Source organism: Janthinobacterium sp. 344, from assembly GCF_900112025.1.
Classification (GTDB): Bacteria; Pseudomonadota; Gammaproteobacteria; order Burkholderiales; family Burkholderiaceae_D; genus Janthinobacterium.
In genome coordinates this window covers 57,672-112,641 of record NZ_FOKL01000003.1, presented here as the reverse complement: position 1 = coordinate 112,641, position 54,970 = coordinate 57,672, and the positions used below count along the sequence as shown (strand labels likewise).

The 54,970-nt window shown below is 64.2% G+C and carries 57 protein-coding genes (2 of these 57 only partly in view); 37 read left to right on the top strand and 20 right to left on the bottom strand.

Features of this window, described 5'->3' with window-relative positions; genetic code table 11:
• From BM193_RS10130 to BM193_RS10120, 3 genes are all read left to right on the top strand, one after another.
• Positions 1-688, top strand: the 3' portion of a protein-coding gene (locus tag BM193_RS10130; protein ID WP_139176108.1) for a sensor histidine kinase. Its footprint begins 473 nt before the window's first position; 688 of the gene's 1,161 nt are visible here — the last part of the coding sequence; its start codon lies beyond the left edge, outside the window; the stop codon is at positions 686-688.
• On the top strand, positions 685-1,437 hold the full coding sequence (locus tag BM193_RS10125) for a LytR/AlgR family response regulator transcription factor (RefSeq protein ID WP_092797615.1): 753 nt from the start codon (positions 685-687) through the stop codon (positions 1,435-1,437). The genes BM193_RS10130 and BM193_RS10125 overlap by 4 nt, the downstream gene beginning before the upstream one ends.
• Positions 1,438-1,547: 110 nt before the next feature.
• Positions 1,548-2,354 carry an alpha/beta fold hydrolase gene (locus BM193_RS10120; protein WP_092797614.1) on the top strand — a complete coding sequence of 269 codons (807 nt, stop codon included), beginning with the start codon at positions 1,548-1,550 and terminating at the stop codon, positions 2,352-2,354.
• Positions 2,355-2,392: 38 nt separating this feature from the next.
• Here BM193_RS10120 and BM193_RS10115 read toward each other — a convergent pair whose 3' ends face one another.
• Both BM193_RS10115 and BM193_RS10110 read right to left on the bottom strand, forming a co-directional pair.
• Positions 2,393-3,892: an MFS transporter gene (locus tag BM193_RS10115; protein ID WP_092797613.1), complete on the bottom strand. Its 1,500-nt coding sequence runs from the start codon at positions 3,890-3,892 to the stop codon at positions 2,393-2,395.
• A 118-nt stretch (positions 3,893-4,010) separates the two neighbouring features.
• Complete coding sequence (locus BM193_RS10110; RefSeq protein ID WP_175533230.1) at positions 4,011-4,595, bottom strand: GNAT family N-acetyltransferase; 585 nt, start codon at positions 4,593-4,595, stop codon at positions 4,011-4,013.
• A gap of 97 nt (positions 4,596-4,692) precedes the next feature.
• Here BM193_RS10110 and BM193_RS10105 point away from each other — a divergent pair, with 97 nt between their 5' ends.
• From BM193_RS10105 to BM193_RS10095, 4 genes are all read left to right on the top strand, one after another.
• The gene (locus BM193_RS10105; protein ID WP_175533229.1) at positions 4,693-5,574 is read left to right on the top strand and encodes a LysR family transcriptional regulator; all 882 of its coding nucleotides are present in this window, start codon (positions 4,693-4,695) and stop codon (positions 5,572-5,574) included.
• 262 nt (positions 5,575-5,836) lie between these two features.
• Complete coding sequence (locus BM193_RS28295; protein WP_139176107.1) at positions 5,837-6,412, top strand: hypothetical protein; 576 nt, start codon at positions 5,837-5,839, stop codon at positions 6,410-6,412.
• Between the two features lie 27 nt (positions 6,413-6,439).
• Positions 6,440-6,652, top strand: a complete 213-nt coding sequence (locus tag BM193_RS29350) for a DUF6434 domain-containing protein (protein WP_092797610.1) — start codon at positions 6,440-6,442, stop codon at positions 6,650-6,652.
• A gap of 148 nt (positions 6,653-6,800) precedes the next feature.
• On the top strand, positions 6,801-7,223 hold the full coding sequence (locus BM193_RS10095) for a hypothetical protein (protein WP_092797609.1): 423 nt from the start codon (positions 6,801-6,803) through the stop codon (positions 7,221-7,223).
• A 3-nt stretch (positions 7,224-7,226) separates the two neighbouring features.
• Here BM193_RS10095 and BM193_RS10090 read toward each other — a convergent pair whose 3' ends face one another.
• Together BM193_RS10090 and BM193_RS10085 are read right to left on the bottom strand one after the other, a co-directional pair.
• Positions 7,227-8,291, bottom strand: coding sequence for an NAD(P)/FAD-dependent oxidoreductase (locus BM193_RS10090; protein ID WP_092797608.1), 1,065 nt, complete (start codon positions 8,289-8,291; stop codon positions 7,227-7,229).
• A 22-nt stretch (positions 8,292-8,313) separates the two neighbouring features.
• Positions 8,314-8,856: a GNAT family N-acetyltransferase gene (locus BM193_RS10085; protein ID WP_092797607.1), complete on the bottom strand. Its 543-nt coding sequence runs from the start codon at positions 8,854-8,856 to the stop codon at positions 8,314-8,316.
• A gap of 100 nt (positions 8,857-8,956) precedes the next feature.
• Between BM193_RS10085 and BM193_RS10080 the strand changes: the two genes are divergently transcribed.
• From BM193_RS10080 to BM193_RS10040, 9 genes are all read left to right on the top strand, one after another.
• Positions 8,957-10,129, top strand: coding sequence for a citrate synthase (locus BM193_RS10080; protein WP_092798040.1), 1,173 nt, complete (start codon positions 8,957-8,959; stop codon positions 10,127-10,129).
• A gap of 45 nt (positions 10,130-10,174) precedes the next feature.
• A complete protein-coding gene (locus tag BM193_RS10075) occupies positions 10,175-10,699 on the top strand; it encodes a MarR family winged helix-turn-helix transcriptional regulator (protein WP_175533227.1) in 525 nt (174 codons plus the stop codon).
• 72 nt (positions 10,700-10,771) lie between these two features.
• Positions 10,772-11,224, top strand: a complete 453-nt coding sequence (locus BM193_RS10070) for a PaaI family thioesterase (RefSeq protein ID WP_092797605.1) — start codon at positions 10,772-10,774, stop codon at positions 11,222-11,224.
• Positions 11,225-11,760: 536 nt separating this feature from the next.
• On the top strand, positions 11,761-13,092 hold the full coding sequence (locus tag BM193_RS10065) for a S41 family peptidase (RefSeq protein ID WP_175533226.1): 1,332 nt from the start codon (positions 11,761-11,763) through the stop codon (positions 13,090-13,092).
• Positions 13,085-13,570: a MarR family winged helix-turn-helix transcriptional regulator gene (locus BM193_RS10060; RefSeq protein ID WP_092832304.1), complete on the top strand. Its 486-nt coding sequence runs from the start codon at positions 13,085-13,087 to the stop codon at positions 13,568-13,570. The genes BM193_RS10065 and BM193_RS10060 overlap by 8 nt, the downstream gene beginning before the upstream one ends.
• 180 nt (positions 13,571-13,750) lie before the next feature.
• Entirely contained in the window at positions 13,751-14,335 is a 585-nt protein-coding gene (locus BM193_RS10055; RefSeq protein ID WP_092797602.1) for a LysE family translocator, read from the top strand.
• Positions 14,336-14,344: 9 nt separating this feature from the next.
• Positions 14,345-15,814: an aminotransferase-like domain-containing protein gene (locus BM193_RS10050; RefSeq protein ID WP_092797601.1), complete on the top strand. Its 1,470-nt coding sequence runs from the start codon at positions 14,345-14,347 to the stop codon at positions 15,812-15,814.
• A gap of 125 nt (positions 15,815-15,939) precedes the next feature.
• On the top strand, positions 15,940-17,133 hold the full coding sequence (locus BM193_RS10045; protein ID WP_092797600.1) for a serine hydrolase domain-containing protein: 1,194 nt from the start codon (positions 15,940-15,942) through the stop codon (positions 17,131-17,133).
• Positions 17,134-17,318: 185 nt separating this feature from the next.
• Entirely contained in the window at positions 17,319-17,675 is a 357-nt protein-coding gene (locus BM193_RS10040) for a hypothetical protein (protein WP_092797599.1), read from the top strand.
• A gap of 487 nt (positions 17,676-18,162) precedes the next feature.
• Here BM193_RS10040 and BM193_RS10035 read toward each other — a convergent pair whose 3' ends face one another.
• Positions 18,163-19,146: a tyrosine-type recombinase/integrase gene (locus BM193_RS10035; protein ID WP_254786017.1), complete on the bottom strand. Its 984-nt coding sequence runs from the start codon at positions 19,144-19,146 to the stop codon at positions 18,163-18,165.
• A gap of 257 nt (positions 19,147-19,403) precedes the next feature.
• Between BM193_RS10035 and BM193_RS10030 the strand changes: the two genes are divergently transcribed.
• On the top strand, positions 19,404-20,426 hold the full coding sequence (locus BM193_RS10030; protein WP_175533225.1) for a DNA-binding protein: 1,023 nt from the start codon (positions 19,404-19,406) through the stop codon (positions 20,424-20,426).
• A gap of 144 nt (positions 20,427-20,570) precedes the next feature.
• On the opposite strand, the gene BM193_RS10025 is transcribed toward BM193_RS10030, so the two are convergent.
• The 5 genes from BM193_RS10025 to BM193_RS10005 are packed head-to-tail and all read right to left on the bottom strand — an operon-like array spanning position 20,571 to position 23,151.
• Positions 20,571-21,062, bottom strand: coding sequence for a DUF3592 domain-containing protein (locus BM193_RS10025; RefSeq protein ID WP_092797596.1), 492 nt, complete (start codon positions 21,060-21,062; stop codon positions 20,571-20,573).
• Positions 21,059-21,508 (bottom strand): GNAT family N-acetyltransferase, encoded by a 450-nt coding sequence (locus tag BM193_RS10020; RefSeq protein WP_175533224.1) that lies wholly within the window; start codon positions 21,506-21,508, stop codon positions 21,059-21,061. The genes BM193_RS10025 and BM193_RS10020 overlap by 4 nt, the downstream gene beginning before the upstream one ends.
• Before the next feature lie 22 nt (positions 21,509-21,530).
• A complete protein-coding gene (locus BM193_RS10015; RefSeq protein ID WP_092797594.1) occupies positions 21,531-22,040 on the bottom strand; it encodes a hypothetical protein in 510 nt (169 codons plus the stop codon).
• 38 nt (positions 22,041-22,078) lie between these two features.
• The gene (locus BM193_RS10010; protein ID WP_092797593.1) at positions 22,079-22,513 is read right to left on the bottom strand and encodes a DUF1801 domain-containing protein; all 435 of its coding nucleotides are present in this window, start codon (positions 22,511-22,513) and stop codon (positions 22,079-22,081) included.
• Between the two features lie 29 nt (positions 22,514-22,542).
• Complete coding sequence (locus BM193_RS10005) at positions 22,543-23,151, bottom strand: hypothetical protein (RefSeq protein WP_092797592.1); 609 nt, start codon at positions 23,149-23,151, stop codon at positions 22,543-22,545.
• A 190-nt stretch (positions 23,152-23,341) separates the two neighbouring features.
• On the opposite strand from BM193_RS10005, the gene BM193_RS10000 reads away from it, so the two are divergent.
• Together BM193_RS10000 and BM193_RS09995 are read left to right on the top strand one after the other, a co-directional pair.
• Positions 23,342-24,295 carry a VirK/YbjX family protein gene (locus BM193_RS10000; RefSeq protein ID WP_139176105.1) on the top strand — a complete coding sequence of 318 codons (954 nt, stop codon included), beginning with the start codon at positions 23,342-23,344 and terminating at the stop codon, positions 24,293-24,295.
• 366 nt (positions 24,296-24,661) lie between these two features.
• The gene (locus BM193_RS09995; RefSeq protein WP_092797590.1) at positions 24,662-26,014 is read left to right on the top strand and encodes a serine hydrolase; all 1,353 of its coding nucleotides are present in this window, start codon (positions 24,662-24,664) and stop codon (positions 26,012-26,014) included.
• Positions 26,015-26,017: 3 nt separating this feature from the next.
• On the opposite strand, the gene BM193_RS09990 is transcribed toward BM193_RS09995, so the two are convergent.
• From BM193_RS09990 to BM193_RS09980, 3 genes are all read right to left on the bottom strand, one after another.
• On the bottom strand, positions 26,018-26,371 hold the full coding sequence (locus BM193_RS09990; protein WP_092797589.1) for a hypothetical protein: 354 nt from the start codon (positions 26,369-26,371) through the stop codon (positions 26,018-26,020).
• Complete coding sequence (locus BM193_RS09985) at positions 26,368-27,936, bottom strand: EAL domain-containing protein (RefSeq protein WP_092798039.1); 1,569 nt, start codon at positions 27,934-27,936, stop codon at positions 26,368-26,370. The genes BM193_RS09990 and BM193_RS09985 overlap by 4 nt, the downstream gene beginning before the upstream one ends.
• Before the next feature lie 231 nt (positions 27,937-28,167).
• A complete protein-coding gene (locus tag BM193_RS09980) occupies positions 28,168-29,685 on the bottom strand; it encodes an MFS transporter (protein ID WP_092797588.1) in 1,518 nt (505 codons plus the stop codon).
• 63 nt (positions 29,686-29,748) lie between these two features.
• Between BM193_RS09980 and BM193_RS09975 the strand changes: the two genes are divergently transcribed.
• Positions 29,749-30,651, top strand: a complete 903-nt coding sequence (locus tag BM193_RS09975; RefSeq protein WP_092797587.1) for a LysR family transcriptional regulator — start codon at positions 29,749-29,751, stop codon at positions 30,649-30,651.
• Here BM193_RS09975 and BM193_RS09970 read toward each other — a convergent pair.
• Together BM193_RS09970 and BM193_RS09965 are read right to left on the bottom strand one after the other, a co-directional pair.
• Positions 30,648-31,838, bottom strand: a complete 1,191-nt coding sequence (locus BM193_RS09970; protein WP_092797586.1) for a low temperature requirement protein A — start codon at positions 31,836-31,838, stop codon at positions 30,648-30,650. The genes BM193_RS09975 and BM193_RS09970 overlap by 4 nt on opposite strands.
• Positions 31,839-31,883: 45 nt before the next feature.
• Positions 31,884-32,837 carry a 2-hydroxyacid dehydrogenase gene (locus BM193_RS09965; protein ID WP_092797585.1) on the bottom strand — a complete coding sequence of 318 codons (954 nt, stop codon included), beginning with the start codon at positions 32,835-32,837 and terminating at the stop codon, positions 31,884-31,886.
• Positions 32,838-33,302: 465 nt separating this feature from the next.
• Here BM193_RS09965 and BM193_RS09960 point away from each other — a divergent pair, with 465 nt between their 5' ends.
• From BM193_RS09960 to BM193_RS09950, 3 genes are read left to right on the top strand one after another with little or no spacing between them, the layout of a single operon-like run.
• Positions 33,303-33,848 carry a hypothetical protein gene (locus tag BM193_RS09960; protein WP_092797584.1) on the top strand — a complete coding sequence of 182 codons (546 nt, stop codon included), beginning with the start codon at positions 33,303-33,305 and terminating at the stop codon, positions 33,846-33,848.
• Positions 33,849-35,051 (top strand): hypothetical protein, encoded by a 1,203-nt coding sequence (locus BM193_RS09955; RefSeq protein ID WP_139176104.1) that lies wholly within the window; start codon positions 33,849-33,851, stop codon positions 35,049-35,051.
• A gap of 1 nt (position 35,052) precedes the next feature.
• Positions 35,053-35,607 (top strand): hypothetical protein, encoded by a 555-nt coding sequence (locus BM193_RS09950; RefSeq protein WP_092797582.1) that lies wholly within the window; start codon positions 35,053-35,055, stop codon positions 35,605-35,607.
• 278 nt (positions 35,608-35,885) lie between these two features.
• Here BM193_RS09950 and BM193_RS09945 read toward each other — a convergent pair whose 3' ends face one another.
• Entirely contained in the window at positions 35,886-36,563 is a 678-nt protein-coding gene (locus BM193_RS09945; protein ID WP_092832301.1) for a hypothetical protein, read from the bottom strand.
• Between the two features lie 232 nt (positions 36,564-36,795).
• Between BM193_RS09945 and BM193_RS09940 the strand changes: the two genes are divergently transcribed.
• The 9 genes from BM193_RS09940 (at position 36,796) to BM193_RS09900 (ending at position 47,505) form a co-directional block, all read left to right on the top strand.
• Positions 36,796-39,006 carry a TonB-dependent receptor gene (locus BM193_RS09940; protein ID WP_092797580.1) on the top strand — a complete coding sequence of 737 codons (2,211 nt, stop codon included), beginning with the start codon at positions 36,796-36,798 and terminating at the stop codon, positions 39,004-39,006.
• Positions 39,007-39,105: 99 nt separating this feature from the next.
• Positions 39,106-39,978, top strand: a complete 873-nt coding sequence (locus BM193_RS09935; protein WP_139176103.1) for a hypothetical protein — start codon at positions 39,106-39,108, stop codon at positions 39,976-39,978.
• A gap of 67 nt (positions 39,979-40,045) precedes the next feature.
• The gene (locus BM193_RS09930; protein ID WP_092797578.1) at positions 40,046-41,203 is read left to right on the top strand and encodes a sensor histidine kinase; all 1,158 of its coding nucleotides are present in this window, start codon (positions 40,046-40,048) and stop codon (positions 41,201-41,203) included.
• A gap of 141 nt (positions 41,204-41,344) precedes the next feature.
• Positions 41,345-42,799 (top strand): circularly permuted type 2 ATP-grasp protein, encoded by a 1,455-nt coding sequence (locus BM193_RS09925; RefSeq protein ID WP_092797577.1) that lies wholly within the window; start codon positions 41,345-41,347, stop codon positions 42,797-42,799.
• The gene (locus BM193_RS09920) at positions 42,793-43,737 is read left to right on the top strand and encodes an alpha-E domain-containing protein (RefSeq protein ID WP_092797576.1); all 945 of its coding nucleotides are present in this window, start codon (positions 42,793-42,795) and stop codon (positions 43,735-43,737) included. The genes BM193_RS09925 and BM193_RS09920 overlap by 7 nt, the downstream gene beginning before the upstream one ends.
• Entirely contained in the window at positions 43,737-44,546 is an 810-nt protein-coding gene (locus BM193_RS09915; protein WP_092797575.1) for a transglutaminase family protein, read from the top strand. The genes BM193_RS09920 and BM193_RS09915 overlap by 1 nt, the downstream gene beginning before the upstream one ends.
• 89 nt (positions 44,547-44,635) lie before the next feature.
• Entirely contained in the window at positions 44,636-45,514 is an 879-nt protein-coding gene (locus tag BM193_RS09910) for a proteasome-type protease (RefSeq protein WP_092797574.1), read from the top strand.
• Between the two features lie 108 nt (positions 45,515-45,622).
• The gene (locus BM193_RS09905) at positions 45,623-46,975 is read left to right on the top strand and encodes an alpha/beta hydrolase (protein ID WP_092797573.1); all 1,353 of its coding nucleotides are present in this window, start codon (positions 45,623-45,625) and stop codon (positions 46,973-46,975) included.
• 104 nt (positions 46,976-47,079) lie between these two features.
• On the top strand, positions 47,080-47,505 hold the full coding sequence (locus tag BM193_RS09900) for a Fur family transcriptional regulator (RefSeq protein ID WP_092797572.1): 426 nt from the start codon (positions 47,080-47,082) through the stop codon (positions 47,503-47,505).
• A 12-nt stretch (positions 47,506-47,517) separates the two neighbouring features.
• Here BM193_RS09900 and BM193_RS09895 read toward each other — a convergent pair whose 3' ends face one another.
• From BM193_RS09895 to zigA, 4 genes are read right to left on the bottom strand one after another with little or no spacing between them, the layout of a single operon-like run.
• On the bottom strand, positions 47,518-48,036 hold the full coding sequence (locus tag BM193_RS09895; RefSeq protein WP_092797571.1) for a GNAT family N-acetyltransferase: 519 nt from the start codon (positions 48,034-48,036) through the stop codon (positions 47,518-47,520).
• Positions 48,037-48,088: 52 nt separating this feature from the next.
• Entirely contained in the window at positions 48,089-48,880 is a 792-nt protein-coding gene (locus BM193_RS09890) for a HoxN/HupN/NixA family nickel/cobalt transporter (RefSeq protein ID WP_092797570.1), read from the bottom strand.
• The gene (locus tag BM193_RS09885) at positions 48,877-49,917 is read right to left on the bottom strand and encodes a CobW family GTP-binding protein (protein ID WP_092797569.1); all 1,041 of its coding nucleotides are present in this window, start codon (positions 49,915-49,917) and stop codon (positions 48,877-48,879) included. The genes BM193_RS09890 and BM193_RS09885 overlap by 4 nt, the downstream gene beginning before the upstream one ends.
• 19 nt (positions 49,918-49,936) lie before the next feature.
• A complete protein-coding gene (zigA, locus tag BM193_RS09880; RefSeq protein ID WP_175533223.1) occupies positions 49,937-51,163 on the bottom strand; it encodes a zinc metallochaperone GTPase ZigA in 1,227 nt (408 codons plus the stop codon).
• A gap of 145 nt (positions 51,164-51,308) precedes the next feature.
• Between zigA and BM193_RS09875 the strand changes: the two genes are divergently transcribed.
• From BM193_RS09875 to BM193_RS09855, 5 genes are all read left to right on the top strand, one after another.
• Positions 51,309-51,971, top strand: coding sequence for an ABC transporter ATP-binding protein (locus tag BM193_RS09875; RefSeq protein WP_175533222.1), 663 nt, complete (start codon positions 51,309-51,311; stop codon positions 51,969-51,971).
• Complete coding sequence (locus tag BM193_RS09870; protein WP_092797566.1) at positions 51,968-53,155, top strand: FtsX-like permease family protein; 1,188 nt, start codon at positions 51,968-51,970, stop codon at positions 53,153-53,155. Before BM193_RS09875 ends, BM193_RS09870 begins: the two co-directional genes overlap by 4 nt.
• Positions 53,156-53,166: 11 nt before the next feature.
• On the top strand, positions 53,167-53,643 hold the full coding sequence (locus tag BM193_RS09865; protein WP_092797565.1) for a DUF3299 domain-containing protein: 477 nt from the start codon (positions 53,167-53,169) through the stop codon (positions 53,641-53,643).
• Entirely contained in the window at positions 53,640-54,089 is a 450-nt protein-coding gene (locus BM193_RS09860; RefSeq protein WP_092797564.1) for a TlpA family protein disulfide reductase, read from the top strand. Before BM193_RS09865 ends, BM193_RS09860 begins: the two co-directional genes overlap by 4 nt.
• 89 nt (positions 54,090-54,178) lie before the next feature.
• A protein-coding gene (locus BM193_RS09855) for a bifunctional 2',3'-cyclic-nucleotide 2'-phosphodiesterase/3'-nucleotidase (protein ID WP_092797563.1) crosses the window boundary here: on the top strand, positions 54,179-54,970 show its 5' end (the start). It continues 1,311 nt past the right edge of the window; the window shows 792 of its 2,103 coding nt (coding positions 1-792); the start codon lies at positions 54,179-54,181; its stop codon lies off the right edge, out of view.

Genomic DNA, 54,970 nt, shown 5'->3' with positions numbered 1-54,970 from the left:
CGCCAACTGGGCGTGGTGGCGCTCGCGCCTGCGCCAGCAGCAGCTGCAAGGCGAGGTGACGGAGGCGCGCCTGCGCCTGCTGCAGGGGCAGATCGAGCCGCATCTGCTGTTCAACACCCTGGCCAACATCCAGAGCCTGATGGACTACGATCCGCCGCGCGCGAAACGCATGCTGGAAACGTTTTCCGGCTACCTGCGCGCCAGCCTGTCGCAGTTGCGCCGGGGCGACAGCACGGTGGACGCGGAACTCGACATGGCCAGCCAGTATCTGTGCCTGCTGCAGATCCGCATGGACGAGCGCCTGCGCTTCCGCATCGACGCCAGCGCGCAAGCGCGCCTGGCCAGCATGCCGACGCTGATGCTGCAGCCGCTGGTCGAGAACGCGATCCAGCATGGACTGGCCCCAAAGCTGGATGGCGGCAGCGTCGTCGTCCATGCCGAAGTGCGCGCGGGCCGCCTGGAAATCCGCGTGCTGGACGACGGCATCGGCTTGACGGCCCCTGCCCAGCCACCGCGCCCGGGCAGCGGCATGGCGCTGGCCAACCTGCGCTCGCGCCTGCAGGCCCAGTTCGGTGCCAACGCCAGCCTGGTCCTGCGCGGACGCGAGAGCGGGCATGGCGTCGAAGCCGTGCTGCAACTGCCATACCGGCGCGGCGACGGCGCGCCCGCAGTGCAGGCGGCCGCATGACGCGCGCCCTGATCGCGGACGATGAACCGCACTTGGCGCTGTACCTGCGCGACCAGCTGCTGGCCCTGTGGCCGGACTTGCAGATCATCCAGATGGCGCGCAACGGCGTCGAGGCGGCCGCCCGCATCGCCGAACTGGAACCCGATATCGCCTTCCTCGACATCCAGATGCCGGGGCTGTCCGGCCTTGAGGTGGCGCAAGGCATCGAAGGCCCTACGCGCGTGGTGTTCGTCACGGCCTACGACGAATTTGCCGTGCAGGCCTTCGAACACGCGGCGCTTGATTACGTACTGAAACCCGTCACCACGGAACGGCTGGCCCGCACCGTGGCGCGCCTGCGCTGCGCGCCGCCCCTGCCGCCCGCCAGTGCGGCCATGGCGCAGGCCCTGCGGCAGCTGACGGCTACGCCCGGCCCTGCCCGCCCCCGGCTGCGCTACATCCTCGCGTCCCGGGGCGAGCACACGCACCACCTCGACGTGGCCAAGGTGCGCTTTTTCCATGCCGACGACAAGTACACGGTGGTCGCCAGCGTGGACGGCGAATTCCTGATCCGCACGCCCATCACCGAGCTGGCGGCCCAGCTTGATCCGGAGCAATTCTGGCAAGTGCACCGCTCCACCCTGATCAACCTGGCCTGGCTGGACGGCACGCGCCGCGACGACGCCAGCCGCTTGTTCGTGCGCATGCGCGGCCACGCGGGCGAGCTGCCCGTGAGCCGCGCCTTCGTCCACCTGTTCCGGGCCATGTAGCGCGTCCTGCCTGCTTGCCATCCGTCGCGCCGGCTGTCGATTCGTCGCATGGCCGGCGCGGCGGGCTCTGCCATCGGCGATGCTGGCGTTTTCATTGCCGGAGACGCCCCATGTTCAACATACTGCCTGTCACTGTAGGTTTGCTGTGCGCCGCAAGCGCGATGCCTGCCCTTGCCGCCTTGCCCGCCACCGTCATCGACACGCTCGACGGGCGCCAGGTGGAGTCGCTGACCTGGCGCCATCCCACCTCGCGCGATGTGGTGGTGTTCGAAAATGGTTCGCGCGCAACGATGGACAAATGGGGCGTGGTGCCCGCGCGGCTGGCAGCGGACGCCTCCGTGTTCGCGTATCACCGGCCCGGCTATGGCAACAGCGAGGCGGCCGCCGCGCCGCGCGACGGCCGCACCATCGTCGAGGAGTTGCGCGCCGTGCTGCGCTTCAAGGGCTTGCGGCCGCCCTATGTACTGGTCGGCCATTCGCTGGGCGGCCTGTACCTGCAGCTGTTTGCGCGCAGCTACCCCGAGGAAGTCAAGGCCCTGGTGCTGGTCGATGCGCTGTATCCGCGCATGGTGAAGCCGGTGCAGGATTTCCCCTGGCTGACGCGCATCGTGGGCCAGATGGCCTTTTCACGCGCCGTCTGGCGCGAAATCGAGCAGATCGACGCGACGGGCGAGATGGTGCTGGCCCTGCCTGACAGCGACAAGCCCGTGGTGCGCCTGGAAAACCGGCCCGTCTCGAGCACGGCGATCGCCGTCGACTTTAGCGCATTCAGGATGGATAAGAGCACCCGCGACAGCGTCGCCGCGCTGTACCCGCAAGCGGTCAGGATGGTGGCCGATTCCAGCCACCAGATGGCATTGACGTCGCCCGACATCGTCGAGGCGGCGATCCGGCAGGTGCTGCCCGCCGGGCAATGACGCCGGCTGGCGACGGTTTTTCGGGCAGTTGCCTGCGATCAGGCCGGCCTGCAGGCCACGCGGCGCGCCCGCAGATGCAAATGGCGGATAGTGGCGGCGGCCACCATCAGGATGCCTGACGCGGTTGCCAACACGACAATAAATGCCTTGTCGAAGGCCGAACGGGCCAGCTCCGACACTTGCAGGCCGAGTTCGGCCGGCAACTGTTCGGCGGCCAGCAGCGCCGCGTCAAGCGTGTCATGGGCGTTCGGCAACAGGCCCGCGCTTTCCGGAATCACCAGGGTGGCGCTGTAGACGGCCGACAGGATGGTGCCCAGCACCGTCACGCCGATCACGGCGCCCAGCTCGTACGACACTTCCTCGATCGAGGCGGCCATGCCGGCTTGCTGGGGCGCCACGTTGAGCATCACGGCGCTCGATGCGGCCGTCATGACGGCGCCCAGGCCCAGGCCCAGGATCACCAGGCTGGCCACCTGGGCCGAGACGGCGGCGTCATGCAGCACCAGATACAATGCCATGCCGATGCCGGACAGCAGCAGCGAACCCCACAAGACCTTGGCCTTGTCGGCGCGCGGCAGCATGAAACCCGTCAGCGGACCCGCAAACACGGACGCCAGCGGCAGCGGCAGCAGCAGCAAGCCCGCTTCCAGCGGAGACAGCTCGCGCACCAGCTGCATGTGCTGGCTCAGCGCCAGTTCCATGCCGATCAGGGCGGCGGACGCCACCATGGCGGCGGCCACGGCGCTGGAAAACGGCAGTTCGCGGAACAGGGCGAAGTCGATCAGCGGCCTGGCCTGCCGCTTCTGGCGGCGCACGAATGTGAGCATGAAGAAGGCGCCCACGGCGAACGAGGCGGCGGCCAGCGCATACGACGGCTGCGACTTGCCCAGTTCCTTGATCGCATACACGCCACCGAGCAGGCCCATCATGATTTGCAGCGAACCCTTCAAGTCCCACGGCTTGTCGCGGTTGCCGGCCCGTTTCGGCAGGACGACGGCGGCCAATACCAAGGTCAGCAGCACGATGGGCACGTTGATCAGGAAGACGGAACCCCACCAGTAGTGTTCCATCAAGAAACCACCGAGCACAGGGCCGAAGGCGGCGCCGCCCGAGGCGATGGCCGCCCACACGCCGATGGCGAACGAGCGCTCGCGGTTGTCCGTAAAGGTCAGGCGGATGATGGACAAGGTGGCCGGCATCATCAAGGCGGCGCCGATGGCCAGCAGCACGCGGGCAAAGATCAGCCATTCGGCAGCCGGCGAAAACGCGGCGCACAGCGAGGCGATGCCGAACACGGCCAGGCCGGCAAGGAAAACGGGTTTGTGGCTCAGACGGTCGCCGAGGGTGCCGAGGCCGGGCAGCAGACCGGAGACGACCAGCGCGTAGACGTTGATGATCCACAGTTTTTGCGAGGACGTGGCCTGCAAGTCGCGCGTCAGCGCGGGCAAGGCGGTGTAGAGCACGGTCATGTCGACCACGATCAGGAACAGGGCGCTGGAGACGATGGCCAGCGTCAGCCATTTTTTCATTGGATGCATAAACAACTCATGGGTTCAGTGTAACTTTTAACAACTATCGGTGTGGATAAAGCGGGTGCTGCGCAAATATTTACGTTCCAGGCTGCCACGGGCCTGGCCTTGTCGGGGGCGGCGGGCGTCAGCCACGGTCGCCATCCTTGTCATCCACGGCGGCCGTCACTTCCGGCACATCGAGTTCGCGCAGCATGACGACGGACACTTGCTTGAAGCCACGGCCCTGGAAGAAGGTCTGCGCCGTCAGGTTGTGCGCGCCGCATTCGAGGAACAAACGGGCGATGCCGTGGCTGCGCAATTCGCCGGCGATCCACTCCACCAGCAGGCTGCCGATGCCGCTGCCGCGCACGGAAGGCAGCAAGACCAGGTCGTCCAGCGCGGCGAACGATTTCGAGGCGCGCTGGCGCGTGTCGATGGAAACGAGGGCCATGCCGACGATGTCGTCGCCGGCGCTGGCGACGGCCAGCAGGGTCGAATCGCCATGTGCCCAGTCGTGCGACAGGGCGGCGCGGATTTCGCCACGTATCACTTCCGGCAAGTCCGCGCGCCAGTTGCCCGGCGCGTCGGCGCGTTCGCCCTGCAGCTCCGAATGGGAAATATAGTCGGCGCTGACGTTGTCAAGATAGAGCTGGCACAGCGCGTCTTCGGCGCTGGCGTCGTGGCACCAGCTGAAGCTGATGGCGGGGGTCTGGGCTTGAGCGTTTTTCATGGCGGATCTCGTGTTATTGAAAATGTAAAAGCATTTTATGTCGCCCCTGAATGGCATTCAAGTTAAAATCCATCTGTAAAACAGATAGGTGGATGCCATGCAATGGACTTTGGAACAAATGCGTTACTTCGAGGCGGCCGTCGCGGCCGGTTCTTTCTCGGGCGCGGCGCGCCGGCTGGGCCGCGCGCAATCGGTGGTCAGTACCTCGATCGGGCTGCTGGAAGCGGAATTCGGCGTGGAACTGTTCGACCGCTCGCGCCGCAGCGCCGTGCTGACGGAAGCGGGCAAGGTGATGCACCTGGAAGCGTGCGAACTGCTGCGCCAGGCCGAGCGCCTGCAACTGCGCGCCCAGTTGCTGAGCGAGGCGCCCGAAGCCCAGCTGACCCTGGCCCTGGACGAAGCCCTGCCCTACCTGGCCATCGGCACCCTGGTCAAGGAACTGGCGGCGCGCTACCCGGCGCTGGAACTGGTCATGCTCAACGCCACGGCGTCCGAGGTGGCGCAATACGTGGAGCAGCAGCAAGCCGACGTGGCTTTTCATTTTGACCGCGGGCCGATCTCGCCCGTGCTGGAACAGCAGCACATCGGCAGCGTGGCGCAAGGCGTGTTCGTGGCGAAAGGCCACCCGATGGCCCATGGCCAGGAAGTGAGCCGCAACGAGCTGACCCGCTACCGCCAGCTGATCATGGATTCCGAGCTCAACCGCGAACACGCCTTCAGCCCCGCCGTCTGGTTTTCCGACAGTTTTTACAGCATCGCGGAAATGGTCGCGGACGAGCTGGGCTGGGCCATTCTGCCCCTGAACATCGCCAACTACGACAACTACAAGGGCTATCTGCAGGAAGTGCCCTGCCCCGCGCTGGCGTTATCCAGGCTGCCAGTGCGGCGCTTGTCGATTCATGGCAAGAAGCTGAGCGAGACGAGTTTGTGGCTGACGAACAGGCTGGCGGAGTTGCTGGCGGATGGGCCGCGGGGGTGATGGGACGTGAATTATTAGAGACAACAATCGGTAGGTCGTCGTTTTTTAATATAATGACTACGAACGTGAGCGATGTGTTGTAACTTAGCTTCCTATTTCAAAATGAGGATTAATTGAATAATCCATATGAATTTTTAGAAATCCAAGATGATAAGGCAAAGATAGATCAAGGCGATCTAGGATAAGAGCGCAGTGAAAATGGTTTTTTAAAACCATATTTCTCTTGCAATAATAAATATTTTTAAAATGGGCAGGTGAAAATATGCGAGAAGTTCTAAAAAAGGCAGTTGATCCTTCTGATGAAGTTGTAGAGTCTGTGAAAGGTGGAGAATCTATTGATATCGTTAACGATGAGGATGATGAAGAGAAACTGGCTCGTGAGCGCGAATTCAAGAAATTCACTGCAGCAATCGGTGATGAAGGTGATCCAACAATGCTTATTTTAAGGGCGCATTTATTTTCAGAGAGTTTGTTGGAACGCTATATAACATTCAAGTTTCCGCGTGGCGACAAAGTAATCGAGAATGCTGCTCTCTCCTTTCATCAAAAATTGATAATTGTTGATGCATTTGATGAACTTGGGGATCATATAATTTCATCTCTTAGGAATTTGAACAAACTTCGAAATCAATGTGCACACCAACTGGACAAGAGGATTTCTGATGGAGATGTATTAAAGGTGGGAAGTCCATTGGGCACTATGTTCACTCGCCTTAGAAGAGAAGCCAATTTTGATGAAATAATATTACTTAGAAGTATAATTAATTACATTTGCGGCTATTTAACAGGGCATTGTCATTGTTATGAGAATTCCACCTCACAGAAAAGTGGCAAGTAATATACTTCAGGAGGGAGTGCCTCATGAATGTCAATTGGTACGGCGAGATCATCACTTTGCATATGGTTGCTGACGCGCACTAAAAAAAGCACCCAAAACGTCTGGCGCTTCCTGCTTGCTCAGTGCAAGACAAAGCTCAAGCTTGAGCATGAATTCATGGCTTGGATCGGCGATCGCGCCGTCAAAACCAGGGGCTATGTCGCGGATGAATGGACACTCTGGTATGGGCAGGCCGGTTAAATATCTATTGGCAATGAACTCGATAGGCAAGACAATGCGGGCCCCGCGCCAGCAGAGCATGTCCTTCTCCATGCGAGAATAGACAGATATTAATATGTATTGGAAGCTTTGCATGATTCACTCAACTGTCGTCAACAGCTGGCTAGCCATGGCCAAGGACGATGCCGTGGAGATCGCCCCCGACGACATCAACCACGAAGCCCGAACCAATATGTGGAGCTTTTCGCCCACGGACGTGGAAACGCCGCAGATCCATGCGGCGGATATTGTTGAATTTATTGACCAGGTGATCGCGGCCCGCCGCAGCGCTGTCAAGGGCGAGGATATGCTGTTCTATTGCTGGCACGACGCGCAATGCCGGCAGTTGCGCTACAGCCTGGTGTCGCGCTCGCATGGGCGGCTGCCGTTTCGCTGCGCGCTGCGCGAAACGCAGGATCTGGCGCTGATCGCCGAGCGCGTGGTGAACGGGGACTGGCGCAATGAGAATTCTATGCAGGCCCCGTCGGAGGAAGGCGATGCGCAAGAGGCGGCGCCGTTCATCCTGCCCGTGTTCGTGGTAGCCGTGCCTTAATAGTCAGCACGCCAGAAAACGCGCGGGCCGGCACGCCTCCAGGGCCGGCGCTGGCTCGCCAGTGACAATTTCCCCGCTGGCCAGCTGGCCCACGATGGCGGCCAGCGCCACGCCCGGATGCATGGCGCATACGTACACTCCTTTGATATTTGGCAGAGAGCCGATGATGGGCACGCCGTCTGCGGGCATGGGGCGCAGGCCGATGCAGGCCAGCTCAGGTCTCAAAAAGTCCGCGCCCTCCAGTTCTTCCCGTATCGCGCTGGCAGTGCGTAGCGCGATAGCGGCCGGCTGGTTGTGCGGTGCGTCGTCCACGTAATCTTCCGCTGCCAGCATGGTCCCGTCCTCGGCTTGCCGCACTTCCATGGCATGGCTGGAAATAATCGCGCGCACAAGGCCGGGCGGTGCCTGGTAGCGCAGGAAGATGGCGGGCGAGGCGTGAATCGGCAAGTCAACTCCCAGCTGCGCGGCCAGGCGGGCCGTGCCCGTGCCTGCCGCCAGCACGACCATGTCGGCCTCGATAAGGCTCGCGACCGTTTCCACGCCAGTCACCTGCGCGTCCCGGACGGCAAAACCCAGCACGGGCGTGTGTGTGCGGACCGTCGCGCCGAGCACCCTGGCCGCCGCCAGCAAGGCGTGGGTGGCGGCAACGGCATCGAGGGCGCCCTGCTCCGGCTCGTACAGCGCTTGTTCCGGCGGCCGCCGCAGTTGCGGTTCAAGTTGGGCGATGCCCGATCCGTCCAGCACGATGGATGACGAAGACACCCGCCCGTCCTGCGTGCCATACGACAAGGCGCCGTGCCAGCGCAGCGTCAATCCCGGCACCTGCGTTTCCAGCTGGTGCCAGGCCGCGATGGCGCCGCCGCGCAGGGCTGCAATGGGGTCCGGCCCCGCGCAGGAGGTGTTAATCCACGCAAACGAAGTGCCCGTCACGCCGGACGCGATGCCGCCCGCCTCGAGCACGGTGACTTGTGCGGCCTTGCTGGCCAGGTGGTAGGCGAGCGACGCGCCGACGATGCCGGCGCCGATGACGACGATGCGTGCTGGACGGTTGGGGCCTTCATGAGTCATCTCTGCCAACTTTGCTTGTTGATCACAGGGCAGAGTCTACCCCAGCCGCCCGCAGCTCCAGCGCATAGGCATGGCCATCGACAACATTGCCTTCCACCACGGCGATATCGGGCACGGCCCTTCCCCGCACGAAACCGCAGCGCTCCAGCACGCGGATCGATGCCGCATTGCCATCGATGGCGTAGGCGCACAAGCTGGCCAGCTGCCATTCGTCGTGCGCCAGGGCGATCAGATGGTGCAGCGCGGCCGTGGCCAGGCCCTTGCCCGCCTGCTGCTGCCCGATGCGGTAGCCCACTTCGGCCGTGTGCGTCTGGCCGTCGATATCCTTGAGGTTGGCGCGCCCGATCAATTGTCCTTGTTCATCCACGATGACGCAGGGATGCAAGCGGCCCTGTGCATGTTCGCCCAGGAAGTGCGCGACGTGCGCGGCGATGCCGTCGACGCTGTAAAAATCGTCGGGACGCCGGTCGATATGGCGCTCGAACCAGGCCCGGTTGGCTTGCTCGAAGGCCAGCAAGGGCGCGGCATCGTCGGGGCGCAGGGTGCGAATGGTAAATCTGCTCATGGGGACTCCTGGAAAGGCATGAGTCTAGTGAGGCGTGGTCCGGCCCGTCAATCTTGATTCCATCAATCAATATAAAGTGACAGCCGCTACAATGGCCGCCATGAACAACGATCTGTCCGCTGCCGAGGCTGCGCGCCTCTTGAACGTCAGCCTGCCCACCCTGTATTCCTATGTGAGCCGGGGTCTGCTGGCATCCGTCGGCAATGGCGTGTCGCGCCGCAAGCGCTATCCGCAGGAAGACGTGCTGCGCCTGGCGGCCCGCAAGAACGACGCCAAGCGCGGTGGCCAGGCGGCCGTGGCCGCCATGCACTGGGGCTTGCCCGTGCTGGAGACGCGCATTTCCCACATGCTCGATGGACGACTGCTGTACCGGGGCTGTGATGCGACGGCGCTGGCCGCGTCCGCGACGCTGGAGACGGCCGCCGGCCTGCTGTGGGACGATAAGGCGGGCGATTATTTTCAGCAGGAAGCACCGGCCCTGCCGCCAGGGCTGGCCGGGGCGCCGGACGGGCCGCCGCTGGCGCGCGCCATGTTCGCCATGGCCATGCTGGCGACAGCGGACATGGCGCCCTCGCTGCCATCCGGCCCCGCCCTGATGCGCATCCTGGCCGCCGCCCTGCTCCGGACGGCGCCATCCATCCTGCCGCTGCACCTGCAGCTGGCGCAGGCGTGGCAAGCCGATGCGCAGCAAACGGAACTGCTGCGCGCCGCGCTGGTGTTGCTGGCCGACCATGAACTGAATGCATCGACCTTTGCCGTGCGCTGCGTCGCCTCGACGGGCGCCAGCCTGCCCGCCGCGCTGATGGCCGGGCTGGCGGCCTTGTCCGGCGACAAGCATGGCGGCGGCAGCGCGGCGGTCCGGCGCATGTTGACGCAGGCGCTGGCCGCAGCGGATGCCAGAGGCGCCATTGCCGCCTATTACCAGACCATCGCGCCGCAATTCGCCGGCTTTGGCCACCCGCTGTATCCAGACGGCGACCCGCGCGCCGCGTATCTGCTGGACCGCTTGTCGGCGCTGTCGCCCGGACACCCCCATCTGGCCGCCATCCTGGCCATTTGCGCCACGGCAAGCGAACTGCTCGATGCGCGCCCGAATGCCGACCTGGCGCTGGCCGCCATGGAACTGGCGTTCGGCTGGCCCGAGGGCGCGGCCATGGTGGTATTTGCGCTGGCCCGCTCGGCCGGCTGGATCGCGCATGCCATCGAGCAAGCGGCCAGCGCGGCACTGATCCGCCCGCGCGCCCGCTACGTGGGGCGCCACCAGCGCGACTGAAAATAGTCGCTTGATTTATTACGCATGCGTAGTAGTATACTTCGCATGCGTACCAATACCTCGCCCCAATCCGACCTCCCCGATGCCGCCGCCTGCCCGCTGGGCGAGCGTTCGCCGCGCCTGTTCAACCTGCTCAACCTGGCGCGCCAGAACCTGTTCCGCTCGGCCGATGCCGTCTTCACCAGCGAACTGGGGTTTTCCGGCACGCAAGTGGTCGCCCTGTTTGCCCTGAAGGGCGAGGAAGGCTGCCAGTTGAAGGATCTGGGCCGGGCATTGCAGCTGAAAAACTCGGCCGTGACGGGCCTGGTGGCGCGCATGGAAGAAAACGGTCTGATCGTGCGCGGCCAGTCGGCGCTCGACGCGCGCGCCGGCACCCTGCACATGTCGGCCAAGGGTGGCGAGGTGCTGGCCCATGCCCTGCCCCTGCTCGACAGCCTGAATGAACAACTCAAGCAAGGTTTCAGCGAGGAAGAGCTGGCCATCGTCGCCCGCTTCCTGCTGCACGCCTCGCGCCTGCGTTTTGCGCAAGATCAAGCCACCCCACAGACAAAAGCCGGGGTCAGACCCTGAGGGGCTGCCCCCGGTCATTGCCCTTCGGTCAAGCATTTTTCATCCCCTTTTTTCTCACCCACAGGAGTTACCATGCACCCCAACGACATGACCGGCTTGCAACTGATGCAAGCGTTCGCGCAAGGCCTGTTCCCCCGGCCCGGCATTTCCAAGACCATGCCCATGGATGCGCACACGATCGAGCACGGCAGAGTCATCTTCACGGCCACGGCGAATGAAAACCACACGAATCCCATGGGCGGCGTGCACGGCGGTTTCGCCGCCACCGTGCTCGACACGGTCACGGGCTGCGCCACGCACACGGTCTTGCCGGCCGGCGAAAGCTATGGCACGACGGACCTGAACATCAAGATGTGCCGTCCCCTGCCCTTCAACGTGACGGTCTTTGCGGAAGGCAAGGTCATCAATGCGGGCCGCAACCTGGTCATTTCCGAAGGCACCATCCGCGACGAAGCCGGTAAAGTGTACGCCCACGCGACGGCCACCTGCATGATCATCCGGCCCCGGGAACAAGCGGCCGGGTGATACCGCCCGGCATTCGTTTGTGCGGTTTTCAGCGGCATCGCCATTCAGCAAGATTGGAATTTTGCATGAAAGGCGGCATCCAATGGGTTTCCATGTCAGCGCCAAATCCTGTCATTGCTACGGCGGTCACACGACCTTGTCTCCGATTGGGGATGGTCTTCTGGCGCGAGGTGGCAGTTTTGGCGACGCGATCAAGGACATTGCAGTCACGCTTCATTGTGGAGACTCTGGTCCGGCAAAGAAGAGGCTGGCATCGCTCCTGGAGACGCACAGCAATTGACACTGCGCGCATGTTTTCTCGCCGCACCGCAATGATACTGGCGCCGATCTTCTGGTGAGCTATCGCGTCTGGCGCAAGACACACAAGGACGTCATGCCAATGCGATTCCTTGAGAAACTGGCGCAGCGTTGGGCACGCGCCGCCGGAAGCTGAGCTTGACGAACACCAGCCTGCCCCGGGCGCACCTCGCATATTTTATACAATATATTGCACAATATATTGTATGATCGGCTTTCACCGTGGGGGAACGTCAAGAATGCGCTATCACTTATGTCTGCTTCAAACGCTGTCGGCACTGTCCATCGTTTACGCATCAAGCGCTTTTGCCGAGGCACCGGCCCTCTCGCGGGACGAAAAGAGCGCGGTTATCGCCTCCCTCGATAGCGCCCTGAATGCGAACTACCCGTTTCCGGACATCGCAAAAAAAATTGCGCCGGTGCTTCAGGAGCGTCTGAAGAAGGGAGACTACGACGCGGCGACCACGAAGGCTGAGTTTGCGAGCAAGCTGACCGGCGATCTCCTCAAAGTCAGCGGCGACCTGCATTTTTTCGTCGGTGCCGACGCGCAGTGGATCGCGGAATTCAAGGCGAAGGCCGATCCGGCGCTCAAGGCCGGTATACGAAAAGAAGAATCGCGCAGGCTGGAGGAAAGCAATTTCGGTTTCGACGAGGTCGCCCGCCTGAAGGGAAATATCGGTTATATACGGTTCAGCTATTTTGCCGATCCCGAACTTGCCTATGATACGGCCGCGTCCGTTATGCGCTTCGTCGGCAATACGGATGCCGTTATCATCGACTTGCGCTATAACAATGGCGGACATCTGGAAATGGCGCAATTCCTGGCGAGCTATTTCTTCTCCAGCGAGAAAGACCAGCTGCTCTTCGACTATTATTATAATGAGGATGGCAAGCGTATCCAGCGCGGGCAATGGGTGCTGCCGGGCTTGCCGGGCAAGCGCATGGTGGACAAGCCCGTCTATATCCTGACCGGCTCCACGTCGTTTTCTTCCGCAGAATGGTTTTCCTATGCGATGAAGAAGCTCGGGCGCGCAACCCTGATCGGGGAGCGGACCGCTGGCGGTGCGCATCCGGTCGCACGCAAGCCGCTCAACGACGAGTTTTTCGTGCAAGTGCCGATCGGCCAGATCCAGGATCCCGTGGACCATGGCGATTTCGAGGGGACCGGCGTGCCACCCGATATCGCCAGCCCCTCGATTCGCGCGCTGCCGCTGGCGCACAAGCTGGCGCTTGAAAATCTGGCGAAGACCGATGAGGCCAGGCGAACCGAACTGGCCTGGCTGCTCCCCAGCTTGACGGCAGCGATCGAGCGCCCGCACGTCGACGCCGCGGTGCTGACAAAAGCGGCCGGAAAATATGAAGGCCGCCAGCTCATCCTGGACAATGGCACCCTCTATTATCTCTGGCGCGAACGGCTTCGGGTCGCGCTTGAGCCGATCGGCCCCAACCTGTTCGCGGTGGAAGGCGTGTCAGATTTTCGATACCGCTTGAATGTTTCGCGTGGGAACGTGACGGAACTGGAACGCGTGAACAAGGACGGCAGCATCCAGAGGTACAAGCGCCTTGACTAAACAGACACTAGACCCGGCCGCGATCGATGACGCCGTATTTCTCGGCCGCGCCGTCGAACGGCTGAGCGTCCTGATCGCCGAGCAATCCAAGACGGTCTTCGATACGATGGGGATCGTCATCCCGGTTCGCTCCTGTTCGCTGATGGCTGTTCTGGCAACGCTCGGCTCGGCCTCCGCCTCGGATCTGGCGCGCGAACTCGGACATTCGCACCAGCTGGTCATGCAAAAGATACCAAAGCTGCTCCGCCTGGGCCTCATACGGTATCGGAACGACGACCATGATGCCCGGCGACGGCTGTTCATGCCCACCGATGAAGGCTTGTCGCAGCTGGCGAAATTCGAGCAGTGCACGGTGCTGATACGGGCGGCCTATGCCGGCTTGTTTGCCGAGGTGGGAAACGTCAGGCAATTCGTCGACCGGGCCGCCGATGCGCTCAACGCGAGGCCGCTGGACAAACGCATCAGTTCCCCGGACTGACGGACACGGTGTCCACGCCTGCCTGGCGTGGTCAGGATGGCTGAAATACGGGGCGCCGGTGTCGCCGCTGTAGCAGTCGTCCGACTGATACAGCATGTGCCTGTACGCGCCGCCTTGTGTCTTGCCGCTGCCGTGCCGCGCTTCTAGACTGGGGCCTTCTCCACGCTGCGGCTGCCTGCCATGACCGAACTTCTGCCCCTGATGAGTTATTGCTTCGTGATGTCCGCCACGCCCGGGCCCAACAACGTCATGCTGGCCACCACCGGCGCCAATTTCGGCTATCGCGGGGCGCTGCCGGTCATCCTCGGCATCCAGGCCGGCATCTTTGTGCAGACCATGCTCATGTGTGTGGGGCTGGGCAGCGTGTTCGTCGCGTACCCGATGGCGCAGCAGCTGCTGCGCGTCGCGGGCGCGCTGTACCTGATGTTTTTGGCCTGGAAGCTGGCCGGCGCCTCGGTGGCGGGAAGCAGCGCGCCGAAGGCCGTGTCGTTCGCGCAGGCGGCGCTGTTTCAGGCGCTGAACCCCAAGAGCTGGCTCAAGGCGATCACCATGGCCTCGGTCTTCATGCCGGCGCACGGCAACATGCTCGCCAGCGCGCTGCTGGTGTCCGTGATCGGCACCGTGGTGGGCATGCCGTGCAACGCCATGTGGGCGCTGTTCGGCGTGTCGATCCGCGGCGTGCTGAAAGCGCCGCGCAACCAGCGCATCTTCAATCTGGCGATGGGCGCCATCCTGCTGGTCCTCGCCGTGACGTTTTTACGCTAGACTGCCACCATGTTCGCCATCGACCGCTCCTCCCCCATCGCCCTGTTCAAGCAGATCGAGACCACCTTGCGCCAGCAGATCGCGCAACGCACCCTGGCTGGCGGAACCAGGCTGCCGTCGATCCGCCAGCTCGCCACGCAACTGGCCGTGAGCACCAACACCGTGGTGGTGGCGTATGACAGGCTGGTGGCCGCCGGCGTCATCGATACGCACGGCACGGCAGGCTTCTTCGTCCGCGCGCCGGCCGACGCCAGCCGCGCCATTCCCGACGAGGTGGCGCTGGAAGCGGGCCAGGAGCAGGAGCCGGTCTGGCTGAGCCAGCAAGTGAACGACCAGCGGCCGGGCGTGCAGCTGGCCAGCAGCGGCGCCTTGCCGCCCACCTGGCTGCAGGACGCGCTGCCGGCGGCGGCCGTGCAACGCGGCCTGGCGCGCAGCGCGGCCGGCATGGCCTCACGCTGTCCGCCGCAAGGGCTGGCCGAACTGCGCGAGCAGATCGCGCTGCTGCTGCGCGGCATCGGCATCGCGGCGGACGCCAGCCACATCCTCACCACGTTCGGCGGCACGCATGCCATCGATCTGATCTGCCGCACCTTCCTGCAGCCCGGCGATACGGTGCTGGTGGAAGACCCCGGATACTTCCTGATGTTCGGCCGGCTGCGCCAGGACGGCGTGCGCCTCGTGCCCATCACGCGCCGTCCCGACGGCCTCGACCTGGACGAACTGGAAGCGGCCTGCCGCGCGCACCGTCCGCGCCTGCTGTTCATGCAGACGGCCTTGCACAATCCCACCGGGTGGAGCAGCAGCGCCGCCAACCTGCACAAGGTGCTGGTCATGGCGCGGCAATACGGCTTCCTGATCGCCGAAGACGACGTGCACGGCCATTTCCAGCCGGGCCACAGCACGCGGCTGGCGTCGCTGTCCGGACTGGACGGCGTGATCTACTATTCCAGCCTGTGCAAGGCGCTGAGCCCGGCCCTGCGCATGGGCTACCTGGCCGCGGCGCCCGCCCTGCTCAAGCTGTTGATGCGCACCAAGATCCATTCCATCATGACCTTGCCTGCGCTCAACGAATACGTGCTGCTGGAAGTGCTCAAGGCCGGCAACCTGCGCAAGCACCTGGAGCGGCTGCAACGCAAGATCATGGTGGCGCGCAATGCCAGCACGCGGCAACTGAGCGCGGCCGGCGTGCTGTTCGAGCAACCCGGCGACGCGGGCATTTTCCTGTGGGGCAGCATGCCCGCAGGGCTGGACGTGGACTTGCTGGTGCAGGACGCCTACCGCAACAAGATCCTGCTGATGCGCGGCGCCGCGTTCTCGGCCAACGACACGCCGAACCGGCACATCCGTTTCAACGTCGCCTTCAGCCAGCATCCACGCGTGAGCGCCTACCTGGAGGAACGCCTGCACGCCGTGGCCAGCGCGCGCTCCAGCCTGGCCCGGGCCAGCGCCGCCGCCAGCGTCCCGGACCATCCTGAATAGCAGCCGCCCTTTCCTCTCCCGCCATGCCATCGATGCCGAGTGCCTGGCCCCCTTCGAATATTGCCAGATAATCAATCTTGCTTTACACTCGGCTGACTTCTTTGCTCTCGCCTGGATACGATCCGATGAAAAAAATACTCGTTGTCGCTACGCTGGCTGTTTCAATTTGCAGCGCCGTCCACGCCCAGAAACTGGACAGCGCACTCGAAGCACGCATAGCGCGAGTGGAGAACGGCTTGCTGCCAGCGGCAGCAGCCGGCGCGCCCATACAGCGGGCGCGCCTGGCCGAGCGGATGACAGCCCTGAAGGTGCCGGGCATCAGTATCGCGGTCATCAATGACGGCGTGATTGACTGGGCGCGCGGATTCGGTCTGGCCGATGTCGCCAGCGGCCGCCCTGTCAACGAACACACGAGATTTCAGGCCGCTTCCATCAGTAAGCCCGTGGCAGCGATGGCGGCAATGACCCTTGTGCAAGCCGGCCAGCTCTCGCTCGATGAAGACATCAACCTGAGCCTGACCGCCTGGAAGCTCCCGGTGAATGCCTTGAGTGCGCGGCGCACGGTGACGTTGCGTGGCCTGCTCAGTCATACAGCGGGTATTGGAGGGCATGGCTTCCATGGCTATGCTGCCGGCGAACCCGTGCCCACGCTTCTTGAGGTGCTCGATGGGAAACCTCCGGCCAACTCAGATCCGGTACGCGTGGAAGCGTTGCCAGGCAGCGCATGGAAATATTCCGGTGGCGCTTATGAAATTGTCGAGCTCATGCTGACAGAAACCACGCGCGAGCCCTTTGACACGTTCCTGCAACATGCCGTACTGGACAAAATCGGCATGCGTGAAAGTGCCTTCGTCCTTCCTGCCGAATGGGAGTCTGCGGCATCGAGCGCCTACCTTGCCGATGGCAGTGAAGTGCCGGGAAAATGGCATCGTTATCCGGAGATGGCCGCCGCATCGTTGTGGACAACCCCATCGGATCTGGCCCGCTTCGTCATCGACATTCAGCAGAGCGCTGCCGGCAAATCAAACAAGGTGTTGTCACAGAAAATGATGCATGAAATGCTAAAGCCGGGAATTGAAGACTTCGGGCTCGGCTTGTTCCTCGGTGAAAAAACCGATGCCCGCGGCAGTTTTTACCATGCGGGAGGCAACGCAGGTTTTCGGAACATGATGTTTGCCTATACGTCCGCTGGCCAGGGAGCGATCGTCATGACAAATAGCGACAATGGTCAGGAATTGATCAATGAAGTGCTGCGCGCAATCGCACGCGAATATGGCTGGACCAACTACCTCGTCACCACTGCGTCGACGTCGAAGTAGATTGCGGAACCCCATCAACACCATTCGACGGTCTGCGCCGATGTCGAGTTGAAAAGCGTGCCAGGCGCGGCAACCGGCCAGTCGCGGTCATTTGGGGGGCGCATTATTGAACAGGAAAAATATCAGGCAGCGTATGCGTCGGCCCATACTGTGGATCCGCCAGGTACGAGCCCATAGGAGAGACGATGCAAAGCAGCGACATTTTAGCCAAGATCAACAACGGGATATTTTTCGAACGAATTTTCGGGCAAGCGCTCGACTGGGATGCGGCACTTGACGCAAGAGACAGTGGCGCCTTCGATGCCGGCTGGCGTGAGAGCAGCGAAAAGCTGGCGGCCGGCTATCCGCTAGACGAGAAGGCGACCATGGAGGTCAGGGAAGCGGTCTTCAAGACCGTGTTCCGACTGACGGCCAATCCGGACTTGGCCGCCTATGTTTCCGATGATTTTGGTCTCATTACCCAGGCGAATCTCCATGGCGCTGATATCGCCTTCATCCGGCGGCTTTGGGGCGCCTATGCCCATGGTATTTTTCCAAGGTAATGGGAAGGAAACAGGCGCTCAATGCAGGATCCGACTTGGTCTCTTCTCTTTCAGCACTGTGCATCGCCGCGCATACTCCATGCGCGGCGGAACCACTCACAAGCACTGGCCAGATGACGGCTACTACCGGTCCGCGACTGGCCAGCCGCAGACAAAAGGTGCCGGGATGTACTCGCCTCCGCCAAACAGCGTCGACATGGTGCTCGCCGCGCCCGGCGAATTTTTGTGAATATGTGTGAATTTTTGATGCGTTGTCGTGCGTAGGCGTGGCCGCAGCTGCACTTTGCGGCTGAATCTGGCCAAGAAATTCTTTGGGCTAAACCATGGCGAGAAAGCGAAGATGACGAGATTCTTGCCGACGTTGGCGCCTCTATCGATAAGACCAATGGCCTGGATACATCGGTATGTCGTCAGTGCTGGCTTCCTGTTCTTGGGTGTGGCAGATAAGGAAGCCGGTGCCAGGCGGGTAAAAGCGCTGGATGGCCCCTCACGGTGCCGCCTTCCTCTTCCCCTTCAACAAACTCCCCGCCGCATTTTCCTCGAAGCGCCCCGCCTCTTCTATATAGCCATGCACGGTGCCGTCGTGGCGCCAGCCGCCCTGGCGCTTGATGGCCTGGAAATCGGCGCCGGCCCGGTGGGCGCTGGTGGCCATGCCGCGGCGCAGGCTGTGGCTCGATAGTTCCGGCACGTAATCGAGCTCCGCCAGCCTGGCACAGCCTTCCAAGATCGTGTTGATGCTGCTCGCATGCAACGCTTTCGCACTCACGTGGCCCCATTGATTGACGGTGCGCAATAGCGGCCCCGAGTCAATCTGCGCCGCCGCCAGCCAGGCGCGCAAGGCCGTGGCCGGACAGCAGACGCCGTCGCCGAACGGGATCGCCTTGACGATGCCTGCCCCCGCTTGATCCGTTTTCGAGCGCGCCAAGGTGATCACCAGGCCCTGCGGCTCCCAGCTGACATCTTCCAGCTTCAAACCCACCAGTTCGCTACGGCGAAACCCGCCAAAAAAGCCCAGTTGCAGCAAGGCGCTGTCGCGCAAGGCCTTGATGCCGCCCAGCGCAGTGAGTTGCGCCACGATCCTTTCCAGGTCTTCCAGCGGCAGCGCCCTCGCCTTCTTTTTCGGCTTGCCATGCAGGCGGGCGATGCCGGCCAGGGTCTTGCGGACCGTCGGCGTGGACGCCGGATCGGCAAAGCCCTGGTACACATGCCATTGCGACAGGGCCGTCAGGCGCAGGGCCAGGGTGCGGGCGTTCAGGCTGTCCGCATACGCCATCAGGTAGCGGATGACGCAGGACTCGTCGGCGGGCAACCCTGCTCCCCACGCCTGGAAGTGGCGGATGGCGGAGCGGTAGGTGCGGCGCGTGTTGTCGGAGGTGGCGGCGGCGAGAAACGCCTGGTGGCGCGCGGCCAGTTCGGCATCGACGAGGGCGCCGCGTAACGGCACAGGAGCCAGGGCGGTGCTTTTGGGCACGGCAAGGCGGCGTTTCGGGAGGGGCAAATCGGGCATGGCGGCGGCGACATCGCGGTTGTGTACTGGGAGACACGCAGAATACCATGCCAGACACCCCCATAACACGCGATAAGCGATCTTATCGCATCTTATATTTGTCAAAAATAAGTAAAATTTATATCGTAATATTATGGCGTATTACGTATCATGTAATACATTACTAAATTTCGCTCATAGGTGGTTTTATGGCCCGCACCGGCATTCTGTACTCTGATGTTATGAAAGCAGCCCAAATTGTCGCTGCCGATGGGCGCAATCCCACGGTCGACAGCGTGCGCGAAGCGCTGGGCAGCACGGGCAGCAAGAGCACCATCGCTCCCCTGCTGAAACGCTGGAAGGAAGAGTTCCAGGGCGCGGGCGCCGTGAAAACGGAGGCGGGCTTGCCGGCCGAACTGATGGAAGCGATGCGCGGCGTCTATGACAAGCAGCAGCGCGACGTGGCGCAGCAGCTGGAAAGCGGCATGCAGCGGCACCGCGCCGAACGCGACGCGGCGCTGGAAACACTGAAGAAGACGGAAAGCGAACGATTGAAGCTGACGGAGGTGCGCGCCGCCCTCACCCAGGAATTGCGCGCCACGCAGCATGCGCTGGCGCAACTGAAGGAAGAGCACCATTTCCGCGCCGTCACCCTGGCCACCCTGCACAGCGATAACGCGGGCCTGACCCAGCGCCTGGCGGACCGGGGCGAGGAAGTCGCCGCCCTGAACCGCCAGCTGGCGCAGGTGCGCTCGCAGTTCGACCATTACCAGGAAGCGTCCGCCGCCCAGCGCAGCGAGGAACGGGCGCAGGCGCAGCAACGGATCAGCCGTCTGGAGCAGGACAACGCGCAGCTGCAGCAGCGGCTGCAAGGCCAGCAGGCGACCCTGGTGCAGCAAGACATGCGCCTGGTGCAGCTGCAGGCGGAGCAAACGCGGCTAGCGAGCGAAGCGGCCGCCGACCGCGAGGCCCTGGCCACCGTGCGCCCCGAGCGCGACCAGTTCGAGTTTCAATACCTGCAGGCGGCCGCGTCCGCCGACGCCCTGCTGGCCAAGCTCGATACGGCCCTGCTGGCGCTGAACGACGCCAAGGTGGCGCTGGCCGCGCAGGACAAGCAGCTCGACATGCTGGCGGAGAATACGCAGGCAATGCAGCAGCGCGCCGAAGCGCTGGCGCAGGAACGCGACGGCTTGCTGCGCGACAATGCCGGCATGGCGGCCCGGCTGGCCCTGCTCATGGATAGCCAGGAGAAACGCGCTGTTTGAACCGGTCTACTTGGCCGGGAATCTCCATGGCGCTCCCCAGGACGGGTCTGGCCAGCGTTCAAGGCTTGCTGCGCCAGACGCGCCCCATCTGCGGGCAGGTGTCTGCCGATAAGCGGGCATCACGATCTGCCCTGGAGCGACATGTCAGGCGCCTGGAGCTCGCTTGCGTGCTTCCCACACCCCCAGCGCGAACAGGGCGAGCGCAAAGCCGACGCCGACATAATCGAGGACATCGAGGCTGGCAAGGAAGACGGCGGTATCGCCCGGGTCGCCCGGCCGGTAATGCACCCGGATGCGGGCACCTGGCGCCATGCTGGCCAGGCGCCAGGCCGTGACGGCCTGGTCGCGGTGGCAGCCGGCATTGCCAATGCGCGAGACGCCGATGCGCGCACTTCGGTAGGCCTTGCCCTCCACAGGGTAGCGATAGGCCAGCTTGACGCACCAGTCCTGCGACTTGCCCGTGCGCTGATACATGCTGCTGCGCACGATTTCGGCGCTGGTCACGGGCCATGCGGGTGACGTGAGCTTGTCGTACGCGCACCAGAAGGAAAAATAGCCGGCCAGAATGGCCGACAGGATCAGGAACCAGCCCATCATTCTTGCCAGGGCCGGTTCCATCGCGCCAGGGTCCTTCATCGCACAGGCCCTGCGGCCCGGTAGCGCACGCGTATCCACGCGCCCATGGCGTCCACGCCGCCATCGCCTGCGTCCTCGATCCAGCCCGCGCGCGCATACAGGCGCCGCGCGCCCGTATTGGCCAGCTGCGTCTTCAGGCTCAGGCGGGGGCCGAAACGCGCCACCACGGTGGCCAGCAGCTGCGTGCCCATGCCCCGTCCGCTGTGCGCCGGATGCACGTACAGGTGGTGCAGGAAGTATTCGGGCGCGTCGCCCGTGTAGACGGCGGCAAAGCCGGCGACAGTGCCGTCGCGTTCGGCAACGAGCAGGTCTTCGCCCTGCGTCGCGGCCAAGAATGCGGCGCTGCCGGCGACAGGGCCGAAGGAATCGCGCCCGGCCAGGGCCAGGATGGCCGTGCAGGCCGCCAAATCCGCACAGGCGTAGGGGCGAATCAGGCAGATGGACATGGCTGGAGCACGCATCACCAAGCTACAGGCGCCGGTTCAGCACGCTGTCGATATCGTGGGTTTTCACTTCCATCTGGACCGCGCCGTCCTGCAGCCAGTAGCCGTCGCTTCCCTGCTGCAGCGCATCCATGTCGAGCGCGCCCATCGCTGGCGGGATGGCGCCGGCGAGAAGCTGCACCACATCGTCCCATGCCACATACAGCAGCTTCAGGTACCAGCCGTCGTCGTGGGCAAAGGCGAGAAAGCGGCCGCGCAAGGCGGCAGGCGGCGTGAGGGCGCCACGGTGGCCGAGCAACGCGGCCACGTCCGCATCGCCGCAGGCTGGCGGCCCGCCCCGGTAATCGGCCCAGGCGTGGCTGCCGCAGGCGTACAGGTCTTCCCGGGCCAGGGCCGGCAGCTGCCGCCGCGCCAAGGCCTGGTACGGGGCGGGTTTCGCTGCCGTCCCGGCGCCGCCCCTGCGCAGCACGATGCCGTCCGCGTGCCGCAGCGCGGGAATCACATCGTTCAATTCGATGCCGGAGGCAACAATCATGCGCTCTTCCGGGTCGTGCCAGATATACAGATAATGTCTCAAGTCGTCGTTCGCTTTGGTTTCGGCGCCGTATTGAGCGCCACGGCGGCGCGTATCAGCGCCTTGAACGCCGCCGCATCGAGATGCGCGCCTTCGTGGATGTCGATGGCCCGGCGCGTGTTGCCGTCCAGGCTGGAATTGAACAGGCCGGCCGGATCGGGCAAGGCGGCGCCCTTGGCGAACGTGAGTTTCACGGCCAGTTTATACGTTTCGCCCGTGCAAATCATGCCCGCATGCGACCAGACGGGCACGCCGCGCCATTTGACTTCCTCGACCACGTCCGGGTCCGCCTGGTGGATCAGCGCGCGCACGGCGGCCAGGGTCTTGCCGCGCCAGTCCGCCAGCGAGGCGATCTTCGCGTCGATCAGGCTGGCGGCCGGTTCGGTGCCTGCCGCTTCCTCGGCGGGCGGGGTGCTGGTTGCAGCTTTTTTCATGGTTCACGTCTCCTTCCTGTGCGCTTGCCTTAGTGCGCAGGATCGGCCATGCAATGGGCAAGCGCAGCAATGAATTGGTCGCGCAAGGCCTGGTATTGGGCGTCCGTGGCAAAATCGCGCCGGTCGGCCGGCTGGTTCAGCACGTAGGCGGTGGCGACCGTGCCGCTGGCGGCATGCAGCAGCGTATAGAAACTGATAATGCCCAGTGTCTCCGCGATGCTGGCGTTATTCAATCCTAGCACTTCCACGCCTTGGCGCGTGTCCGTTTCCAGCGGCAGTTGTTGCGGCAGCCTGCTGCCGGCCGACATCTCCTGCATGTAGGCCACGATGGTCTCGCGGTCGGCGGCAAACCAGCCGTCGGCGCTGCGTTCGATCTTCAGATTCACGAAGGGCTGGCTGCTCTTGCGGAACAACATCAGCCGGTAGCCGTCGGCCGTCGATACCCGGCGCTCTTCCTCCTTCATCCTGACGATGCGCGTGGTGGCGCTGGCCGGCAAGCGGTCCCGCGTTTTGAACTGGAACTGGCTGCGGTTGATGCATTGCGCCAATGGTGCCAGAGGATCGGCCGTACGGTCCTGTGCCTGGGCCGCCAGTGCGGCAACGAGCATGGGAATGGCAAGCATCTGGCGGTGTTTCATGGGCGCAATCATTTCATCGGGTCACAGTGCCGCGAGCATAAGCGACCAAGTTACCAAAAAGCAAATGTTTAGTTGCCCTCCTCTAAATACGCATGGGTATCGCTTCTTCATATGAAATTCACCTGGCCGGCGTAGCATTCAAATCGGCAAGGCTCTCATTGTGCAGCGCCTGCCATTTTCCGGCACAACCATGAATGACATCGCTTTGACCTTGCACGACGGCGCCGCCGTGCCGCCACCTGCCGCCGGCGGCCACCGCCTGAAGGCGGCACTGGGCGCCCTCTTCTTTCCCCGCCAGCGCACGCGCTGGCACGCTTTCCTGGGCAGCATGCCGGGCCTGAGCTCGCTGGCGCAGCTGCATCCTTGCCTGCGCTTCAAGATTTACCGCCCCTACGCTTCGCGCCGGCTCCGTTGCACGGATCGCCTGGCCTTGCTGGAAGGCCATTACCGTTTCCTCTGGCAGGCCGGGGCGCGCCGGCTGGTGGACCAGGCGGCGCGGCGACCCATGGTGCTGGCCAGCATCACCGGCAAGGACGGTGCCGTGTACCGCCTGCAACTGACGGCCATCCACGACAGCCACCGCGAAGGCGAACTGTGCCTGCGCCTGACGCGCGATGAGCAGCCCCTGTACCTGGCCAGCTTTTTATTCCTGCCGCGCGCTGACGGCGTGTCATTGCAGCTGGGCGCGCTGCAGGGCTTGCGCTCGGAAGCGGGCGCACAGGCGGTCAAGGCGGCCACGCGGGCGCTGTACGGTTGCCGTCCGAAAAACCTGATGGTCACGGCGCTGCGCGATTTCGGCGATTTTTTCGCCTGTAATAATGTGTTTTTGATCAGCAATGACAACCGCATCGCCCTGAATGCGCGCCGCCGTCATCGCATTGCCGCCGATTACGACCAGGCCTGGCAGGAGTTGCACGCCCTGCGCATGCGCGACGGCAATTATCACCTGCCCTGCGCGCGCTACCGGGCGCCGGACCTGGCCGAGCTGCCGTCAAGGAAACGCGCCGATGCGCGCCGCCGCGGTGAATTGCTGCAATGCCTGTCCGCCGACATGCGCGCGCAGCTGGCGGGCTGGCTCGATACGCCGGTGACAACACTGGCGCAGGGAACTTGCCAAACCAGCCAGCATGCAACGATGCCATGATGCTTTCTTTTCGGTAACTTTCCCCTGGCGGCATCGATGATCCCCACGCCTGCGTTCCCTGTTTGTGTCGGTTGCCTCCCGCGCCACCTGCGGCGCCCTGGCCACGCCGACGCTCGACGCATCCGTGCGCGACCGCGCGAAAACCCTGGTGTGCCACGGACAGCATTATCGCGCTGCTCCGGCACCAGCAGGGCACGGCAACGTTCGCCAAACGGCAGGTCCAGCCTTGCTATTACTCATTCGGCAAACATGGCGTAAAACTCAGGATTTCTTCATGTAGATGACCTATGCTCGGCGTTCATTCCAGCCACTTTATCCAAGGGCTGGCGTGAACTTGCCGTTCAGTCCAACTCTTGACAGGTTCCCATGACACCCACCTTCGCCCTCCTCCCCCTCTGTTTGCTGAGCACCGCCGCCCTGGCCGCGCCCTCCCTCGACGACGCCGTGCGCCAGCGCGCGGAAGACCTCACGCGCACGGGCATGCACGCCAGCATCGTCATCGCCGTGATCGACGGCAAGGACAGCGCCGTCTACGGCTTTGGCACGGCCCATCCTGGCAAACCCGGCAAGCCGGGCGCCGATACCGTCTACCAGATCGGCTCGGTCACGAAGACCATGACGGCCTTGCTGCTGGCCGACGCCGTCGCCGAAGGCAAAGTCAAACTCGACGAACCGGTGGCCACATTGCTGCCGGGCTATACGGTACCTGCCTTCGACGGCAAGCAGATCAGCCTGCTCGACCTGGCCACGCATTACTCCTCGCTGCCACGCCTGCCCGACAATTTCACGCCGGCAAACCCCGCCAACCCGTATGCCGATTACACGCCAGCCAAACAGCGGCAGTTCCTCGCCGCCTACCGGCTGCCGCACGCGCCGGGCACGCGCTTTGACTACTCGAATATCGGCTACGCCGTGCTGGGCACGGCCCTGGCCGCACAGGCCGGCACCAGCTATGAAGCGCTGCTGCAGTCGCGCATCGCCGTGCCGCTGGGCATGCGCTCGACCTCGAACCAGCCTACGCACGGCATGCTGGCGCGCCTGGCGCCCGGCCATTTGCTGTCGGGCGAGCCGACACCCGCCTGGGACTTGAATGTGGTGGCGCCGGCCGGCGGCGTGTATTCCAGCGCGCGCGACATGGTGGCCTACCTGCAAGCGTACATGTTCAAGCCGCTGCGGCCGTATGCGCTGGCGATCCAGCCGCAGCGCCCGCTGGCGCCCGGCAGCGAGACGCAAATCGGCCTGGCCTGGCTGCTGGAGCAGCAACAGGGCCAGGCCTACGCCTGGCACAGCGGCCAGACGGGCGGCTACACCAGCTATGCGGCGTTCACGACGGACGGCAAGCGGGGCGTGGTGGTGCTGACGAATACGGCGCGCACCGTCGATGCGCTGGGCTTGTCCGCCTTGCTGCCCGGCACGCCCTTGCCGCCGCTGAAAAAGCCGCAGGCCGCCATCGAACTGCCGCGCGCCGCGCTGGCCGAGTATGTGGGCGAGTATTCATTGGACAAGGATTTCACGTTGACCGTGACCCTGGGCAAGCAGGGACTGGAAGCGGCCGGCACGGGCGTCGGTTCGGCGCCTTTGTTTGCCAGCGCGAAAGACCAATTTTTCTTCCGCGCCATCGACGCGGATCTGGCCTTTACGCGCGATGCGGCGGGCAAGATCGCCAACGCCGTGCTCAAGCAAGGTGGCCAGGATGTGGTCTTGCCGCGCAAGCCGTAACCGTCACCCAAGCGGGTCTTGCATGAATTGCTCGACCCGCGCAACAAACGCCGCCTTGCTGCGCGTGCGAAACTCGCCCAGGAAGGTGTCGCTGCCCTGGACGATCTTGCCGTGGCGGTCGTAGGCCACCTTGCCCATCTCCAGCACGAACTCGCCATCGGGATCGTCTTCCGGTTCAAAATGAGAATTGAAGCAGTAGCCGCTGTCGCGGCAGTTGCCCCATAGCAGCAGCGCGCTGCTGAACCATTGCATGGTATCGGGCCCCGGCTCCACCTCGAACAGGGTGTTGACGGTGATGTGCCAGCCGCCCGGGACGCGCAGCGGTTGCAGGGAATAGGGAAAGCGTGGCTGTTTCATGGGGGCGATGGCAGGCGGCGGGTGGCGTAAAAGGCGAGGAATTCCGCGGCCGGCAGCGCTTTCGCAAACAGCCAGCCCTGGCCAAATTCGACCTTGCGTTCCAACAAATAATCGGCTTGCCGCTGCGTTTCGATTCCTTCGGCCACGATCAGCATGTTCAAGGTGCGCGCCATGGCGATGATGTGCGGCGTGACGCTGCTGGTGGCCGCGTCCGTGCCGATGGTATCGACGAAGGACTTGTCGATTTTCAGGGCGTCGAGCGGCAGGTTTTGCAGGCTCGACAGGCTGGAATAACCGGTGCCGAAGTCGTCGATGGCCACCGCATGGCCGCGCGCCCTGGCCTTTTCGATCGTGGCGCGCGCCGCTTCCACGTTGATGAAGCCCCGCTCCGTCGCTTCCAGCCAGATCTGCTGCGCCTCGATGCCCGTGCCGGCCAGGGCGCGCTCGAGCACGTCGAGCACCCGGCCCGTCTCGATATCGCTGGCGCACAGGTTGATGGCGATGTGCAGTTCGCGGTCGGCCACCAGCGCGGCGCGCATGTCGGCGATGACGCAGGCGATCACCTGGTCCGTGATAGGCAAGATGAGGTCGCTTTCCTCGGCCACGGGGATGAACAGGTCGGGCCGTATCATGCTGCCGTCCGGGCGGCGCCAGCGGATCAGCGCCTCGGCGCCCACGCATACGCCCGTGTCGAGTGCGATGATGGGTTGATAGTGGACAAAGAATTCGCGCCGCTCGACCGCCGTCTCCAGTTCGCCGCGCAGCGACAGGCGCCGGCGCGACAGCCACACGACGATGCCGAAGATAAAGGCCGCCATCAGCAGTCCCAGCGGCAGGAGCAGCAGCTGTTCGCGGCGCAGCCTGTCGTTGAGCTTGCTGCGCGGCTCGATCATGACGGCCGTCAAGCCATCGCGGTACAGCGTCGCATGGATGCTGCCGTCGTGCGCGGCGTCCCCCGTCGCCGGCAGCCCGGCGAGCAAGCTTTGCACCAGCGCGGGGTCGGGATGGTGCAAGGTGTCGAGCACGCCTTCCCTGCCGATCGCCACGGCCATCTGGATATCGCTGTCGACGATGACGTCGGAAAAGCGCACGGGATCGATCAGTACCTTGTAGGCACGGTAGGACAGTCCCACCATGCGCTTGCCGCCGCTGACAACGGGGCGCAGGTTGAAATCGATGCCCGTGCCGTTGGCCAGGGTGAAATCGGCGGGCGTGACGGCGATGCGTGCCTCTTCGATGCCCGTGGACGTGCATTTGAGCAAGCCGTTTTGCACGTAGCCGATATCGTCGATGCTGCGCGTGGTGATGGTGATGCGGCGCAATTGCTGGACATGCGCCTCAGAGCACGGCGCCAGATCCAGCGCATCGGCGCTGCGCAGGGCGGCGCTGGCCGACGCAATGGAACGGTGGGCGCGCTCGAGCGCGTAGCCGGCCAGCAGGCGCAGGCGTTCCTGCTCGCCCTGCTCGGCGCGCACCGATGACAAGTAAAAGGCCAGGCTCAGGGGAGCGGCCACGCCGATGACGGCGACCAGGACGCTGGTCACGATAATGCGTTTTCTGCGCATGCGATTCTCCGCACCGAACATCACCTGCTGCGCGTGGCGATTTGCGGCTTCCGTTGCGCACTGCCTCGGCGGCCCCGTGCTTCGCACAGCTCCGCTTCTCAGCCACAACTCACTGCCGCTCGCTAAGCTTCTGTTCGGCGCTCTTGATTGATCGTGTTATATGATTGCCATGTATTTCTTGATGGCATCATATTACAAGCAGAGGCCGCGCACCTGAATATTGCTGAACAGTTACACTTTTTCCGGCCGCTTCAGCACGGTTATCGTCGGCCTGGCCAGCACGAACACCAGCGCCGCCACCACGGCCGCCAGGCCGCCCGCCAGGTACAGCACGCTGGCAAAGCCGTCGATGAAGGCGTGGCGGGCCGCTTCCTGCGCCACGGCCTGCAGGGCCGGCGGCAGCTGGCCGAAGGCCTCGGCCGCGTTGCCGGCGACGATGCGCCCGATCATCTCGGGCGAGGCCTTCAAGCCGTGCAGCCACGCCAGCTTGTCGAACGATGCGGCCGTGCGCAGGGCCAGCACGGCGCCCAGCGCGCCCACGGCCAGCACGATACCGACAAAGCGCGTGGTGGTGCTGATGCCGGAGCCCATGCCCGTGCGTTCGCGGGGGATGCAGGCGAGGATGGCCTTTTGCGTCGTGCCGTTCAGCAATCCGGCGCCCGCCCCCGTGACGACCATGCCGGCCGCCACCCAGCCATACTGCAGGCTGGCGGCGGCCAGGGCCGTGGCCACGTTGCCGGCGGCGACGATCAGCAAGCCCGTCACCAATATGCCGCGGTCGTCCAGCACCCGCATGGCGCGCGGCGCGAGCCGGGAAAACACCACCATGGCGACGGCAAACGGCAGCATGGCGCAGCCGGCCAGCACGGCGGAAAAGCCGAAGCCGTTCTGCAGATACAGGGGCAGGAACGTCATCATGACTTGCGCGGCGATGGCGTAGCCGAACATGCCCAGCACGGCGCCGACGAACACGCGGCGGCCGAACAGCGACAAATCCACCATCGGCGCGCGCTGGCGCCGTTCCACCACGACAAAGACGCACAACAGCGCCGCGCCCGCCGCAAAGCGCAGCATGGTGGCGTGGCTGGCCCAGCCCGCCACGCTGGCGTCGATCAGGCCCCAGATGATGCAGAACAGGCCAGCGGAGAACAGCGCGGCGCCGAGCGGGTCGAAACTGGCGTTCGAGGCATCCTTCGACTCCTCCACATGGCGCTTGACCAGCAGCATCAACAGGCCCACGACGGGCAGGTTCAGATAGAAAATCCAGCGCCAGTTGATGGCGCTCGTGACCAGGCCGCCCAGCAGCGGCGCCACCGTCATGGCCACGCCCATCGCCGCGCCCCACACGGACCAGGCGCGCGCCCTGTCCTTTTCCGCGTGAAACGTGTGGCCGATGACGGCCAGCGCGGACGTCAGCAGCAGCGCCGCGCCCAGGCCCTTGACGGCGCGCGCCACGTTGAGCACGAACGGCGTCCAGGCCAGGCCGCACAACAGCGAGGCCAGCGCGAACACGGCCAGGCCATGCAGCATCACCGTGCGGCGGCCCAGGCGGTCGGCGATGCTGCCGGCAGGCAACAGAAATGAGGCGAAGGCCAGCATGTAGGCGCTGACCACCCATTCCACGTCGACGAAGCTGGCGTTCAGGCTGCGGGCGATCGAGGGCAAGGAAACGGCCACGACGTTGGTGTCGAGCATGATCAGGGCGCACACGCCCGAACACGTATATAAGGTCCAGTTGGTATTCTTCATGCGCCGATTGTAAGCAGGTTGACGTTACTTCCTGTTATAAGATGGGCGCCTTATAATTCACTCATGGTGAATACAGAAAAATCCCTGGAGCTGCGGCATTTCCGCTGCGTGCTGGCCGTCGCGCACAGCCTGCACTTCGCGCGCGCCGCCGTCGAGCTGGGCATTTCGCCGCCCGCGCTGACCAAGCAGGTGCAGGAAACGGAAAGCCTGCTCGGTACGCGGCTGTTCCAGCGCAGCAAGCGCGCCGTGGCCCTGACGGCGGCCGGCGAACTGTTCGTGCTGGAAGCGGCGCGCGCGCTGGCCCAGCTGGCGCAGGCGCAGGAAGTGGCGCGGCGGGCCGGGCGCGGCGAGCTGGGACGCCTGGAGATCGGCTATGTCGCCTCGGCCGCCTATGCCGGCGTGCTGCAGGGCCAGTTTGCCCGCTTTCGCGCCAGCCACCCCGGCATCCACATCAGCGCGCGCGAATACCCGATGGAGACCTTGCCGGACTTGCTGGACCAGGGCCGCGTCGACCTGGCTTTCGTGCGTCCGCCCCTGCATTATCCGGAAGGCATCGCCAGCGTCGTGATGCTGCGCGACCGCTTCGTGCTGGCCGTGCACGCCGGCAGCCCGCTGGCCCGGCTGGAGGCCGTGCACGCGTCCGCGCTGGCGCAGCAGGCATTCATCGTGCCGGAACAGGAATGGGGAACGGTGGAAGTGAGCCGGCGCGGCGGCTTTGCGGCGCAGGTGGTGTCGCGGCCGGGCGGCCTGGTGGCCGTCTTGACGGAAGTGTCGCTGGGCGTGGGCTGCGCCATCGTGCCCCATTCCGTCATGGCCAGCGTGCAATTGCCTGGCGTGCTATTTCGCGAACTGGCCGGGCCGCCGATCCGCTCGGAAATCGCGGCGGCCTTCCGCCGCCACGAACAGGCGCCCGCCGCGCGCGCGTTTATTGCCCAGCTGCGCGCGGCGGCATTGCCGGCAGATTAAGGGTCCAGTTCAGGCGCCGGACGGCGCAGGGCCATATGTTCCCACACGGCCACCAGTACCAGCACGCAGCTGGTGATGCAGGCCAGGGTCAGCGGTGCATACAGGCGGCCATACGCCATGGGGATCAGCGCCAGGATGATCAAGATGCCCAGCAGGTGCGACAGGGGCGGCGCGGCACGGTCGCTGCTGACCCATTTAAACAGCGCATTGCCCAGCAGATACAGGATCGGACCGCCCAGCAAGGCGCTGATGCCGGCGAAGCTCGCCTCGTCCGGATGCACGAGGGCCAGTTCATCGGCCACGGCGGAAACGATCACGCCGCCGACGATCAGCACGTGAATGTAGGTGTACGCCTTGCGCGCGATGCGCCCCGGATCCTTCGAGTGGGCGATGCGGTGGTGGCCCGCTTCGGCGCCCGTGTCAAAATAGATCCACCACATGGCGATGCTGCCGACCAGGGCCGACAGGAAGCCCAGCCAGTTGCCGGCCGTCCATTCCAGACCCGCGAACGTGGCGCCCGTCACCAGCAGGGACTCGCCCAGGGCGATGATGACGAACAGCGCGCAGCGCTCGGCCATGTGGCCGCCATCGACATCCCAGTCCGCCGTCGAGGAACGGCCCAGGCCAGGCAAGCCGAACTGCAGCCACGGGCCCGCCAGGTCGATCAGCAAGGCGGCGGCCCACCAGAAGAGGCGCTGGGCGGGGTCGGCCAGGCCGCCGGCGATCCAGAAGATGCCGGACAGCACGGCCCACAGGGCGATGCGCTGGAAATTGCGCTGGCGCGATACCGCTTCATGGCGCACGGCCCACCAGGCAAACAGGGGGCGGCACACTTGCATGGCCACGTAGGCGCCGGCGAACGCCAGGCCCCGCGTGCCGAAGGCTTCGGGAATCGAGGCCGACATGATCAGGCCGCCCAGCATCAGCGCAAACAGGCTGATGCGCACGGGGATGCGTTCCGGATCGAGCCAGTTGGTGATCCACGAGGTAAAGATCCACACCCACCAGACGGCCATCAGCAGCAAGCCCGTCTGCAGCCAGCCCATGGCGCTCAGGTGCCCCAGCAAGCCGTGCGACAGCTGCGTCACGGCAAACACGAAGACCAGGTCGAAGAACAGCTCGATCATGCCCACCTTGCCGCTGTCCTGTCCGCCGCGCTTGCGCAACAGCGATTTACTTAATTCCATAGCTACTCTTTCATTCATGCTTGATTAAAACGGTGCATTCCGGGCTTATACGCTTACTGGTGTCAATAAGGGCAAGCCGGCGAAGTGGGCGGCCAGGTTATCGACCACCAGCTGGCCCATCGCGTGGCGCGTTTCCACGGTCAGGCTGCCCACGTGCGGCGTCAGCACCACGTTCGGCATGGCGCACAGGGCGGCCGGCACGCGCGGTTCGTCGGCAAACACGTCGAGGCCGGCCGCGCCCAGGTGGCCATCCTGCAAGGCGGCGATCAGGGCCTCCTCGTCGATGAGGGCGCCGCGGGCGATATTGATCAGGGTGCCTTGCGGACCGAGCGCATCAAGGATGGTGCGGTCGACAATCTTGCGCGTGGCGGGCGTGCCAGGCGCACAGACGATCAGATAATCGCTTTCCTGCGCCAGGGCCAGCAAGGACGCCGCGCGCGGCACGTCGGTGCCGGCGATGGCGCGCGGCTGGAAGTAGCGCACGTGGATGCCAAAGGCGGCCAGGCGCAGCGCGATGGCTTGCCCGATCTGGCCGAAGCCGAAGATGCCGGCCGTCTTGCCGCGCAGGCTGGACGCGGGGGCGATGGCTTCGCGGCGCTCCCAGCCGCCGTCGCGCACGAAACGGTCGAGTGCGGCGATGTGCCGCGCACTGGCCAGCAGCAGGCCCAGCGCGAGGTCGGCCACGTCATCCGTCAGGACGTTCGGCGTGGTGGTGACGGCGATGCCGCGCTCGCGCGCCACGTCGAGCGCCACGCCATCGAGGCCGACGCCATTGACGGCGATGATTTCGAGCGCCGGCAGCAAGGCCATATCAGAGGCGTTCAAGCCCAGCGCGCCCGTCGTGACGACGGCGCGGATGGCCGGCGCTCGCTCGGCCAGCCAGGCATGGCGGTCATCCGCCGGCACTTGCCAGGCGTGATGGCAGTTGTATTGCTGCTCCAGCTGCGCGTTGACGGCAGCCGAGGGACTGGGGGCGAGGATGAGGAGTTCGGGTGGCATGGGCGTCCGGGTTGGTGTCGGCAAGATTTGCAGACGCAACTTAGCATATTTGATGCCGTGGCGGAGCGGATCTTGCCGCCCACGGCCACGTATTTTTGCCAGTTCCATGGCAAAAACAAACTTTTTCCAGTCGCGGCGATTGCCTGCCGCGTGCCGATCTGCATAGGGCCAGCGTCCGGATGCAAGTGTGAAACTCGTATGTCGCAAATAAGAAAATTTTAATTAACAAGATATACGAACGAGAAATAAAATAAATATTATTTAAAATAACCACCCCAAACCATTTCCGTAAAAAAGTGATAACTTTGATAAAAATCAATATCCGACGATTACTCAATGCGAACATGGGAATCAGGAGTCATTTACATTGCCATGTAAAATTCCATGCAATTAATATTCACGGAAGGCAAGCTGGATTTTGATTAACCATGAATGACATCGTTCCCGATTGATTCGACCCCATCAATGAAAAAACCTATTCTGGCGCAGATTTCTACCGGCGCATTCGCTCTCGCGCTACTTGTCGCGTGCGGTGGTAGCACGGAGAGAAGCTATCCCTCATATGGTGTCGACATCGCGACGCTGCGGTCTGCACCGACCAGCCTAGTTTCGGATAACGCCGGTACGGTTCAGTTAGTTGCAACCGCCTTGGACCGGAACTTCGTCTTCGATGTCATGGACACGCGTATCGATCCAGTTACCGGCCAAATCCATGTCTCAAGCCGGCCATCAGCAAATGCGCAGCGCATGATTTTCCTCGGCTTTGCATTAATGAAACCCAAATTAACCGGCGGTTATGAATTGACGCCCACTGAGTGGAACGCGAGAACCGTTTGGATCTTGCAGGGTGAGAAATATATTTCCACCAAAGATATAAAAATAAAGGATGGAATATTTTCGTTAATATTAGACGATCCGCCCTTGAACAGGAACCAGTCAGCCATCATCGTTGTGGACTTTAATACTGCAACTGAAACCACATTACTTCAAGGAAGCATTCAATGGGATTAAATGAACCATTCACCCAGCCGGCAAATTTTGCGAGGATATATGCATTATTTTCTTCAGAAACTAAGCGTGAGAAAAGCGTCGATAGTTGCCCTGTGGTGTCTTGGTGTGAGTACGTTATTTACGGGATGCAGCACCCCGCAGAAGATCGATCCGGGCTTCGTTGCCGACCGCTGGTCCACTACCTTGAGGGCATTCAATATCGACCCCGTTTTCCTGCCACGCCAGGTACATCTTGGCGACATCTATCTGGCCGGAGAATCTGCCCTGCAGGAAGACAGAGACGCCAACCATTGGAAACGGCGCACCATGTATCTGGGCCGTGCGGCGGTGCAGCAGGCCATCGTGAACGATACCAAGAGTCGCCTGAATCTTCCCCTTACCTTCAGCGACAAGCCCAGCGGTAATATATTCGAGGCGCCGTCCACGACGACAGCATTGCGGCCCGTCGCCTTCCCCGGCTTTAACGTGTCCGAAATCCGGGAATCCGATTTCGCCGCCGCTTTTCCGCTGAATCTGTTTCGTGCCCTATTCGGCGCATCCAGAAGCGGCGAATTGGTCATGGCCATCAGCATACCAAGCGCCGAATACGAGGAAGTCCCTGCGCTCGAGGCATGGAATAAACTCGCGGAATTTTGTTGGAAAGATGACCAAGAACCTGTATGCGCCGCCAGCAATCCGGTGCTTCGCCATCTGTTCAACAACCTGAAGCTGCCCAGCGACACTGCCGCGCTCATTCCCAAAATAGGCATAGTCACCTCCGTCTATTACGCGCGGGAAATTAATTATTTCTATAACACTGGCCGGACATCAGCATTGGGCGCTGCGGCGTCGCTGGCCTTGCCCGTGCCCGAAGCACAAGCCACTGCGCCAGGCAAGGAAGCGTCTGTCGCTACCGCAACAGGGGCCAGCACGCCAGGCGACACCAAGGCGGACGTCCCCCCAACCGCCACGGCCACGGCCACGGCTGAAACCGTAGCGCTCAACAAGAGGGTACAGGACATGCAAATGCATATCGATGCACTGCAAAAGAAAATGGAGGGAGCGGAAAAATACGGGGCGATCCGGGTGGTTTCCATCAGCAATGCGGGAACCACCCTGAGCCAGCGCTTCGACAGCCCGGTCGCCATTGGCTACAGGGCGATCTGGATATTTCCGCTTGGGTACACCCTGCCCTCGTCCACCGCCCTGCAAGAGGGGAAATAAAATGCCTGTCTTACAATATCGACATGTTTCCCGCGCGAGCGCGTGGCGCCTGGGGCTCGCCCTTGCGCTCAGCTGGCCGGGCTTGGCGCTACAGCCGGCCATGGCCTCGGCGACGTTTCCGCAACTGCAGTATCAGAAGCAGCCCGATCAGATGCAGCTGAAAGCCCATGCAGCCCAACAGATCGCCGCTGCGCTTGGCCGTCCATGTTCAAGTCAAGCTGGCGTGGTCTGGAATAGCGTGAAACCCGCGGACGATTTGCGCACGCTTGCCGGCGACATGATGGGCAATCTGCCGGCGTTCGAGAACCTGACGGAGGTCGCCGATTGGACAGGCAGGCCTGCACCTGGCGGGCAGCGGCTGTACACGGGGAAATTGCGCGATACTTCTTTTGCCTACACCTTCCTGTGGATCGCAGGACCGGACAATGTCACGCTGCAGATTTGCAGCGACCAGCCTGCTGCCCTCACGACGAAGGAGAAGTTCCCAGAATGTGTCACGACTACGGGACGTATTGGGATACCGTTGGGAATATGCCCGCCGAACATGACCATGTAAAGAGACGCCCAAGTAAAGAAATGTTGAGGTCGGTGAATATCTTGACTTCGCCGCCTCAACGGCATTTCTGATGGCCACCGGGTACAGGCCTACTCCTGTCCGCTATGCATGCAGTAGATAGCGCCTACCCCAGTAGGCAACGTCTTCTGCCGGCAGTGCATCAGGAGTGCGGACACAGCGTGAGGAGGACGCGTGGCAAGCTACGCGACGCCGGTCCACGCAGTCACCGCTTCTGAGGGGCGCCAGCAGCGGATGTATTCATCCGCCGGGGTAGTCTATTAGTGCGGGCAAGGCACGCGTTTGACCTTGCCGCCCGTTCTGGCCGGGTCGGCGCCGGCGCCAGGATTTTCAGCCATGCCATAGCACATGGCGCCGCCGGCGCTGACGATGCGCGTGACGGGGCGGCCGTCGGCTGTCAGGTAGTCCTCCATGCGGAGGATGGGGCCGCCGCGCCAGGCGGAGGCGACCTGTCTCTGGAACGCGCTGTCGCTTCTGAGGTCGGCCGCGGCCAGCCACGGCTTGTCTTGCTGGAGTTCTGCGCGCAAGGCCTTGTCGGCTGCGCCCGCCGCCAGCCGGGCGCGCGTGCGCAGGTCGGGGCCGGCTGGCGCGTTCGGGGGCGCGGCAGGCGATTCCTCGGCGGGCACGGTGATGGCTTCGGCCGCCACGGCGGGTGGCGCGACGGTGGCCGGCGGCACGGCGGTTCGCGCGCGCGGCACGGGCACCGGCATGGGTAGCGGCATGGCCATCGGCGGCGCTGGCGGCGTGGGCCGGGGCGGCAGCAGGGTCATGAAGGCCACTTCCGTATATTGCTTGAGCTGCCGCGCCGGCAGCAGGAGGAAATACAGCCCCAGCGCGTGCATGGCAAGGATCAGCGCGACGGCCGCGCCTTTCAGGCTCAAGCCCTGCCGCATGCGCATGCGCAGGGACGCGGACTGTCGATGGTGGTGCAATGGCATGCGGTTTCCTGTGGGCGCCGGGCGCGATGACTTATTTTAGCGAAACTTGACAATAGGCATTAATAAATCCACAAGGTATCGCGTGGCGCGCCTTTTTTCGCCAGATTCCAGTGCCTGGCCCGCCGGATGTTGTGCCAATGATGCCTTTTTCATCGCTTTCACACACTTTCCCACGCGCCGCGCCGCACTGGAATATAATGATAATCATTCTCATTAATATCCAGATAACTCCATGCGCACCTTCCGCCTCGTCCCTACTCCGTTCGCCCTGGCCGCCTTCCTGCTGGCCAGCGCCGCCGCCCACGCCCAAACCGCAGCACCGGGCGACGCGCAAACCATGCCGACCGTCGTCGTGAGCGCCTCGGCCGACGCCTCGGCGGAAGGCTTGTCCAAGGCGTATGCTGGCGGCCAGGTGGCGCGCGGCGGACGCATGGGCATCCTCGGCGCCGTGGACATGATGGACACGCCATTCGGCAGCACCAGTTACACGCAGCAATTCATTGCCGACCAGCAGGCACGCAGCGTGGGCGACTTGCTGCAAAGCGATGCGGCCGTGCGCATGTCGCGCGGCTATGGCAATTTCCAGGAGGTGTATGTCATCCGTGGTTTCGCGCTCGACTCCGATGACGTGGCGTACAACGGCCTGTACGGCGTGCTGCCCCGTCAATATGTGTCGCCGGAACTGCTGGAACGCGTGGAAGTCTTGCGTGGCGCCAGCGCCTTCCTGAATGGCGCGGCACCGGGCGGCAGCGGCATCGGCGGCGCCATCAACCTGATGCCCAAGCGCGCCGGCAACACCCCGCTGACGGAGCTGACGGTGGGCGTGGAATCGGGCGGCCATGCGTATGCGGCCATCGACGTGGCGCGCCGTTTCGGCGAGCACCAGGAATTTGGCGTACGCGTGAACGCCGCCAAGCGCCAGGGCGAGACCAGCATCGCCCGCGAAGACCACGACGTGGGCATGTTTTCCGTCGGCCTAGACTACCGCGGCCGCGGCTACCGTTTGTCGGCCGACGCCGGCTACCAGAATCTCGACCTGACGGCGCCCCGTCCCTCCGTCAATATCGGCCGCGTGGCCACCCTGCCTGGCGCGCCGGATGCCTCGAAGAATTTCGCCCAGCCCTGGAGCTACTCGAAAGAGCACGACGTCTTTGGCACGGCGCGCGCCGAAATCGACCTGGCCAGGGATGTGGTGGCCTGGGCCGCGTTTGGCAGCCGCTCGACCAAGGAATCGAACAGCCTGGCCGAACCGGCATTGACGCCAAGCAATGGTGATGCCAGCGTGTACCGTTTCGACAACGGCCGCAAGCAGGAAATCCGCACTGGCGAACTGGGCATTCGTGGCAAGCTCAGCACGGGCGCCGTGCGCCATACGCTGGTGGCCAGCTGGTCCGGCCACTGGAACGAGGCGAAGAATGCGTATGCGATCAGCGATTACGCGGGCTTGGCGACGAATATCTACCACCCCGTCGATGTGGCCATGCCGCCCACCCTGGCAGCGAACTCGGGCGGCGTGATGAGCGATCCACGCCTCACGCAGCGCACCATCCTCAGCAGCTTTGCCGTGGCCGACACCATGGCCTTCCTCGACGACAGTGTGCTGTTGACGGTGGGCGCGCGCCACCAGCAGATCAAGGACACGGGCTATGCCTATGGCACGGCCGTGCAGTCCGGCCCCACCTACGACAAGAGCGCCACCACGCCCGTGGCCGGCATCGTCTACAAGGCCAGCAAGCAAGTCTCGCTGTACGCCAACTACATCGAGGCGCTGGTCAAGGGGCCGGTGGCCAGCGGCACCTATTTCGACGGCACGTCGGACCAGCTGGTGAGCAACCATGGCGAAGTCTTTGCACCGTATAAATCCAGGCAAAAGGAAATCGGCATCAAGTACGACGCCGGCAAGCTGGGCATGAGCGCCGCCCTGTTCTCCACCGCCAAGCCCTTGCCGGCCATCGTCGGCACGCGCGCCACGCTGTCGGGCGAGCAGCGCAACCAGGGCCTGGAGCTGTCCGCCTTCGGCGCGCCGGTGGCGGGCGTGCGCCTGCTGGGCGGCCTGACGTGGCTCGATACGGAACAGCGCAATACGGACAAGCCGCTCAATAACGGCAAGCAGGCCATCGGCGCGCCGAAAATGCAGGCCAGCGTGGGCGGCGAATGGGACGTGCCGGGCGCGCCCGGCCTGTCCCTGAACGCGCGCACCGTCTACACCTCGACGCAATACGCGGACCTGGCCAACACCAAGCGGCTGCCATCGTGGACCCGCGTCGACATCGGCGCGCGCTACCTGACGCAGCTGGCGGGTCGCGACGTGACCTTGCGCGCGCGCATCGACAACATTGCCGACCGCAGCTACTGGGCCTCGGCCGTGTCCTCGTTCGACTCTGGCAGCCTGGTGCTGGCCGCGCCGCGCACCTTCGTCGTCTCGGGCAGCGTGGCGTTTTAACGGGCCAGCTGCCTGGTCCCGGCGAAAAGCTGCTTTCGGGCAGCTTTTTTTTTGCGTGCGCGCCTGTGCCGGAACGCAAGCTTGGGCGACAATGCCCGCATGAGATTGCCCGCCCTGCTCCTTTTGCTCGCCATGCCGCTGCCCGCCGCCGCCCAACAACAGGCGGCCTGTCCCTACGCCGCCTGGAAAAGCGGCTTCCACGGCGATGCGCGGGCGCAAGCCACCTGCCTGCTGCGGCCCGTGCAGCGCTATGCGCGCCTGGGCGCCAGCGCGCCGCTGCCCCCTTTTCTTGACAGCCGCGTCGGCCAGCGCACGGCCATCGCCCCGGCCGCCTTGCGCGCCTACCTGGCGCAACAGGGCATCGGCGAGGCGGACGTGGGCGGCGCCGTCGACGCGCCCCTGTCGCGCGCCGTCGGCCGCCTGGTGGCGCCCGTGGCCCGCTATTTCGTCATCCACGACACCAGCTACCCGAATTTCCTGGCAGAACCCATCCCCGCCCACATCAACGATGCCAGCTGGGACTTCAACGACTTTAGCCTGCGCAATCCCGCGCTGGGCGGCGGGCCGAAAGGCCACGTCTACGTGAACCGCCTGGGCGATTCCTTGCTGGTGCGCGACTTTGGCACGGCCGGCTATGCCAGCAAGCTGGAGAAGGACAAGCCATCCTTGACGGGCCTGTTCCTGCACGTGGAACTGGTGCAGCCGCGCCACTCCGTGCCCGGTGGCGGCAAGGGCAACGATGGCCTGGCGCCCGATCCCGGCTTTACGCCGGCGCAATATGACCGGCTGGCCCTGCTGTACATCGCCGCCAGCGTGCGCAAGGGCACGTGGCTGATCCCCGCCTTCCACGCCGTGCTCGATACGGGCTTTGCGAATGGTCATGACGACCCGCAGAACTTTTCCCTGAACGACTGGTCAACGGCGCTTGTCCGCCTGGAGTCGGCGCTGCGGCTGGAAAAAACCGGGCAATAAAGCATGTCGCCCGTGGCGGTTTTGGCGCATACTATCGAAAGCATAGCCATTGCTGCAAGGAACTCAGGTGAAACTTGGCACGGATCATCACGCAGATCACCAGGCGCGCGCCCACCCTCCGCTGGCGCGCGCGCAGCGCCTCTTCGCCATGCGCGACGCGGTACTGACGGCCTGGGAACAGCAGGTGCGCGCCAGCGTGCGGGGGGCGGACCAGCTGCTCACCCCCATCCTCATCAATACCCTGCCCGCCTTCTTCGACAACCTGGCCGAGGCGCTGACGCCCGGCCATCCGCGCGAGAACGCCACCAGCGACAGCAACGTGCCCGCCGTGCATGGCAATGAACGGGCGCGCATGACCAATTACGGTCCGGAACAGGTGATCCAGGAATACCAGATCTTCCGCGACTGCTTCGCCGCCGTCGCGCATGAATCGCACATCACCTTGCGCAGCAAGGATTGGCGCATCATCAATGAATCGATCGACATGGGCATCCGCGAATCGATCCGCGAATTTACCACCATGCATGAAGGCTTCCGGCGCCGCATCGCGGCCGGCCTGTCGCACGACATGCGCAACCCGCTGGCCGTCATCTGCACCAGCGCGCAGTTGCTGCAGCGGCAGACGGCCCCGGACAAGGTGGCCGCGCTGGCGCAAAAGATCGCCGAACACGGCAAGCGGCTCGACAGCATGATCGAGGAATTGCTCGACACGCTCAGCTACCACCGGGGCCAGCAGCTGCCCCTGTCCTTGCGCCAGTTTGACATCCTGCCGCTGGCACAGGCCGTGGCCAGCCAGGTCAACCTGCAGCATCCGGGCAAGTGCATCGTCAGCGGACAGTCCGTCACGGGCTGGTGGTGCGAGAATTCGCTGCGCCGGGCGCTGGAAAACCTGCTGGGCAATGCCATTAAGTATGGCGATGACGAGCCCATCAGCGTGGCCGTGGAAGCCACGCATGAGCGCCTGATCATTACCGTGCACAACGGCGGGCGCGCCATCTCGCCGGACCAGAGCGCCCGCATCTTCGAATACCTGCGGCGCGAAAACCTCGGTCCCGCGCCGGGCTGGGGCATCGGCCTGCCCTACGTGCAAAACGTGGCGGAAAGCCACGGCGGCAGCATCGCCGTCGACAGTTCCCCGGAAACGGGCACCAGCTTCATCTTCGACATCCCCGTCGATTGCCGGCCCTTCGTGCAGCCCGGCGACGTTCCCAAGAGTGGCACGTAACGCACCAATACGGTGCGGATGACGGATTTACGCCACAAAAGTGGTCATTTTTTACATAATTTCGCGCGCACGCATTGGCGCGGGCATTGGCACGATTTCTGCTGAGCTATAGTCGTATCCAGGCTCAAGGGGAAATCACAGATGGCAAATTTTTTCAATGAAATGACTGCGGATGACGTGGGGGCCGATAGCAAGGTACGCGAACACTATCGTGAATTCGACAATTGGCTGGCGCAACAAGCCCCCGAGACCATCGCCCGCAAGCGGGCCGAGGCCGACCTGACCTTCCGCCGGGTCGGCATCACGTTCGCCGTGTATGGCGACGATGCCGGCACGGAACGCCTGATTCCTTTCGACACCATCCCGCGCATCATCCCCGCCGCCGAATGGGCGCAGATGCAGACCGGGCTGGTGCAGCGCGTGCAAGCCTTGAACATGTTCATCCATGATATTTATCATGAGCAAAACATCATCAAGGCGGGCATCATTCCCGCCGAGCAAATCTACAAGAACGCCCAGTACCGCCCGGAAATGCAGGGCATTGCCGTCGCCTCCGACATCTACGCCCACATCGCGGGCGTCGACATCGTGCGCGCGGGCCAGGGCGAATTCTATGTCCTGGAAGACAATTTACGCGTGCCCTCGGGCGTGTCCTACATGCTGGAAGACCGCAAGATGATGATGCGATTGTTCCCGGAACTGTTCGCGCGCAACCGCATCGCCCCCGTCGACCATTACCCGGACATGCTGCTGGATAACTTGCGCTCCGTCGCGCCGATGGGCATCGACGACCCCACGGTGGTGGTCATGACGCCGGGCATGTACAACTCGGCCTACTTCGAACACGCCTTTTTGGCCCAGCAAATGGGCGTGGAACTGGTCGAAGGCAAGGATTTGTTTGTCAACGACAACTCCGTGTACATGCGCACCACGCGCGGGCCGAAGCGCGTCGACGTGATCTACCGCAGGGTCGACGACGACTTCCTCGACCCGCTGGCCTTTCGCTCCGATTCCTCGCTGGGCGTGCCGGGCCTGCTGTCCGTCTACCGCGCCGGCCGCGTGACCCTGGCCAACGCCATCGGCACGGGCGTGGCCGACGACAAGTCGATCTATCCGTTTGTGCCCGACATGATCAAGTTTTACCTGTCGCAGGAACCGATACTCAACAACGTACCCACCTACCAGTGCCGCAAGAGCGCCGACCTGTCCTATGTGCTGGCGAACCTGGCGAAACTCGTCGTCAAGGAAGTGCATGGCGCGGGCGGCTACGGCATGCTGGTGGGGCCGGCATCGAGCCTGGCGCAGATCGAGGATTTCCGCCAACGCCTGCTGGCCAATCCGGGCGGCTACATCGCCCAGCCGACACTCGCCCTGTCCGCCTGCCCCACGTATGTCGAGGCCGGCATCGCGCCGCGCCACATCGATCTGCGCCCGTTCGTGCTGTCGGGCAAGACCATTTCCATGGTGCCCGGCGGCCTGACCCGCGTGGCCCTGGGCGAAGGCTCGCTGGTGGTCAATTCCTCGCAGGGGGGCGGCACCAAGGATACGTGGGTGCTGGAACCCGCATTGTCGGAAGAAGGAGAGAAAACATGCTGAGCCGCACCGCCGATCATTTGTTCTGGATGGCCCGCTACACGGAACGGGCGGAAAACACGGCGCGCATGCTGGACGTCAACATGCAGACCTCCATGCTGCCGCAGTCCGAGCAGGACGCGGAACAGGGCTGGCGCGCCACCTTGGGCATTTCCGAGCTGCAAAGCGCGTACGACCACAAATATGGCCGCTTCCACACGCGCGACGTGCTCGACTTCATGGTACGCGACCCGAACAACCCGTCCTCCATCCTCGCCTGCCTGACGGGCGCGCGCGAAAACGCCCGCGCCGTGCGCGGCACCCTGACGACGGAAGTGTGGGAAATCCAGAACGCCACCTGGCTCGACATGCAGAAGCGCCTGAAAAGCAATCTGCTGGAAACGGACCCCAGCGCCTTCTTCGAATGGGTCAAGTACCGTTCGCACCTGTCGCGCGGGGTCACGCTGGGCACCATGCTCAAGGACGAGGCAATTTACTTCATCCGCCTGGGCACCTTCCTCGAGCGGGCCGACAACACGGCGCGCATCCTCGACGTGAAATTCCACGGCGCGCGCGACACCTCGAAAGACATCAACCAGCGCGACTTTTACTACTGGGCCGCCCTGCTGCGCTCCGTTTCCGGCTTCGAGATCTACCGCAAGGTGTACCGCGACGTCATCACCCCGGCCAGGGTGGCGGAATTGCTGATGCTGCGCGGCGACATGCCCAGGTCGCTCCTGGCCTGCATGGACGACGTGGTGGAAAACCTGAAACACATCCGCAACGATGTGTCGGCCGATACGGAGCGTTTCGCCGGCAAGCTGCATGCCGAGCTGAAATTCGGCCACATCGACGACATCATGAAGGCGGGATTGCACCATACCTTGACGGAGTTTCTGGAAAACATCTATGACCTGGGCAACCGGGTCAGCCGCGACTTCCTCGTTCCCCTGGCGGCCTGATGCAGCTCACCATCCGCCACGAAACCCATTACGCCTACAGTGCGCCGCTGGCCTACACCATCCAGCAGCTGCACCTGACGCCGCGTATCGAGCCGCAGCAGCGCGCCCTCTCCTGGCAGATTGCCACGCCGGGCCAGTGCCACGCCTACACGGATGCCTACGGCAACCTGTCGCACATGCTGACCATCAACGGCAGCCATCACGCCCTGAGCCTGGTGGCGCACGGCGTGGTGGAAACCATCTACCCGCACAAGGGACGGCTGAACCTGGTCGATACCCTGTCGCCGCTGCTGTTTACCATGCCGACGCCCCTGACGCAGGCCAATGCCGCCATCGTCGAACTGGCGGCCGCCAGCCTGCCGGACCGCCGGGTGACGGCCGGCACGGGCCATCTGCTGCGCCTGGCCGAACACATCGTCGGCAAGGTGGCGTATGAAAGCGGCGCCACCATCGTCACCACCACGGCCGGCGACGCCCTGGCCCTGGGACGCGGCGTGTGCCAGGACCACGCGCACCTGTTCCTCGCCTGCTGCCACGCCTGGGGCATCCCGGCCCGCTATGTGTCCGGCTATATCGACCCGGGCACGACGGGCCACGCGGCCAGCCACGCCTGGGTCGACGCGTGGACGGAAGACACGGATTTCGCGGGCTGGGTCAGCATCGACGTGACCCACGCGCGGCTGATGACGGACGCGTACTGCCGCCTGGCCATCGGGCGCGACTACGATTCGGCCGCGCCCGTGCGCGGCGTGCGCCAGGGTGGCGGCACGGAAACGTTACGCGTCGACGTGCAGATCGTGCCCGCATGAACGACAGGAATGAGGCTGGCCGGGCCTTGCGGCAGGATGAGCAGGCCCGGCTGGTGTAAAATGCTCCCCCTTTGACTGAAATTGCTACGATGACTTATTGCATAGGCGTGCGCCTGAACGAAGGCCTGGTCTTCCTGTCCGACTCCCGCACCAACGCCGGCGTGGACCAGGTGGGCACCTTCCGCAAGATGAGCGTGTTTGAAAACCCGGGCGACCGCATGCTGGTACTGATGACGGCAGGAAACCTGTCGATCTCGCAGGCGATCCGCCAGCTGGTGTCCGAACACGTGGATGCGGATGGACGCAGCATCTGGAACGTGGGCAATATGTACGAGGCGGCCCGCATCGTGGGCGAAGCCGTGCGCACCGTGCACCAGCGCGAAGCGAAGGCCCTGGCCGACTGCGGCATCGATTTCAACGTCAGCATCATTTTAGGCGGCCAGATTCAAGCGGAGCGCTGCCGCTTGTTCCAGGTGTATTCCGCCGGCAACTTCATCGAATCGCACGATGAAAACACGTATTTCCAGATCGGCGAAGCCAAATACGGCAAGCCCATCATCGACCGGGTCGTCAACCCGTTCACGCGCCTGGACGAGGCGGCCAAGTGCGCGCTCATTTCCATGGATTCCACCCTGCGCTCGAACGTCTCCGTCGGCCTGCCGCTGGACTTGCTCGTCTACGAGACGGGCAGCCTGGCCGTCACGCGCTTCGTCACCATCGATGAAAAGAACCAGTATTTCCGCATGATCCGCGATACCTGGGGCGAGCAGCTGAAACACGTATTCGAAGGCATCGCCGATCCCGTGTGGAACGCGGCGCCCGAGACCACGACGAATGTCTTGTCGTCCACCAATATGCACAGCAAGCCCGTGCGCGTGAGCATTCCCGAGCACGTGGGCCGCGGCGGCCTGACGGTCGCGCCCCTGCAGTCGCTGGCGCAGCAGTTCAGCGACGACAGGCAGCCTTGATGCGCGATACGCGGCGTGCGTGCGCCGCTGGACAAGTCGCTTTCCGCGTGCTTTTATGGCAATATGGGTTGACAGTGAATCCAGATTGAACCGAAAGGCAGGTGGCGCATGGACTTGATCACTTCCGCCGTCGTCGCGGCCATCGAACATCGCGCGCCTGGCCTCGCGCCGGACGCCGTCACCGCCCATTATCATCAGATCAAGGCGGCCATCGCCAAGTTCGACAGTGCCTCCGACATCCTGGCCGCCATCGCGGCGCTGGAAGCCGAGCCTGCCAATATCCGGCTGCAACTGGCGCTCTCCGCGGCATTGGCCAGGGCGAAAGTGCCGGACGACATGGAAACCCTGTTCGCCGCGCAAGGCTTGCTCGATGCGCTGCGGCGCCCGCCCTCGCCATTGCCGCAAGTGGAAGCGGCTCCGGCACCGGCCGACAAGGGCGCCGTCGTCTCGAACTATGCCGTGGTGAAAGTGTATTTCGCCACGGACCGCCAGCGCGACGTGGGCAAGCCGCCGGCCCAGCGCTTCAGCGGCCAGCGCAGCATGGCGGCCGGCAACGGCGCCGATGACGGCCCCCTCAGCTATGGCAGCTGCGACATCAGCATTCCCCGCGACCACCGCATGGGCCAGCTGGAATCGCCATCGCTGTGGCGGCTGGAGTTCCGCGAAGATCCGGCCAAGCACGTGGTGCTGCTGTCGGCCGACGTGCAGGACCGCGAGAATTTCCTTGCCGCCTTGAAAACCCAGATACGCGCCTCGGCCGGCAAGAGCGCCTTTGTGTTCGTCCACGGCTACAACGTGACGTTCGAGGATGCGGCGCGGCGCACAGGACAGATGGCCTATGACCTGGGCTTTGACGGCGCGCCCGTCTTCTACAGCTGGCCGTCGCAGGGCGACGTCGGCGGCTACACCATCGATGAAAACAATATCGAATGGAGCGCGCCGCACATCACGGCCTTCCTGGCCGACTTTCTTGCCAGCACGGACGCGGCGCAAGTCTATCTGGTGGGCCACAGCATGGGCAGCCGGGGCCTGACGCGCGCCGTGGCCGATTTGCTGGCCGCGCAGCCGCCACTGGCGCAAAAGATTACGGAAATCATCCTCTCCGCGCCCGATATCGACGCGGCCATCTTCAAGCACGATATCGCGCCGAAACTGGCCCGTGCGCGCAACCCCGTCACCTTGTACGCCTCGTCGCAAGACCTGGCCCTGGCCGCCTCGAAGGCCGTGCACGGCTACCCGCGCGCGGGCGACAGCGGCGCCGGCATGCTGATCGTGGCCGGCGTGGAAACCATCGACGCCACCGGTGTCGACACCAGCTTCATGAAGCATTCCTACTTTGCGGAAAAGCGCTCGGCCCTGTCGGACATGTTTTATCTGATACGCAACCATGCGCGCGCGGACCAGCGCTTTCTCGACCCTGTCGATACGCTGGCGGGCCGCTACTGGACGTTCAAACCGTGACGCCGCTTCATGCCCGTGGTCACGCATGCTAAGATACGGCCATGAGGGTGCCAAAGGCACGGCGATGACGCCGCCAGCCCGTCCACCCGTAAGCAGGCCATATTATGTTGACATCATCTTCTACCCCGCAAGCCGAATCGCTGATCCGCAACACCAACGCCCGCGTCACCAAGACGCGCGTGAAGGTGCTCGACTTTCTGATGGCGCAAAGCCGTTCGCTGACCCACCATGAAATCCAGCAGGCGCTGTCGCAGGACAGCGATATCGATTCGGTCACCTTGTACCGCGTGCTGGAATGGCTGACGGAAAATGCACTGGTGCACCGCATCGCCGGTGCCGACCAGGTGTGGCGCTTCAGCGCGGGCGCCGGACACCAGGCGCACGAACATGCGCATTTCCAGTGCACCAAGTGCGCCAACGTCACCTGCTTCAATGAAGTCAAGCTGCCCACGCCCGTGGCCTTGCCGGAAGGCTTCAGCGGCGACGAGGTCGATTACCTGATCAAGGGCCTGTGCCCGCGCTGCAAGTAAGTCCCGGGCATTTCACCTGAGCAGCAAGGCCAGGTGATACTCGTCATAGAATAGCTCGCCCACGCGCAGCGAGCGCGGCTCGGTGCCATAGGCGATAAATCCCAGCGATTCATACAGCCGCAAGGCGGCGTTATTTTCCGCATTCACGCTCAGGTGCACCTGCAGGATGGCCGGGTCGCGCTCGGCCTGGTCGATGCAGGCATGCACGAGACGCCGCGCCACGCCCTTGCCCCGTTGCCCCACATCCACGAAGACACCCCACAGCATGGCCTTGTGCGACAGCTGGCGCAAGGGTTCGCGCCGCAGGCCGGCAAAGCCGACCAGCCGTTCGCCATCGAAGGCGCCGAAAGCGCGCTGCATGGGGCCGTCGGCGATGCGCCGCGCATGCTCTTGCGGCGTGCGCGCCAGTTCATCGTCGCGCGAGGAAGAAAACGAACTGGGCGAATCGAGGATGGCGCGCAGGCGCAGCGCGCAAAAGGCGGCGGTGTCGGCTGGCGTCAGCAGGCGGATGGTGGTATCGGTGGCGGACATGGCGGGACCCTGAGTTTTTTTGCATTATACCCACGCCGCCCCCGGCGCACGTTCAGCGCGCCTTCCAGCCCTGCACGCCATGCAGGGTCCAGCCGTACAGGGCCGCCGTCAGCAGCACCATGGCCGCGCCCAGCGCCGCCATCCAGCTGTCCGGCAAGCTCCACGCCGGGTCCAGCTTGCCTGCCGCCATATACGCGGCCATGGCCACGCAGATGGCAACGATGGGCCAGCCCAGGCGGCGCCGGAAGGCGCGCACGATGTCTTGCTGGCCCGTACGCATGACCCTGGCCGTGACCCAGCCATCGAAGGTGTCCGTCACGCCCATGCCGACGGCGAACACGCCGCCCGTCAGCAAGGCCGGCCCCATGCCGCCCAAGGCCACGGCCGCATAGCCCCAGGCGGCCGCCTGCAGGGCCGTATCGAACACCAGCGCGAACAGCATGCCCACCAAAATGCCGCCCAGCGGGCCGGAAGCGCCGCGCAGCGTGCGCGGCAGCAGCAGGCCGCGCACGCTGGCCAGTCGCGCCCCGGCCAGCAAGGTGCGCGCATTCATGCCGGCGATCAGCAGCAGCAAGGCGATGGGCAGCCATTCCAGCCAGCCGAACAGGGTGGGCGATGGCGTCCATTGCCGCGACGCCACGGCGGCCACGGCCACGATGGCCAGCACGGTGAGGCCATGCCCCAGCGCAAACATCGCGCCCATCCATGGCGCCCAGCGCGCATGCCGCGGCAGGCTGCGCAGGGTCAGGCCATCGACGGCGGCCAGGTGGTCCGGTTCCAGGCCGTGCCGCATGCCCAGCAGAAAGATCAGCGCCAGGGCGGGCAAGCCCGCTTCCACGCTCACGCCCCTGCCCCGGCCGATGCGTCGGCCAGCGCTTCAAGCAGCACGCTGGCGGGAGTGGCCGCGCCGGCCACGCAACGGTCCAGGCCCCGTGTGAGCATGTCCCGCGGCAAGTCGCGGCCGATGAAGATCATGGTGCTGGCGCGCGTTTCCCCCTCGCGCCACGGCGCGCCCAGTTCCGAGCCCATCAGCATGTGCACGCCCTGGAAGACGGCGCGGCACGGCACGCCGGCCACGTGCAATATGCCCTTGTAGCGCATCAGCTGGGTGCCGAACAGCTGCACCACGGCATCGAGGAAGTTTTCCACCTGCAGCAAATCGAGCGCCTGCGCCTGGTGATACACGAACGATTGCACGCCGTCGCCATGGCGGTGGCCAAGTTCGCCGAGGAAATCCGGCTCCAGTTCGACGATGGCGTTCAGGTTGAAACCGCGGATATTCAGGATCTCGCGCAGGGGCACGTTGCCAAAACTGAGCTTTTGCATGCGGGCGCGGCCATTGATGGCGGCCAGGCGCTGGCGCAGCGCCGCCAGTTCCACCTTGCCGACCAGGTCCGTCTTCGACAGCAGGATGCGGTCGGCAAAACCCACCTGCTCCTGCGCCTCCTGGTGCGCCGTCAATTGCTGCTGTGCATGGCGCGCATCGACCACCGTCAAAATCGCGTCGAGCAGGTAAAACTCGCTGACGCTGGGCTCGGCAAAGAAGGTTTGCGCCACGGGTCCCGGCGCGGCCAGGCCCGTCGTCTCGATGATGACGTGATCAAACGTGATGGTGCCCGCCGCGCGCCTGGCGTGCAATTCGCCCAAAATGCGGATCAGGTCGCCCCGCACGCTGCAGCAGATGCAGCCATTGTTCATTTCCACGATCTGCTCGTCGCTGTCCTGCACCAGCAAGCCATGGTCGATGCTTTCGGCGGCGAATTCGTTTTCGATCACGGCGATGCGCAGGCCGTGCTTGCCCTGCAATATGCGCTTGAGCAAGGTGGTTTTCCCGCTGCCGAGAAAACCCGTGATGATGGTGACGGGGATCAATTCTGTCATGGTGTATTCCTGTTACGGGTTAGTCTTCCAGTGCTTCCATGCTTTGCCATTGGGGAAACGGGTCGGGCAAGCTGCGCCAGGCCGCCATGCCCTGGCGCGTTTCCGCATGGTTGAGTTGACATTTCCTCAAGTCCGCCTCGATGGCGGCCTGGTCCATGTCCTGGCCGATGAAGACGAGCTCCTGGTAGCGGTCGCCATACGTTTCGCTCCAGCCCGCCGTCACTTCCGCCAGCGATTCCGCATCCGTCGGCCAGCGCTCCTTCGGCACGGCCGCCCACCACAGGCCCACGGGCTCGATATTCATCAGCTTGCCCGCGCCGGACAGGCTGGCCACCCATTCCGGGCGGCTGGCCAGCCAGAAATATCCCTTGCTGCGCACCACGCCCGGTATCGGCTGCGAAATATAGTCGTGCAAGCGCTGCGCGTGGAACGGTTCCTTGCCCCGGTAGACGAAGCTGCCGATGCCGTACGTTTCCGTCTCCGGCGTGTGGGTACCTGCCAGCTCCCGGGCCCAGCCCGGCATGCTGGCCGCCTGCTCTAGGTTGAACAGGTTCGTGCCGAGGATGGCGTCCAGCGGCACGACGGACTGGTTGGTTTCGAGGATGCGCGCGCCGGGATTCAAGGCCCGGATGACGGCCAGCACGCGCCGGCGCTGTGCCGCATCGACCATGTCCACCTTGTTGAGGACGATGACATTGGCAAACTCGATCTGTTCCGTGAGCAAATTGGCCAGCTGGCGGTCGTCGCCCTCGCCCGCCGTCTCGCCGCGCTGCTCCAGGCTGTCTTCGCTATGGAAGTCCGCCAGCAGGTTGGCGCAGTCGACGACGGTGACCATGCAGTCGATGCGCGCCACGTCGTTCAGGCTGTCGCCGTGCTCGTCCTCGAAGTCGAAAGTGGCGGCCACGGGCATCGGTTCGCCCACGCCCGTCGACTCGATCAGCAGGTAGTCGAAGCGGTCCTCGGCCGCCAGGCGCCGCACTTCCAGCAGCAAATCGTCGCGCAGGGTGCAGCAGATGCAGCCGTTCGACATCTCGACGAGTTTTTCTTCCGTGCGCGACAGGGCCGCGCCGGCCGCCGCCGCGCTGTCCTTCACCAGCGCGGCGTCGATATTGACTTCGCTCATGTCGTTGACGATGACGGCCACGCGCTTGCCTTCGCGGTTGCGCAGTATGTGGTTGAGCAAGGTGGTCTTGCCGGCGCCGAGAAAGCCGGACAGGACGGTGACGGGGAGTATGCGCTGGGTCATGGGTATCTTTCGGATGGTCGATGAGGGGGCAATGGAGCGATAACTTTAAATGCAAGTCGATTGCGTTTTAAATTATAATGCAGCTCAGTTGCATTTGTGCGGTCATTTCATCGCGCCACCTTCTGCCACCTTGAAAAGAGAAACCATGCTCCACCTCGCCTCACTGACGTATGGCTACGGCGATACCGCTGCCGAAGCGGTGCTCGACATTGCCGCCTTTCACCTGCCCGCCGGCCGCCACGCCCTGCTGCTGGGGCCGTCCGGCTCGGGAAAGTCGACCCTGCTGCATTTGCTGGCCGGCATCCTGGCGCCGCAAGCGGGGCGGCTGGAAGTGGCGGGCACGTCCCTGCCCGCCCTGACGCCGCGCCAGCGCGACAGCTGGCGCGGCCGCACCGTCGGCTTGCTGCCACAGCAATTGGCGCTGGTGGCCAGCTTGAGCGTGCTGGAGAATGTCCTGCTGCCCGCCTACGCCAGCGGCCAGCGGGCCGATCCGGCCCGCGCCGCCAGCCTGCTGGACCAGCTGGGCCTGGGCGACAAGCTGGCGGCCTGCCCGCACGAACTGAGCGGCGGCCAGCGGCAACGGGCCGCCATCGCCCGGGCCGTCGTCATGCGTCCGCAACTGATACTGGCCGACGAACCGACGGCCAACCTCGACGATGCCGCCTGCGCCGCCGTCATCGCGTTGCTGGCCAGCCAGGCCGCGCTGGCTGGCGCCACGCTCATCATCGCCAGCCACGACGCCCGCGTGCTGGCCGCCCTGCCGCAGGCCAAGGTGCTGCGCCTGCCCCAGATGCGGGCGGCGGCATGAACGCCTTGACCCTGGCCTGGCGCGCCCTGCGCCACAAGCCGCTGGCGTCCAGCCTGAACCTGCTGCTGCTCGCCATCGGCATCGCCATGATGACGTTCCTCCTCGGCGTATCCAGCCAGCTGGAAGAGCACGCCGAACGCGATGCCCGCGGCATCGACCTGGTGGTGGGCGCCAAGGGTTCGCCGCTGCAACTGATCCTGTCGTCCGTGTACCACGCCGATATTCCGACCGGTAATATCCCCGCAGGCGCGCTGGCCACGCTGGCCGCGCAGCCGCTGGTGGACAGCGTCATTCCCCTGGCCCTGGGCGACAATTTCCACGGCTTTCGCATCGTCGGCAGCACCACGGCGCTGGCCAGGCACTATGGCGCGCAGCTGGCGCAAGGCCAGCTGTTCACGCAGCCGATGCAAGCCGTGTTCGGCGCCCGCGCCGCGCGCGAGACGGGGGCGACCCTGGGCGCCAGCTTTGCCGGCGCGCACGGCCTGGCGCCGGGCGGCGAGCTGCACGCGCATGCGCCGTATACCGTCGTGGGCATCCTGCAGCCGACCGGCAGCGTGCTCGATCGCCTGATCCTCACGCCTGTCGCCTCCGTGTGGCAGGTGCATGAAACGGACCCCGATGAACAGCCAGCCGACGCGGCCGCCGCGCCCGAGCGCGAGCTGACGGCCGTGCTGGTGCGGTACGCCTCGCCGCTGGCCGCCGTCTTCCTGCCGCGCTGGGTGAATGGCCAGGCCCGGCTGCAGGCGGCGCAGCCCGCCTTCGAGGCGGCGCGCCTGTTCAAGCTGCTGGGCGTGGGCCTCGATGTGCTGCGGGCCATCGCCGCCGGCGTGCTGCTGGTGGCGGCCCTGTCGCTGTTCGTGGCCCTGTATGGCGCGCTGGAAGAGCGCAGGACGGACATGGCCATCCTGCGCACCCTGGGCGCCTCGCCGTCAAAACTGCTGCGCCTGCTGCTGGCGCAGGGCTTGCTGCTGTCGCTGGCCGGCGCGGCCATCGGCTGGCTGCTGGGCCATGCCGGCCTCGGCGTCTTGGCCTCGATGCAGGAGCTGAACCTCCAGCCCTGGCGCGTTGCCGCCGGCGAAGCGTGGCTGCCCGTGATCGCCGTGGCCGTCGGCTTGCTGGCCGCCGCCATTCCCGCCGCGCGCGCCTACCGCACGGATATCGCCGCCACCCTGGCGCGCCCCTGAAAGGAACGAATATGTCGAAAATGTCGAAAATCATGCTATTGGGCGCGTGCGCGCTGCTGGCTACAGGGGTGCAGGCCGCGCCCGCCAGCGAACCGCCGTCGTTCTTCGCCCCCTTGACGGAGATTCCCGGCGTGGTGTCCTGGAAACTCCTCGGCCAGGCCACCACCGTGAAAGCGAAAAAGGGCCGCATGGTGCCGCACTACACGCCGGCAATCAGCGCGCTCGACAATACCGAGGTGAAGGTGCAAGGCTTCATGATGCCCTTGGAGCCGGGCCAGAAGCAAAAACACTTCCTGCTGACCGTCACCTCGGCCAGCTGCCCCTTTTGCCTGCCGGCCGGCCCCGAAGGCGTGGTGGAAATCAGGAGCCGGACGCCCGTGAAATTCAGCTACGCGCCCTTCATCGTGCAAGGCAGGCTGAAAGTGCTGGCCAGCGACCCCATGGGCCTGTACTACCGCATGACGGACGCGGCGGTGGTGCCGCAATGAAGGGCCGGGCGGCGCTGCTGTTGCTTGTCGCCTGTCAGGCCGGCGCCGCGCCGCTGGCATTTGACTTGCCGCGACTCGATGGCGGCGGCAGGCTGACGCTTGCTCAGTTCCATGGCCGCGCCGTGGTGCTGAACTTCTGGGTCAGCACCTGCCTGCCCTGCGTGCGCGAGTTGCCTATCATCAATGCCTATGCCGCGCGCCAGCCCCAACTCCCCGTCATCGGCATCGCCATCGATGCGCAACAAGCAGCGCAAACGTTTTTGCGCCGCTACCCTGCCAGCTATCCGCAGCTCCAGGCGCCGCCCGCTCTGTTATCCAGATTCGGCAATCAAATCAAGGGATTGCCGTACACAGTTATCCTAACTTCTGAACATCGGATCTGCGCGCGGCGCCTGGGGCCCGTCGATGCGGCCTGGCTCGACGAGGCCGTGGCCGCCTGCCGCTGAGCACGCGTCCATGCGCCCCGCACGGCTGTCATCGCCGCGTCACATGGCGGCGTTACAGTCGCGTCCTTTGCATCTACTTGAGGGCGGTAATGAAAACAAATTGGGTCATGCTGGCGGCGCTGGCAAGTGTGGGGCTGGTCGGTTGCAACGGCAGTTCGACTACCCCGGCCACACCGGCCATTCCGGAAGGCACGACGGTGAGCGTGGCCTTGCTGGAAACCACGGACATCCATTCGAATGTCCTGAGCTACAACTATTATGCGCTGGCGGAAGACACGAGCCTGGGCCTGGAGCGCACATCGACCCTGATCCAGGCGGCGCGCGCGGAAAATCCGAACAATGTGCTGCTCGACGATGGCGACGTCATCCAGGGCACCTTGCTGGCCGACCTGCAGGCCGTGGCCGCGCCCGTGCCCTGTTCCGGCACCCTGGCCGTGCACAAGGCCATGAACGCGCTGAAATACGACGCGGGCGGCATGGGCAACCATGAATTCAACTATGGCCTGGCTTACCTGAGCCAGATCACCAACACGGATTTCGGCATTCCCGGCGTGGCCAAGCCGACGGGCACCTGCGGCGCGCCCGCCTTTCCTTCCGTGCTGAGCAACGTCGTCGGCGTGGCCAGCGGCAAGCCCCTCTTCCAGCCCTACACCGTGCTGCCGCGCGATTTCGCCGCCACGGCGCCCGATGGCAGCAAGCTGACCGTGAAGATCAATGTGGGCGTGCTGAGCTTCGTGCCGCCGCAAATCCTCGAATGGGACCAGAAAGTGCTCGCCGGCAAGGTCAGCGTGACGGGCGTGCAGGAAGCGGCGAAACAGTATGTGCCGGAATTGCGCAGCAAGGGCGCCGACCTGGTTGTGGCCCTGTCGCATGGCGGCCTG

What these genes read in the sequence shown, in the direction of transcription:
- BM193_RS10125 (WP_092797615.1), top strand. Translation starts at nt 685, where the DNA reads ATGACGCGCGCCCTGATCGCGGACGATGAACCGCACTTGGCGCTGTAC.
- BM193_RS10120 (WP_092797614.1), top strand. Translation starts at nt 1,548, where the DNA reads ATGTTCAACATACTGCCTGTCACTGTAGGTTTGCTGTGCGCCGCAAGC.
- BM193_RS10115 (WP_092797613.1), bottom strand. Translation starts at nt 3,892, where the DNA reads ATGCATCCAATGAAAAAATGGCTGACGCTGGCCATCGTCTCCAGCGCC.
- BM193_RS10110 (WP_175533230.1), bottom strand. Translation starts at nt 4,595, where the DNA reads ATGAAAAACGCTCAAGCCCAGACCCCCGCCATCAGCTTCAGCTGGTGC.
- BM193_RS10105 (WP_175533229.1), top strand. Translation starts at nt 4,693, where the DNA reads ATGCAATGGACTTTGGAACAAATGCGTTACTTCGAGGCGGCCGTCGCG.
- BM193_RS28295 (WP_139176107.1), top strand. Translation starts at nt 5,837, where the DNA reads ATGCGAGAAGTTCTAAAAAAGGCAGTTGATCCTTCTGATGAAGTTGTA.
- BM193_RS29350 (WP_092797610.1), top strand. Translation starts at nt 6,440, where the DNA reads ATGTCAATTGGTACGGCGAGATCATCACTTTGCATATGGTTGCTGACG.
- BM193_RS10095 (WP_092797609.1), top strand. Translation starts at nt 6,801, where the DNA reads ATGGCCAAGGACGATGCCGTGGAGATCGCCCCCGACGACATCAACCAC.
- BM193_RS10090 (WP_092797608.1), bottom strand. Translation starts at nt 8,291, where the DNA reads ATGACTCATGAAGGCCCCAACCGTCCAGCACGCATCGTCGTCATCGGC.
- BM193_RS10085 (WP_092797607.1), bottom strand. Translation starts at nt 8,856, where the DNA reads ATGAGCAGATTTACCATTCGCACCCTGCGCCCCGACGATGCCGCGCCC.
- BM193_RS10080 (WP_092798040.1), top strand. Translation starts at nt 8,957, where the DNA reads ATGAACAACGATCTGTCCGCTGCCGAGGCTGCGCGCCTCTTGAACGTC.
- BM193_RS10075 (WP_175533227.1), top strand. Translation starts at nt 10,175, where the DNA reads ATGCGTACCAATACCTCGCCCCAATCCGACCTCCCCGATGCCGCCGCC.
- BM193_RS10070 (WP_092797605.1), top strand. Translation starts at nt 10,772, where the DNA reads ATGCACCCCAACGACATGACCGGCTTGCAACTGATGCAAGCGTTCGCG.
- BM193_RS10065 (WP_175533226.1), top strand. Translation starts at nt 11,761, where the DNA reads ATGCGCTATCACTTATGTCTGCTTCAAACGCTGTCGGCACTGTCCATC.
- BM193_RS10055 (WP_092797602.1), top strand. Translation starts at nt 13,751, where the DNA reads ATGACCGAACTTCTGCCCCTGATGAGTTATTGCTTCGTGATGTCCGCC.
- BM193_RS10050 (WP_092797601.1), top strand. Translation starts at nt 14,345, where the DNA reads ATGTTCGCCATCGACCGCTCCTCCCCCATCGCCCTGTTCAAGCAGATC.
- BM193_RS10045 (WP_092797600.1), top strand. Translation starts at nt 15,940, where the DNA reads ATGAAAAAAATACTCGTTGTCGCTACGCTGGCTGTTTCAATTTGCAGC.
- BM193_RS10040 (WP_092797599.1), top strand. Translation starts at nt 17,319, where the DNA reads ATGCAAAGCAGCGACATTTTAGCCAAGATCAACAACGGGATATTTTTC.
- BM193_RS10030 (WP_175533225.1), top strand. Translation starts at nt 19,404, where the DNA reads ATGAAAGCAGCCCAAATTGTCGCTGCCGATGGGCGCAATCCCACGGTC.
- BM193_RS10025 (WP_092797596.1), bottom strand. Translation starts at nt 21,062, where the DNA reads ATGAAGGACCCTGGCGCGATGGAACCGGCCCTGGCAAGAATGATGGGC.
- BM193_RS10020 (WP_175533224.1), bottom strand. Translation starts at nt 21,508, where the DNA reads ATGTCCATCTGCCTGATTCGCCCCTACGCCTGTGCGGATTTGGCGGCC.
- BM193_RS10015 (WP_092797594.1), bottom strand. Translation starts at nt 22,040, where the DNA reads ATGATTGTTGCCTCCGGCATCGAATTGAACGATGTGATTCCCGCGCTG.
- BM193_RS10010 (WP_092797593.1), bottom strand. Translation starts at nt 22,513, where the DNA reads ATGAAAAAAGCTGCAACCAGCACCCCGCCCGCCGAGGAAGCGGCAGGC.
- BM193_RS10005 (WP_092797592.1), bottom strand. Translation starts at nt 23,151, where the DNA reads ATGAAACACCGCCAGATGCTTGCCATTCCCATGCTCGTTGCCGCACTG.
- BM193_RS10000 (WP_139176105.1), top strand. Translation starts at nt 23,342, where the DNA reads ATGAATGACATCGCTTTGACCTTGCACGACGGCGCCGCCGTGCCGCCA.
- BM193_RS09995 (WP_092797590.1), top strand. Translation starts at nt 24,662, where the DNA reads ATGACACCCACCTTCGCCCTCCTCCCCCTCTGTTTGCTGAGCACCGCC.
- BM193_RS09990 (WP_092797589.1), bottom strand. Translation starts at nt 26,371, where the DNA reads ATGAAACAGCCACGCTTTCCCTATTCCCTGCAACCGCTGCGCGTCCCG.
- BM193_RS09985 (WP_092798039.1), bottom strand. Translation starts at nt 27,936, where the DNA reads ATGCGCAGAAAACGCATTATCGTGACCAGCGTCCTGGTCGCCGTCATC.
- BM193_RS09980 (WP_092797588.1), bottom strand. Translation starts at nt 29,685, where the DNA reads ATGAAGAATACCAACTGGACCTTATATACGTGTTCGGGCGTGTGCGCC.
- BM193_RS09975 (WP_092797587.1), top strand. Translation starts at nt 29,749, where the DNA reads ATGGTGAATACAGAAAAATCCCTGGAGCTGCGGCATTTCCGCTGCGTG.
- BM193_RS09970 (WP_092797586.1), bottom strand. Translation starts at nt 31,838, where the DNA reads ATGGAATTAAGTAAATCGCTGTTGCGCAAGCGCGGCGGACAGGACAGC.
- BM193_RS09965 (WP_092797585.1), bottom strand. Translation starts at nt 32,837, where the DNA reads ATGCCACCCGAACTCCTCATCCTCGCCCCCAGTCCCTCGGCTGCCGTC.
- BM193_RS09960 (WP_092797584.1), top strand. Translation starts at nt 33,303, where the DNA reads ATGAAAAAACCTATTCTGGCGCAGATTTCTACCGGCGCATTCGCTCTC.
- BM193_RS09955 (WP_139176104.1), top strand. Translation starts at nt 33,849, where the DNA reads ATGAACCATTCACCCAGCCGGCAAATTTTGCGAGGATATATGCATTAT.
- BM193_RS09950 (WP_092797582.1), top strand. Translation starts at nt 35,053, where the DNA reads ATGCCTGTCTTACAATATCGACATGTTTCCCGCGCGAGCGCGTGGCGC.
- BM193_RS09945 (WP_092832301.1), bottom strand. Translation starts at nt 36,563, where the DNA reads ATGCCATTGCACCACCATCGACAGTCCGCGTCCCTGCGCATGCGCATG.
- BM193_RS09940 (WP_092797580.1), top strand. Translation starts at nt 36,796, where the DNA reads ATGCGCACCTTCCGCCTCGTCCCTACTCCGTTCGCCCTGGCCGCCTTC.
- BM193_RS09935 (WP_139176103.1), top strand. Translation starts at nt 39,106, where the DNA reads ATGAGATTGCCCGCCCTGCTCCTTTTGCTCGCCATGCCGCTGCCCGCC.
- BM193_RS09925 (WP_092797577.1), top strand. Translation starts at nt 41,345, where the DNA reads ATGGCAAATTTTTTCAATGAAATGACTGCGGATGACGTGGGGGCCGAT.
- BM193_RS09920 (WP_092797576.1), top strand. Translation starts at nt 42,793, where the DNA reads ATGCTGAGCCGCACCGCCGATCATTTGTTCTGGATGGCCCGCTACACG.
- BM193_RS09915 (WP_092797575.1), top strand. Translation starts at nt 43,737, where the DNA reads ATGCAGCTCACCATCCGCCACGAAACCCATTACGCCTACAGTGCGCCG.
- BM193_RS09910 (WP_092797574.1), top strand. Translation starts at nt 44,636, where the DNA reads ATGACTTATTGCATAGGCGTGCGCCTGAACGAAGGCCTGGTCTTCCTG.
- BM193_RS09905 (WP_092797573.1), top strand. Translation starts at nt 45,623, where the DNA reads ATGGACTTGATCACTTCCGCCGTCGTCGCGGCCATCGAACATCGCGCG.
- BM193_RS09900 (WP_092797572.1), top strand. Translation starts at nt 47,080, where the DNA reads ATGTTGACATCATCTTCTACCCCGCAAGCCGAATCGCTGATCCGCAAC.
- BM193_RS09895 (WP_092797571.1), bottom strand. Translation starts at nt 48,036, where the DNA reads ATGTCCGCCACCGATACCACCATCCGCCTGCTGACGCCAGCCGACACC.
- BM193_RS09885 (WP_092797569.1), bottom strand. Translation starts at nt 49,917, where the DNA reads ATGACAGAATTGATCCCCGTCACCATCATCACGGGTTTTCTCGGCAGC.
- zigA (WP_175533223.1), bottom strand. Translation starts at nt 51,163, where the DNA reads ATGACCCAGCGCATACTCCCCGTCACCGTCCTGTCCGGCTTTCTCGGC.
- BM193_RS09875 (WP_175533222.1), top strand. Translation starts at nt 51,309, where the DNA reads ATGCTCCACCTCGCCTCACTGACGTATGGCTACGGCGATACCGCTGCC.
- BM193_RS09870 (WP_092797566.1), top strand. Translation starts at nt 51,968, where the DNA reads ATGAACGCCTTGACCCTGGCCTGGCGCGCCCTGCGCCACAAGCCGCTG.
- BM193_RS09865 (WP_092797565.1), top strand. Translation starts at nt 53,167, where the DNA reads ATGTCGAAAATGTCGAAAATCATGCTATTGGGCGCGTGCGCGCTGCTG.
- BM193_RS09860 (WP_092797564.1), top strand. Translation starts at nt 53,640, where the DNA reads ATGAAGGGCCGGGCGGCGCTGCTGTTGCTTGTCGCCTGTCAGGCCGGC.